The organism is Streptomyces sp. DI166 (assembly GCF_900091315.1).
Lineage (GTDB): Bacteria > Actinomycetota > Actinomycetes > Streptomycetales > Streptomycetaceae > Streptomyces > Streptomyces fuscus.
On the sequence record NZ_FLSP01000074.1, the window covers coordinates 1 to 44,303 of the forward strand.

Genomic DNA, 44,303 nt, shown 5'->3' on the forward strand with positions numbered 1-44,303 from the left:
GGACGGGCTCCGGCCGGGCGCCGTGGTTCGGGATTTCTTGATCGGGAACCTGTGGGGCGCGAGCGGTGTATGACAGGTAGGAGTCGGGCGCGTCGAAGGGACCATGATCGTGCAACGTCGAGCTGTGTCGGCCGTACTGGCCGCGGCCGCGCTTCTGCTGACGGCCGGGTGTTCCGACGACGGGGACGGCGGTGCGGCCGGGGGCGGTGAGAGCAGGGCGCCGACGGACTCGGCGCCGGCATCCTCCCCCGCCGCGACCGAGGAGGCCGCTCCCGCCAAGGGGTCGGCCAAGGTCGTGCGCACCGTCGCCGAGGGTCTGGAGACGCCCTGGGGGCTGGCCCCGCTGCCCGACGGGGATCTGCTCGTCTCGTCCCGTGACGAGGGGACGATCACTCGGGTCGACGCGAAGACCGGCAAGAAGACCGAGCTGGGCGAGGTGCCCGGGGTGTCCCCGGCCGGGGAGGGCGGTCTGATGGGGCTCGCGCTGTCCCCGGACTACGCCTCGGACCACATGGTCTACGCGTACTTCACCTCCGCCTCGGACAACCGCATCGTGCGCATGCTCTACGACGAGGCCAAGCCCGCCGGTGAGCAGCTGGGCGCGCCCGACACGGTCTTCCGGGGCATCCCCAAGGGCTTCGTCCACAACGGCGGCCGGATCGCGTTCGGCCCGGACAAGATGCTGTACGCGGGCACCGGCGAGAGCGGTGAGAAGGGGTTGTCCCAGGACAAGGAGTCCCTCGGCGGCAAGATCCTGCGCCTGACCCCGGAGGGCGAACCCGCCCCGGGCAACCCCTTCCCCGACTCCCCCGTCTACTCCTACGGCCACCGCAATGTGCAGGGCCTGGCCTGGGACGACCGGCAGCGCCTGTTCGCCTCGGAGTTCGGCCAGGACACCTGGGACGAGCTGAACGCGATCAAGCCGGGCGACAACTACGGCTGGCCCGAGGTCGAGGGCAGGTCCGACGACCCGGACTTCCACAACCCGATAGCCCAGTGGAGCACCGACGAGGCCTCCCCCAGCGGCATAGCCCACGCCGAGGGCTCCATCTGGATGGTGGGTCTGAGGGGCCAGCGCCTGTGGCGCATCCCGCTGAAGGGCACCGAGGCCGCGGCGGAACCGCAGGCCTTCCTGGAGGGCGAGTACGGGCGGCTGCGGACAGTGGTGCCGGCAGGCGGCGACAAGCTGTGGGTGGTCACCAGCAATACGGACGGCCGGGGCGACCCGGAGGGCACGGACGACCGGATCCTGGAGGTGCAGGTGCAGTAGCCCGTCGGCACTATCCCGCGCCGACCCGCTCCCCGTCCTCCGTCGTGAACAGGCCCAGCCGGTGGGCGACCGCCGCGGCCTCCCCGCGGCCCGCGACGCCGAGCTTGGCGAGGATGTTGGAGACGTGAACGCTGGCGGTCTTCGGGGAGATGAACAGTTCCTCGGCTATCTGCCGGTTGGTGCGCCCGGCCGAGACCAGGCGCAGGACGTCGTGCTCGCGGGTGGTCAGCCCGAGGCCGTCGGCGGCGGGGCGCGGCGACGCCTCCGCGGTCAGCGGCAGCCGGGCCCGCTGGGCGAGCGAGGTGACCTCGTCGGCCAGGGGGCGGGCGCCCAGGTGCTCGGCGACCGCGTGGGCGAGGCGCAGCAGTTCCGCGGCCGGGGCGCGGTCCTCCTCGCCGCCCGTGGTCAGCAGGGCCTCGGCGAGCCGGTGGCGGACGCGGGCCAGGTCGTAGGGGCGTTGGAGCTGTTCGAAGGCGGCGACCACCGCCGACCACAGGTCGACGGGCGTCTCTCCCCCGGCCCGGCGCAGTTCGGCGCGGGTCCACTGGTCGTAGGCGTGCCAGATCGGGGCGTCGGTGGTGAGGGTCTTCACCGCGGTGAACAGCCGCTCCAGGGTCTCGGCGCGGCCGTCCTGGGCGACGGGCAGGGTGCGGGCGTCGGCCTCGGCGACGGCGGCGTCGAGCAGTACGGGCCAGGCGTAGCGCTGGGTGCCGGGCTGGAAGCCGGTGTCGAGGGTGCGGGTGAGTTCGGCGCGGGCGTCGAGGAGGCGGCCCTCGGCCGCGGCGAGGGCGATGGCCAGCCGGGTGACGGGCAGGTTGTTCTGCGGCATGGGGTCGTGGGTGCCGTAGGAGGCGCGGGCGTCGGCCAAGTGGCGGGCGGCGTCCGCCAGTTGCCCACGGGCGAGCGCGATGGTGCCCAGGCAGTGGGCGGCGCAGCCGCGCGGCTTGGCGACCTGTCCCGTGCGCCGGGCGCTGTCGGCGGCCTCGACGGCCTCGTCCCAGCGGCCCAGGCAGATCAGCGCCTCGGCGAGGTTGGCCCAGATCCAGGCCTCGGAGTCGCGCAGGCCGCGCTCCCTGGTGATCCGCAGCCCGTCCTGGAGGACGTCGAGCGCCTCCTCGGCGCGCCCGACGCCGACGAGCACGGAGCCCAGGTTGATATGGCTGCGGCCGATCACGGACGGCACTCCGAGAGCCAGGGACTGCTCGCGCACCTCCTTCATCACGGCGAGCCCGGTCCCGCCTTCCCCGGCCTCGACGAGGAGGCCGCCGAGGGTGAGGCGGGCGTTCAGCTCGATCTCGGTGGCGCCGACCATGCGCGCGTACTCGACGGCGCGTTCGGCCGCCGTCATGGCCTCGGGGCCGGGTGAGCGGACCATGGCCCAGGAGGCCACGGTGGCCAGTACTTCGGCGTGCACCTCGGACGGGGGTGTGCCGCGGACCAGTTCCTGGGCGGTGGCGATCTCCTGCCAGCCGTCGCCGCGGGCCTGGGCCTGGATCAGCCGGGCCCGCTGGATCCAGAACCAGGCGGCCCGCAGCGGGTCGCCCTCCCCTTCCAGCAGGCGCAGCGCCCGCTTGGTGATCTTCAGTGCGCGTTCCCGCTCCCCGCACAGGCGTCCGGCGACGGCGGCCTCGGCCATCAGGTCGAGGTAGCTCAGGGCCTTGGTGTCGGGGTCGCAGCCGCAGGGCGGGTAGACCTCGGTGTAGTCGACGGGGCGCAGGGTGGCCCGTACGTCCTCGGGCACGGCGTCCCACAGCTCCATGGCCCGTTCCAGGAGCCGCAGTTGCTCGGAGTGGGCGTGCCGGCGGCGAGCCGCGACGGAGGCGTCCAGGACGGCGGGCAGGGCCTTGGCGGGGTCGTTGGCGTGGTACCAGTAGCTGGCCAGGCGCATGACGAGTACGTCGGCGGGGACCAGGCCGGGGTCGGCCTGGAGGGCTTCGGCGTAGGCGCGGTTGAGGCGGGAGCGTTCGCCGGGCAGCAGGTCGTCGCCGACCGCCTCGCGGACCAGGGAGTGCCGGAAGCGGTAGCCGTCGCCGCCGGGGGCGGGGGTGAGGATGCTGGCGTTGACGGCGGCGCGCAGGGCCTCGATGAGGTCGTCCTCGGGGAGCCCGGCGACGGCGGCGAGCAGCCGGTACTCCACGGTGGAGCCGCCCTCGGCGACGATCCGGGCGACACGCTGGGCGGTCTCGGGCAGCGCCTCGACGCGCACCAGGAGCAGATCGCGCAGGGTGTCGGTGAGTTGGGCGGCGCAGCCCTCGTGGGAGGCGACGGCGAGTTCCTCGACGAAGAAGGCGTTTCCGTCGGAGCGTTCGAAGATCGCGTCGACCTGGGCGGGGTCGGGTTCGGCGGCCAGGATCCCGGCGATCTGGCGGCCGACCTCGGCGCGGGTGAAGCGGCCGAGTTCGATCCGGCGGACGGTGCGCAGCCGGTCGAGTTCGGCGAGCAGGGGGCGCAGCGGGTGGCGGCGGTGGATGTCGTCGGCGCGGTAGGTGGCGAGGACGACCAGTCGGCCGGTGCGCAGGGTGCGCAGCAGGTAGGCCAGCAGGTGGCGGGTGGAGGCGTCGGCCCAGTGCAGGTCCTCCAGGGCGAGGACGACGGTGCGGTCGGCGGAGACGCGTTCCAGCAGGCGGGCGGTGAGTTCGAAGAGGCGGGCGATGCCGTTCTCGTCGTCGTACCGGCCGGTGGCGGTGGTGCCGAGTTCGGGCAGCAGCCGGGCGAGGTCCTCCTCCTGGCCCTGGGCGGCGTCGGCGAGTTCGGCGGGCAGTTCGTGGCGCAGGGCGCGCAACGCGGTGGAGAAGGGGGCGTAGGGCAGCCCGTCGGCGCCGATCTCGACGCAGCCGCCGAGCGCGACGACGGCCCCGGCGCGGACGGCGTGCTGGGCGAACTCCTCGACGAGCCGGGTCTTGCCGACCCCGGCCTCGCCGCCGAGCAGCAGCGCCTGGGGCTCGCCCGCGTCGGCGCGGGCGAGCGCGTCCTTCAGGGCCTGCAACTCCTCGGTGCGGCCGACGAACACCGGGCTGACGAACTGGGTCTCCACGGGCCAGAGCATCGCATGCGGCACTGACGGCGGGGCACCGGTTTTCCCGGGGGCTCCCGCCGTCAGGCCAGTCGTGGTCACGCGGTGCGGGCGGTGCGCGGACGGCCGCGGCGGACGCTGTGCACCTCGCCCTCGGCGGCCCGTCGGGCGGCTTCCCGGCGGGCGGCGCGGCGGCTGCGTACGGCCTCGCGGGCCAGGCGCTCGTTGTCCGCCTCGCGGATCAGGTCGGCGGAGCGCAGCTGGTGAAGCTCGAACTCGAACATGATGTTCCCCCTGATGAGAGTTGGTTTCGCGGGCTGCGAGGGTTTCGCTCCCTGCGATGCCTCAACTCTCGTCCGCCAGGGGGGTCGGCCACATCGGGAGAGTTCCGCATCTTCGGCGGCACCGGGGGCCTTAGACGCGGGCGAGGGGCCCCAAGGCGTCCGTAAGGTGCTCACGGATTCCCTAAGACCCCTCAGGACCTGCGGTGTTTCAGGGTGCGGAGGGCAGCCCGAGCAGGAGGTCGGTGTACTTCAGTACGGCCATCAGCAGGCCGATCACGCCGAGGGCGACGCCCGCCCAGGAGACCGACTTGATCCAGACGGGCTGCGGCTTGCCGGGGACGCCGAAGGCGGGCCTGGCCAGCGTGAGGACGCCGACGATCAGGGCGACGAGGGCGAAGGCGCCGGCCCAGAATGCGGTGGCCTGCCAGGCGTTGCCGTAGACCCGGTCGATCTGGGTGGCGACGCTGGCGCTGGAGGAGGTCTCCAGCTGGCCGATGAGGGTCTCCCGCGCGGCGGCGACGGTGCCGATCCAGCCGCCGGTCAGGGACACCAGGCCGAGCGCGGCGGAGACGACCGCGGCGGCGCCCTGGCCGACGAAGGAGGAGCCCTCCGGTGCGTCGGACTTCGGCTCGTCGCCGCTGTCCGGGCCGGTCTCGGCGTCGGCGGTGGCTTCGGTGTCCTCGGGGTCGGTGGCCGCGACGGCCTCCAGCTCTTCGGCGGTCTTCGTCTCGTCCACTGTCTTCGTTCCCATGTCTCGCACCGTACGGAGGCTCTCTGAGAGGTTTCTTAATGATCGTTGTGAGCGAGTCGCGCGCGGGCCGCGGGCCACTCGGGGGCCAGGATCGCCCAGATCTCCATGTCGAGGCGCACGCCCCGGTGGGGGAAGCTCTCGCGCTGCACGCCCTCGCGGGTCATGCCGAGCCGCCGCGCCACGTTGACGCTGGCGGTGTTGGCGCTCGCCGCGTGCCATTCCACCCGGTGCATGCCGCGTTCGCCGAACGCCCAGTCCAGCAGGACCCGCGAGGCGCGGGTGACGAGCCCGCGGCCGGTTCCGGCGGGCTCCAGCCAGCAGCCGATCTCGCAGTTGCCGGCCTCGGCGTCGAAGTTCAGGAACAGCACCCCGCCGACGAGCTTGCCGTCCAGCCACAGGCCGTGCAGCGAGCCGGTGTCGGCGGCGCGCATGTCGGCGTAGCGCTGGAGGACCGCGCGGGCGCCGGTGGGGTCGGTGGCCTTGGCGGCGAAGGGGATGTACTGGTTGATGAAGTCCCGGCCGCGTTCCAGGTGGGCCAGGAAGTCCTCGGCGTGCCAGGGCTCCAGGGGGCGCAGTTCGGCGCCGTCGTCACCCAGCGATATCGCGTACATCGTCCCGCCGCTCCTCGTCGAACTCCTCCACGACGTGGGCCAGCCTCTCATGGGCGGCGCGGCACTCGGGCGGCTCGATGCTGATCCGCGGCAGCCGTGCGTCCAGCCAGCGGGGCAGCCACCAGTTGGCGCCGCCGAGGAGGTGCATGAGGGCGGGGACGAGCAGGGTGCGCAGGACGAAGGCGTCCAGGGCGACGGCGGCGGCGAGCGCGATGCCGAACATGGCGATCACGCGGTCGCCGCTGAGCACGAAGGCGAGGAAGACCGAGATCATGATGACCGCGGCGGAGTTGATCACGCGGCTGGTCTCGGCGAGCCCGATGCGCACGGCGCGCCGGTTGTCGCCGGTCTCCAGCCACTCCTCGTACATCCGGCTGACCAGGAACACCTGGTAGTCCATGGAGAGCCCGAACAGCACGGACACCATGATCACGGGGAGGAAGGGCTCGATGGGCCCGGCGCGGCCGAGGCCGAGCAGTTCGCTGCCCCAGCCCCACTGGAAGATCGCGACGACGACGCCGAAGGCGGCGGCCACGGCGGCGACGTTCATCGCGGCGGCCTTGAGCGGGATGCCGACGGACCGGAAGGCGAGCAGGAGCAGCAGACAGCCGAGGCCGACGACGACGCCCACGAACAGGGGCAGCTTGCCGACGATGACGTCGGCGAAGTCGTCGTAGCCCGCGGTGACGCCGCCGACCTGGATGTCGAGGGAGGTGCCGGTCTCGGCGCGGGGCAGCACCTCGGTGCGCAGCCGTTCGACGAGGTCGCTCGTCTGCTGGGACTGCGGCGAGGACTCGGGGACGAGCGTGAGGTAGGCGGTGTCGCCGGAGGCGTTGAAGGTCACCGGGGTCGCGGAGGCGACGCCCTCGGTGGACCGGAGCGTGGCGTCGAGGCCTTCCAGGGCGAGCCGGTCGTCGCCGCTGTCGACCTCGGTGACCAGGGTCAGCGGGCCGTTGACGCCGGGGCCGAAGCCGTCGGCGAGCAGGTCGTAGGCCTGCCGGGTGGTGGCGGTCTCGGGGTTGTTGCCCTGGTCGGAGGTGCCCAGGCGCAGGGAGAGCGTGGGCAGGGCGAGCAGGGTGATGACGGCGAGGGCGAGGGCGCCGAGCAGCTTGGGGTGGCGTTCGACGAAGGCCGACCAGCGGGCGGCGAACCCGGTCGGCACCTCCGGTTCGGGGCCGTGCTCGGTGAGCCGGCGGCGTTCGCGGCGGCTCAGTGCGCGCATGCCGATGAAGGAGAGCAGGGCGGGCAGCAGGGTCACGGAGGCCGCGACGGTGAGCACCACGGTCAGCGAGGCGGCTATCGCGACGCCGTTGAGGAAGTTCAGCCGCAGGATCAGCATGCCCAGCAGGGCGATGCAAACGGTGGCACCCGCGAACACGACCGCCCGTCCGGTGGTCGCGACGGCGTTGGTGATGGACTCGGTGACGGGCAGTCCGCGCTTCAGTCCGCGCCGGTGCCGGGTGACGATGAACAGGGCGTAGTCGATACCGACGCCGAGTCCGATCAGCATGCCGAGCATCGGCGCGAAGTCGGCCAGCGTCATGGCGTGGCCGAGCAGCACGGTGCCCGCGTAGGCGGTGCCGACGCTGACCAGGGCGGTGGCGATGGGCAGCAGGGAGGCGGCGAGGGAGCCGAAGGCGAGGAAGAGGACCACCGCGGCGACGGCCACTCCGACCACCTCGGCGAGGTGCCCGCCGGAGGACTCGGTGAGGGCGACGGCGCTGCCGCCGAGCTCCACCTGGAGCCCGTCGGTCCCGGCGTCCTTGGCGGTGTCGACGACGGCCCGGACCTCGCCCGGGTCGATGTTCTCGGCCCGGTCCTCGAAGGTCACGGTGGCGTAGGCGGTCCGTCCGTCCGCGCTGACCTGGGCGGCTCCGCTGTCGTCGGACGCGCCGGACACGGCGGCCACGCCGGGCAGTTCGGCGATCTTCTCCAGGGTGCGGTCCATCGTCTGCTGGACGTCGGCGGCCCGCACGGTGCCGGAGTCGGTGTGCCAGACGATCGTGTCGCTGTCGCCGCCGAGGTCGGGGAAGCCGTCGCGCAGGAGCTGGGTGGCGCGGCCGGACTCGGTGCCGGCGACCTCGTAGTCGTTGGAGTACGCGGAACCCGTGACGGCGGCCGCGGCGCTCACCCCGCCGAGGGCGAGGAGCCACAGCAGTACGGCGACAAGGCGGCGCTGGACACACCAGCGTGCGAGGGCTGCCACGAACGTGCTCCCGGGGGGTGGGGACTATGGATCTTTGACCGGGTTCAGTCGCTCATGGGATGAACGGCGAGCAAAGAACGCATGAGCAATGCGGAGTCCACTCTTGCAGGTGAAAGTGATCGTTTAGCCCGTTCGTGGGCTTATTCACAGGAGTGGGAGGCAGATCACAGGACAGTAACGGCCGCCGTGTCAGGTCAGTCGAACTGGTCCCCGAACGCCATCACGGTCACACCCCCGACCAGCAGCCACAGCGCCCTGCGGGTGCGTCCCCGGGAGCCGAGCAGGGCGGCGAGGGCGCAGACGAGGGCGCCGAGGGCGTAGGCGGCGGGGACGAGCGCCGGGGCGGAGCCGGTGGCGCGCAGGGTGGCGGCGGCGAGGCCGGCCAGGGTCAGCAGCGCCCCGGCCGCGGCGGCGGTCCAGCGGGCCCGCCGGGCGTCCGGCACCTCGTCCGGGTCGTCGTCTGCCTCGTCATCCGGGTCGTCGTCCGGGGCGTCGTCCGGGGCGGCCTCGTCGACCGGATCCGCCTCGCCGTCCAGGGCGGCCTCGTCGACCAGATCCGCCTCGCCGTCCGAACCGGCCTCCTCGGTCAGGTCCGCATGCTCGGCCTGCTCGGTCTCGGCTATGTCCCCGGGGTTCTCGGAATTGGTGCGACCGCTCATGGCGGGCGAGCGTAGCGTGTCCCGTCGAAGCGGCCGGAACCCGTCCGGTCCATGATCGAAGCAGGTGTGTTGTTTGAGCGTCGGAGCGAGCTCCTCCGTATCCCTTTCCGTCTTCCAGGACTCAAGGAGCCCGTTCACCGATGTCGGACACCATCACCCCGAGCGCCTCTGACCAGGCACTCACCGAGCGGCTGACCCACGCCCGCTACCCGCGCAGCAACGCCTACGACGCCCGCTGGGTCGTCGAGAACCAGATGGGCCCGAACGCCCTGTGGCTGCTGGAGTGGCTGGCGCCCGCCCTGGGTCTGGACGCCCTTCCCCCCGGCGCCCGCGTCCTCGACCTCGGCTGCGGCCGGGCGATGACGTCGGTCTTCCTGGCCCGGGAGTACCACGCCCAGGTCACCGCGGCCGACCTGTGGATCGCCGCGGACGACAACGCCCGGCGCATCGCCGAGGCCGGTTTCGCCGACCGGGTGCTGCCCGTGCACACCGAGGCGCACGACCTGCCGTTCGCCGAGGCGAGCTTCGACGCGATCGTCAGCGTCGACGCCTACCAGTACTTCGGTACGAACGACCTCTACCTGCCCACCCTCACCCGGCTGCTGAAGCCGGGCGGGCGGGTCGGCATCGTCGTACCGGCGCTGCGCGAGGAGATCGACGGTGTGGAGCCGCCGGAGCATCTGAAGCAGTGGTGGGAGCCGGACTACTGGTGCTTCCACTCCCCCGGCTGGTGGCGCCGCCACTGGACGCGCAGCGGCGCCGTCGAGGTGGAGACGGCGGACTGGCTGGAGGACGGCTGGCGGGACTGGCTGCTGTGGTGCGAGGTCGTCGCCGAGGAGAGCCCCGAGGAGTTCCACCGCACGATGGCCCGCCGGGTCGGCGAGATGGTACGCGCCGACGAGGGGCGGGCGCTGGGGTTCGTACGAGTGGTCGGGCGACGGTTGTAGGACCCCCGGGCCCCCGGCGTTTACGGGCCCCCCGGGCCCTCAGCCTTCGCGGGTGAGCGCGGTCCAGCCGTGCTCCAGGAGCTCGAACGCCCTGGTGATGGCCTGGCGCGGGTCCTCGTGGGCGTAGGCGACGCGGGGGACTTCCAGGGCGAAGTGGGCCAGGGCCGTGCACGCCGGGTCGTCCGGGGCCAGGCCGCTCTCCTCGGCGATGACCCGGGCGAGGGCGGTGGCGTGCCGCAGCCACATCTTCTGGCCGTAGTCGCGCAGCGCGGGGGTGCTGGCCGCCAGTTCGAGGAAGGCGGCGAACCGGGCGTCCCCGCCCGCGGAGGCCAGCCGGGCGCTGAGTGCGTGCTCACGCAGCGCCGCGGGGACGGACTGTCCCTCGGGCCGCTCCCGCACGGCGGCGAGCAAATGCGCCTCCCGCTCGGCGTCCTCGTCGAAGACGAGGGCCTCCTTGACCGGGAAGTGCTTGAACAGCGTGGTGGTGGAGACATCGGCGGCGTCCGCGATCTCGCGGACGCTGACCGCGTCGTACCCGCGCTCCAGGAACAGGCGCAGGGCGGCGTCGGCGATGGCCTGACGCGTGGCGGCCTTCTTGCGTTCGCGGCGCCCCATCGGCGCGGGCGCCGAACCGGTCGCAGCGGAATCGGTGTCGATGGTCGGGCTGGGCATGCCCACACCTTACCCCGAGGTTGAGCGACTTCAAAAGTTGAGTCGTTGCACTTATTTAGTCGGTGTGCTTTTCTGAAGTGGCGGCTGCGCGGCACTGCCCGGCCGCCCCATTTCCCTTTTCTCTTCACCTCCGTCACCCATGCGACGAATGGAGCACGCCATGACCCCGACCCCCGCACCCCGCATCGCCATCGTCGGCGCCGGTCCCGGCGGCCTGACCTGCGCCCGCATCCTCCAGCGGCACGGCATCGCCGTCACCGTCCACGACCGCGACCCCGGCCCCGACGCCCGCGACCAGGGCGGCACCCTCGATCTGCACGCCGACAACGGACAGACAGCCCTGCGCGAGGCAGGGCTGTTGGATGAGTTCTTCCGGCTTTCCCGCCCCGAAGGACAGGAGATGCGCCAGTTCGACCCGGCCGGCACGGTCCTCTTCCACCACCTCCCCGAACCGGACGAGCGCTTCAAGCCCGAGATCGACCGCGGCCGCCTGCGCGCCCTGCTGCTCGACTCGCTGGAGCCCGGCACCGTGCGCTGGGGCCACACCCTGCACTCCGTCGACGGCCCCGCCGAAGGCCCCCGCCGACTGCGCTTCGCCAACGGCACCAGCGTGGAGTGCGACCTCGTCATCGGCGCCGACGGCGCCTGGTCCCGGGTCCGCCGGGCACTGTCCCCGGCCACCCCGCGGTACACCGGCGTGAGCTTCCTGGAGGCCTGGTTCCACGACGTCACCGACCGCCACCCCGAGATCGCCGAACTCGTCGGCCAGGGCAGCGCCGCCGCGGCCGACGGCGAGCGCGGCCTGTTCGCCCAGCGCAACGGCGGCGACCACATCCGCGTGTACCTCATCCAGCGCGCCCCGGCCGACTGGATCACCGCCGAGGGCCTCACCCCACAGGACACCGACGGCATCCGGACCCGCCTCCTGGAGCGCTACCGCGACTGGTCGCCCCGGCTGCGCCGGATGATCAGCGACAACGACGGCCCCTACGTCGACCGCCCGATCTTCGCCCTGCCCGTCCCGCACACCTGGGAACCCGACCCCACGGTCACCCTGCTCGGCGACGCCGCCCACCTCATGCCCCCGCTCGGCGTCGGCGTCAACCTCGCCATGCTGGACGCCTGCGAACTCGCCCTCGCCCTGGCCCGCCACGACACCGTCGCCGAAGCGCTCCGCGCCTACGAGAGCACCATGCTCCCCCGCTCCACGGAGACGGCCCGGCTGCTCGACGGCGCTGTCGACGGGCTGATCTCCACCGAGCTGCCGGACTTCGCCCGGTCCTGACCGTCGACAGGCACGAATAACAGGACCTGACCGTCGACGGGCACGACAAAGGGGTGCACCGATGCCGGTGCACCCCTTCGACGGTTTCCGTATCAGCCCTCGCTGACGCCGAGCTTCTCCAGGATCAGCTCCTTGACACGGGCCGCGTCGGCCTGACCGCGGGTCGCCTTCATGACCGCGCCGACCAGGGCGCCGGCCGCGGCCACCTTGCCACCGCGGATCTTGTCCGCGATGCCCGGGTTCCCGGCGATGGCCTCGTCGACGGCCGCGGTGAGCGCGCCCTCGTCGGAGACGACCTTCAGGCCGCGCTTGTCGACGACCTCGTCCGGGGTGCCCTCGCCCGCGAGAACGCCCTCGATGACCTGACGGGCCAGCTTGTCGTTCAGGTCACCCTTCGCGACCAGCTCGGTCACCCGGGCGACCTGCGCCGGGGTGATCGCCAGCTCGTCCAGTGCCTTGCCGGACTCGTTGGCGCTGCGCGCCAGTTCGCCCATCCACCACTTGCGGGCGGAGGCGGCGTCGGCACCGGCGTCGATGGTGGCGACGATCAGGTCCAGCGCACCGGCGTTGAGGATCGCCTGCATGTCGGTGCCGGAGATGCCCCACTCCTCGCGCAGCCGGTTGCGGCGCACCAGCGGCAGCTCCGGCAGACCGGCGCGCAGTTCCTCGACCCACTCGCGGGACGGGGCGACCGGCACCAGGTCCGGCTCCGGGAAGTAGCGGTAGTCCTCCGCCTCCTCCTTCACGCGGCCCGAGGTGGTGCTCCCGGTGTCCTCGTGGAAGTGGCGGGTCTCCTGCACGATCGTGCCGCCGGAGGACAGCACGGCCGCGTGCCGCTGGATCTCGAAGCGGGCGGCACGCTCCACGGAGCGCAGCGAGTTGACGTTCTTGGTCTCGCTGCGGGTGCCGAACTTGTCGCTGCCCTTGGGCATCAGCGACAGGTTCACGTCGCAGCGCATCTGACCCATCTCCATGCGGGCCTCGGAGACACCGAGGGCACGGATGAGCTCGCGCAGCTCACGCACGTAGGCGCGGGCCACCTCGGGGGCGCGCTCGCCGGCACCGACGATCGGCTTGGTGACGATCTCGATGAGCGGGATGCCCGCGCGGTTGTAGTCCAGCAGCGAGTGCGAGGCGCCGTGGATGCGGCCGGTAGCACCGCCGACGTGCGTCGACTTGCCGGTGTCCTCCTCCATGTGGGCGCGCTCGATCTCCACGCGGAAGACCTCGCCGTCCTCCAACTGCACGTCGAGGTAGCCGTTGAAGGCGATCGGCTCGTCGTACTGGGAGGTCTGGAAGTTCTTCGGCATGTCCGGATAGAAGTAGTTCTTCCGGGCGAAACGGCACCATTCGGCGATCTCGCAGTTCAGCGCGAGGCCGATCTTGATGGCGGACTCGACGCCGGTCGCGTTGACGACCGGGAGAGCGCCGGGCAGGCCGAGGCAGACCGGGCAGGTCTGGGTGTTGGCGTCCTGACCGAGGGCCGTCGAACAGCCGCAGAACATCTTGGTCTTGGTGCCGAGTTCGACATGGACCTCAAGGCCCATGACGGGGTCGTACGACGCCAGCGCGTCCTCGTACGACACCAGGTCGGTCGTGGTGGTCACGGTGAAACTTCCCTCTCAGCCCAGCAGGACGTCGTCGTCGCCCAGCCGCTTCAGCTCGCGGTAGAGAATGGCGAGGTTGGTGACGACCGCGGCGCCGGTCACCACGGCGTCGAGCAGCCGCAGCGTGTCGTTGTCGCCACGGGCCTTCTTGATCTGCTTGTAGACACCGACGGCGCCGAACGCCGAGGTGGCCATCGAGACGTAGAGACCGGAACGGGACTTCTTGAAGCCCTTGGCCTTGGACAGTGCACTCACAGCGACGGAGCCTCCTCCAGGAGCGGGTGGCCCCACCTTTCCACGAAGGCGGCCTCGACCGCGGCGCCCACCTTGTACAGGCGGTCGTCCTGCATCGCCGGGGCGATGATCTGCAGGCCGACCGGGAGGTTGTCCTCCGGGGCCAGACCGCAGGGCAGCGACATGGCCGCGTTGCCCGCGAGGTTGGTGGGGATGGTGCACAGGTCCGCGAGGTACATCGCCATCGGGTCGTCGGCGCGCTCGCCGATCGCGAAGGCGGTGGTGGGGGTGGTCGGCGAGACGATCACGTCGACCTGCTCGAAGGCCTTCTCGAAGTCCCGCGTGATGAGGGTGCGGACCTTCTGGGCGGAGCCGTAGTAGGCGTCGTAGTAGCCGGAGCTGAGGGCGTAGGTGCCGAGCATGATGCGGCGCTTGACCTCGGGGCCGAAGCCGGCCTCGCGGGTCAGGGAGGTGACCTCCTCGGCGGAGTGCGTGCCGTCGTCGCCGGTCCGCAGGCCGTAGCGCAGGCCGTCGAAGCGGGCGAGGTTGGAGGAGCACTCCGAGGGCGCGATCAGGTAGTACGCGGAGAGCGCCAGGTCGAAGGACGGGCAGTCCAGCTCGACGATCTCGGCGCCGAGGTCCTTCAGCAGGGCGACGGACTCGTCGAAGCGCTGGATGACACCGGCCTGGTAGCCCTCGCCGCGGAACTGCTTGACGACGCCGACGCGCATGCCCTGGACGCTGCCGTTGCGGGCGGCCTCGACGACCGGCGGGACGGGGGCGTCGATGGAGGTGGAGTCCATCGGGTCGTGCCCGGCGATGACCTCGTGCAGCAGAGCCGCGTCGAGGACGGTACGGGCACACGGTCCGCCCTGGTCCAGCGAGCTGGAGAAGGCGACCATGCCGTACCGGGACACGGCCCCGTAGGTCGGCTTCACACCGACCGTGCCGGTGACGGCGGCCGGCTGGCGGATGGAGCCGCCGGTGTCGGTGCCGATCGCGAGGGGCGCCTGGAAGGAGGCGAGCGCGGCGGAGGAACCGCCGCCGGAGCCGCCGGGGATCTTGGTGAGGTCCCAGGGGTTGCCGGTCGGGCCGTACGCGCTGTTCTCGGTGGAGGACCCCATGGCGAACTCGTCCATGTTGGTCTTGCCGAGGATGACGACGTCGGCGGCCTTCAGGCGCTTGGTGAGGGTGGCGTCGTACGGCGGGATCCACCCCTCCAGGATCTTGGAGCCGACGGTGGTGGGGATGCCCTCGGTGGTGAAGATGTCCTTCAGCGCGAGGGGGACGCCCGCGAGCGGACCGAGCTTCTCGCCCCGGGCCCGCTTCTCGTCGACGGCGCGCGCCTGGGCGAGGGCGCCCTCGCGGTCGACGTACAGGAAGGCGTGCACCTTCTCGTCGACGGCCTCGATCCGGGCCAGGTGCGCCTCGGTGACCTGCACGGCCGTGAGTTCACCGGAAGCGATCTTCGCGGCGGTCTCGGCGGCGGTGAGCTTGATGATGTTGACGTTGTCCGTCATGGCGGTTTAGTCCTCCCCCAGGATCTGCGGCACCTTGAAACGCTGCTGCTCCTGGGCCGGGGCGCCGGAGAGCGCCTGCTCGGGGGTGAGCGAGGGACGGACCTCGTCCGGGCGCATGACGTTCGTCAGCGGGAGCGGGTGCGAGGTCGGCGGTACGTCTTGGTCGGCGACCTCGCTGACGCGGGCCACCGCGCCGATGATGTCGTCCAGCTGGCCGGCGAAGTGTTCAAGCTCTTCGGGCTTCAGCTCCAGACGCGCCAGCCGGGCGAGGTGGGCGACCTCCTCGCGCGTGATGCCAGGCATGCAGCGATCCTCTGGGGTGAGTGTGTGTGGTTTGGGCCCAATCCTATGGGGCGCGGCCCTGTGCCCGTGAAACGGTTTCCGGAGGGCGGGCGTCCTGGGGGGCCGGGCATGGACTTCGGGCTGGGCGGGGGTGCGGTGCGGAGGCGTGCCGGCGGCCGCGGTCGCTGACGGCCGGACCGGGACGAAGGCTCACTTCTGAGGGACGGCCGGTCACCTTCGACTACGGCCCCAGGACACGCCCCGCCCACACCGGGCCCCGCGCCGACCACACCGCTCGGGGGCGTGGTCGCACCCTGGGACCGCCCCCTACCCGATCCGCCCCGGATCGTCGGCCGCTGCCGCGGGCAGGGCCGCTGCCGGGCGTTGCCAGCCGCGGGAACCGCGGGCCAGGAGCCAGGCCGTCGTCTCCTCGGGGGGCATCGCCGCGGCGACCAGCCAGCCCTGGACCGCGTCGCAGCCGAGGTCGCGCAGGCGTTCCCAGGTCTCGTCGTCCTCCACTCCCTCGGCGACGACCAGGAGGCCGAGGGAGTGGGCGAGGTCGACGGTGCAGCGGACGATTTCCGCGTCCTCGTTGTCGACGGCGAGGCGGGCCACGAAGGAGCGGTCGATCTTCAGTTCGCTGACGGGGAGCCGGCGGAGGTGGACCAGGGAGGAGTAGCCCGTGCCGAAGTCGTCCAGGGACATCTTCACGCCGTGCCCGGTCAGCCCCGCGAGGGTGTCCGCGGCGCGCTGCGGGTCCTCCAGCAGGACATGCTCGGTGATCTCCAGTTGGAGCGCTCCCGCGGGAACTCCGTGCCGGGCCAGGCGGGCGGCGACGGACCCGGCGAACCCGGGGGTGTGCACATCGCGCGGGGAGACGTTGACGGCGACCGGGACGTACAGCCCCTGCGCGCGCCACTTGGCGACCTGGCCGAGCGCGGTCTCCAGTACGTACTCGGTGAGGTAGGGCATCAGCCCGGAGGACTCGGCGATCGCTATGAACTCGTCCGGGGGCACCTTGCCGCGCTCCGGGTGCACCCAGCGCACCAGCGCCTCCAGACCGGCCACCTGCCCGTCGAAGCGGACCTTGGGCTGGTAGTGCAGCTGCACCTCGTGCGCGTCCAGCGCCCGGCGCAGATCACCGAGGAGTCCGAGCCGGTCCGGGGTGTTGGAGTCCCGCTTGGACTCGTAGACCTCCACGCCGGTGCGGTCCCGCTTCGCCTGGTACATCGCCACGTCCGCGCGGCGCAGCAGGCCCTCGGCGTCCAGGGCGTGGTCGGGGAAGACGGCGACTCCGGCGCTGGCCTCCAGCACGAGCGTCAGACCGTCGAGGTCAAGCGGGGAGCTGAGGTCGGCGACCAGACTGCGGGCGACGCGGGTCGCCGAGGTCGTGGAGTCGGCGACCGGCAGTAACACGGCGAACTCGTCACCCCCCAGCCGGGCGGCCTCGGCCCCGCGGGGCAGGGCCAGCCGGAGCCGGTCAGCGATCTGCAGCAGCAGCCGGTCACCGGCGAGATGACCGAGAGTGTCGTTGACGGACCGGAAGCGGTCGAGGTCGATCAGCATCAGCGCGGACCGGGCGCCGATCCGCTCGGCGTCGTCGAGCGCGGTCCAGATCCGCTCCAGCAGCCACTGCCGGTTGGGCAGTCCGGTCAGCGGATCGCGCAGTTGCTCCTCGGCGCGGGCCCGGGCTATCCACAGCGTGGAGTCGAGGGCGATCAGCGGGATGGAGAACAGCGGGAGCAGCACCGGCTTGGCCATGGCGACGACGCAGACCAGCGGGGCGATACCGAGCAGGGCCACCGCGACCAGGCCCTGTCTGACCAGGGCGGTGCGGGCGACGGTGGGCAGGCCCCTGGTGCGCGGGGAGTGCAGGTACCACAGCAGGGTGCGGCTGACCAGGAGGTACGCGGCGGCGACCAGCACCACTCCGGGGGCGGTGTAGAAGGTCCAGGTGTCCGGGTCCCAGGGTTCCTCGACCGAGGGCACCCGGCCGAACGCGGCGAGCACCAGCGCGCCGACGGCGATGCCGAGGATGTCCACCGAGCCGTGCAGGATGCCCTGCCGCCAGCGGTGGCGCCTGGCTATGCCGACCAGGACGACGACGGTGAGGCTGACCATCCCGGCCGGCACCCAGCCGTAGAGCAGCAGGACGGCGAGGGTGAGGGCGGCGCCGGAGCCGGTGCCGCCCCACCAGCGGGCCCGTCCGAGGGCGACCAGGTGGCCGACGATGATGCCGGTGAGCAGCGCCAGCGACCAGCCGACGGTGCCGGACGGGAAGAGGGCGTGGTCGCCGGAGAAGGCGCGGTAGAACCCGGCGCCGAGCACGAAGCCGGCCGCCGCGACCACGGCCGCGGGCAGCGCGGGCCAGGACAGGTGCCGTTCGGTCTCGCTCCCGGGCAGGCCGACCGGCTCGACGGTGAGCTGCACGGGGCCGCGGCCGTCCGCACCGGGTGCCTGCCCGGCCGTGCCGGGACGTGCGGCGGCCCATCCGGACCAGCGGCTCGCCCGCCAGGCGCCGGTGACCCGGCGCAGGCGCAGCCGTGAGTCCGGGGCGGCGCTCTCGGTCGGTTCCATTCCCGTCCCTCTCACAGCCGGCGGTGCCCACGCCACGCGGTCCGCTGCCCGACTTCCTTCAGCGGCACCGTGTTGGTAAAACCGTCCCCCGGCCCATCAAGAGCAAGGGAATGCCCCAACCGCAGCTGGGCACGGCAGGCGCACATCTCAACAGTAGGCCGCAGAAGGCTTCCACGGGCACCGGTCGTCGACGGTTGCCCGAATGAGCCACGGGCGCCCGTATGCATCTGGTATGCGCCGATCGGGTGGCCTTCAACCGCTGATGCCGCCTACTCCTCCGTCGGCAGCGCGGCTTCCGCCGCCGCCTCGGGCCCCTGTTCCAGCAGCACACCGAAGCCGTCCTCGTTCAGAACCGGCACCTTGAGCTGCATCGCCTTGTCGTACTTGGAACCGGGGTTGTCACCCACAACGACGAAAGAGGTCTTCTTGGAGACCGAACCGGTCACCTTCGCCCCCCGGCTCTGCAGCGCCTCCTTGGCGCCGTCCCGGGTGTAGTGCTCCAGGGTGCCGGTCACCACCACGGTGAGCCCTTCCAGCGGGCGCGGACCCTCGTCCTCGCCGGAGCCCTCCTCCTCCATACGCACGCCGGCCGCCCGCCACTTTCGCAGGATCTCCTGGTGCCAGTCCTCGGCGAACCACTCCTTCAGGGAGGCGGCGATGATCGCGCCGACGCCGTCGGTGGCCGCCAGCTCCTCCTCGCTGGCCTGCTCGATCCGCTCGATCGAGCGGAATTCGCGGGCCAGCGCCTCGGCGGCGACCGGTCCGACATGGCGGATCGACAGACCCGTGAGCACCCGGGCGAGCGGGCGCTCCTTGGCCGCCTTGATGTTCTCCAGCATCGCCAGGGCGTTCTTCTTCGGCTCGCCCTGCTGGTTGGCGAAGACCGTGGCGATCTTCTCCTCGCCGGTCTTCGGGTCCCGCTTGGGCAGGCCGCTGTCCTGGTCCAGGACGTACGCCTTGATGGGCAGCAGTTGTTCGATGGTGAGGTCGAACAGGTCGCCCTCGTCGGCCAGCGGCGGGTCCGCGGGCTCCAGCGGCCGGGTGAGCGCCGCGGCGGCGACGTAGCCGAAGTGCTCGATGTCCAGGCACTTGCGGCCCGCGAGGTAGAACAGGCGCTCGCGCAGCTGCGCCGGGCAGCTCCGGGCGTTCGGGCAGCGCAGGTCGACGTCGCCCTCCTTCATGGGCCGCAGGGGCGTCCCGCACTCGGGGCACTCGCTGGGCATCACGAACTCGCGCTCGCTGCCGTCGCGCAGGTCGACCACCGGGCCGAGGATCTCCGGGATCACGTCACCGGCCTTGCGCAGCACCACGGTGTCGCCGATGAGCACACCCTTGGCCTTGACCACGTCCTGGTTGTGCAGGGTGGCGAACTCGACCTCGGAACCGGCCACCGTCACCGGCTCGACCTGCGCGTACGGCGTGACCCGGCCGGTACGGCCCACACCCACCCGGATGTTGACCAGCTTGGTGTTGACCTCCTCCGGCGCGTATTTGTACGCGATGGCCCAGCGCGGGGCGCGGGAGGTGGAGCCGAGGCGGCCCTGGAGCGGGATCTCGTCGAGCTTGACGACGACGCCGTCGATCTCGTGCTCCACGGAGTGCCGGTTCTCGCCGTAGTACGCGATGAACGCGCGCACGCCGTCGAGGTCGCCGACCACCTTGTTGTGCCCGGAGGTGGGCAGGCCCCAGGACTTCAGCAGGTCGTACGCCTGGGAGAGGCGGCCGAGGCCCTCGAAGCCCTCCAGGGCGCCGATGCCGTGGACGACCATGTGCAGCGGGCGGGTGGCGGTGACGCGCGGGTCCTTCTGGCGCAGCGAACCGGCGGCGGCGTTGCGCGGGTTGGCGAACGGCTTGTCTCCGGCGGCGACCAGCCGGGCGTTGAGCGCCTCGAACTCCTCCATCGGGAAGTAGACCTCGCCGCGGATCTCCACGAGGTCCGGGACGCTGTCCCCGGTCAGCCGGTCGGGGATCTCGGCGATCGTGCGGACGTTCGGGGTGATGTCCTCGCCGGTGCGGCCGTCGCCGCGGGTCGCCGCGCGGGTGAGGCGGCCCCGCTCGTAGGTGAGGTTCACGGCGAGGCCGTCGACCTTCAGTTCGCACAGGAAGTGGTAGGCGGAGGTGCCGACGTCCTTGTGGACGCGCTCGGCCCAGGCGGCCAGCTCCAGGTCGTCGAAGGCGTTGTCCAGGGAGAGCATCCGCTGGCGGTGCTGGACGGCGGTGAACTCCGTCGCGTAGGCGCCCGCGACCTTCTGGGTCGGGGAGTCCGGGGTGCGCAGCTCCGGGTACTCCTCCTCCAGCGCCTCCAGGGAACGCAGCAGCCGGTCGAACTCCGCGTCGCTGACGACGGGGGCGTCCTTCACGTAGTACCGGAAGCGGTGCTCCTCGATCTGCTCAGCGAGCTTGGCGTGCTTTTCCCGCGCCTCGGCGGGCACCGTCGTCTCCGCTTGCTTGTCGCCGGCCACCGTGTTGTCCTCCCGTTACTCTGGGTTGTCCGCGAGGGATCTCGCCGCCCGGACGCAGTGGGCGAGCGCCCTGCGGGCGTACTCGGGGGAAGCGCCCGCGAGTCCGCACGCCGGGGTGAGCGTGACGGCGTCCGCGAGCAGCCCCGGTCGCAGCCCCAGCCTGCGCCACAGCGTCCTGACACCCATGACGCTACCGGCAGGGTCTGACAATGGGCCGTCCGTGCCCGGGACGACACCGGCGAACAGCCGGGTGCCCCCTTCCACCGCCTCGCCGATGGCGTCGTCGTCACGCTCGGTGAGGAGCGAGAAGTCGAACGAGATCGCCGCGGCGCCCGCCCGGCGCAGGAGGTTGAAGGGGACGTCCGGTGCGCACGAGTGGACCACGACGGGCCCGCCCCCGTGAACCCCGATGACGTCGCGGAGGGCGGACTCGACGACCTGCCGGTCCACGGCCCGGTGGGTGCGGTAGCCGCTGGCGGTCCGCACCTGGCCGCGCAGCACGGCGGTCAGGGAGGGTTCGTCGAGCTGGAGCACGATCTCGGCGCCGGGCACCCGCCGCCGTACCTCGGCGAGGTGCTGGCGCAGTCCCTCGGTCAGGGAGGCGGTCAGGTCGCGGCAGGCGCCGGGGTCGGAGAGGGCGGCCTCGCCGTTCTTCAGTTCGAGCGCGGCGGCGAGCGTCCAGGGGCCGACGGCCTGCACCTTCAGCTGCCCCTCGTACCCCTGCGTGAACTCCTCCAGGGCGTCGAGGTCCTCGCCGAGCCAGGAGCGGGCGCGCTTGGTGTCCCGGCCGGGCCGGTCGCCGATGCGCCAGCCGCTGGGCTCCACGCGCGCGTACAGCTCGACGAGCATGCCGGCGGTGCGGCCGATCATGTCGGCGCCGGGCCCGCGCGCGGGGAGTTCGGCGAGCAAGGGGAAGTCCTCGAAGGAGCCCGTGGCCGTCTTCGCGGCCTCCCGCGCGTCCCCGCCGGGCAGGGAGCCGACGCCGGTGGCGGGGGCGAAGTCGAACGTCGTCACCGGCCCGGCCTCACCGTCAGGTCGTTGACCTCGGCGTCCCTGGGCAGGTCGAGCGCCATCAGGAGGGTGGTCGCCACGGACTCCGGGTCGATCCACCGCGCGGCGTCGTACTCCTTGCCCTCCTGCTGGTGGACCTTGGCCTGCATGGGGCTCGCCGTGCGCCCGGGGTAGACCGAGGTCACGCGGACGCCGTTCGCGTGCTCCTCGTGGCGCAGGGAGTCCGCGAGGGCCTTCAGCCCGTGCTTGGAGGCCGCGTACGCCGACCAGTCCGCGTGCGCGTTGAGCCCCGCGCCGGAGTTGACGAAGATCACGTGCCCGCGGGCCGCCCTGAGCTGCGGCAGGAAGTGCCGGGTCAGCTCGGCGGGGGCGATGAGGTTGACGTTGAGCTGGTGGCGCCAGGACTTCGGGGTCAGGTCGCCGACCCGGCCCAGGTCCACCACGCCCGCGATGTGCAGCAGCGAGTCCACCCGGTCCGGGAGCGACTGGTGGGAGAAGGCCCAGGACAGCTTGTCCGGGTCGTCCAGGTCACCCACGAGCGTCTGCGCGCCGGGGAATTCAGCCGCGAGTTCCTTGGCCCGGGCCGCGTTGCGCGCGTGGAGTACGAGGTCGTCCCCGCGCTCGTGCAGGCGGCGCGCCACGGCCGCGCCGATTCCGGAACCGGCCCCGGTGATCACATGAGTAGCCATGGGCGACATCGTCGCATCACGGCGGGGTCACTCGATGCCCTGGCTCTCCTCCAGGTACGCCAGCGCCCCCACCGGCTCCTCCGCGAAGAACACCAGCTCGGCCAGCGGGCGGGGCAGGAAGCCCTCGTCCTCCATGCGGCGGAACTGCTCCTTGAGTCCGTCGTAGAAGCCCGCCGTGTTCAGCAGGACGACCGGCTTGTCGGTGTGGCCGTGCTTCTTCAGCTCCAGGATCTCGGTCGCCTCGTCGAGGGTGCCGGTGCCGCCGACCATGACGACCACGGCGTCGGCCTTCTCCAGCAGCAGCCGCTTGCGCTCGGCGAGGTCCTTGGCGATGACCATCTCGTCGACGCCGGGCCGGGTCCTCGCGGCCAGGAACTCGACGGAGACCCCGACGAGCCGTCCGCCCGCCTCCTCCACGCCGTCGGCCACGACCTTCATCAGCCCGACGTCGGAGCCGCCCCACACGAGCGTGTGTCCGCCCTTGCCCAGCAGCGTCGCGAACTCCCGCGCGGGGCGGGTGTAGCGCTCGTCGAGGTCGGCGGCGGAGAGGAAGACACAGATGCGCATGGGCCAACGGTACGCGGAGACAAACGGGCCCCTTCGCGCGGGAAGGCGCCTCAGGCGGGAAGAACTCGGGAAGGCGCCTCAGGCGGGAAGAACTGGCGCCCCGGCGACGCTCCACCCTTCATGGCCATAGGACACACGATCACGATCGAGCAGGGCACGCGGCGCGTGCGGGTCGTCCACGAGGGCCGGGTCCTCGCGGAGAGCGAACGCCCGCTGATCCTCCGGGAGACCGGCTGTCCCGTCCGCTACTACCTCCCGCGCGAGGACGTCCGCTTCGACGCCCTCGTCCCCTCCGACACCCAGACGTACTGCCCGTTCAAGGGCACGGCCTCCTACTGGTCGCTGCCCGACGCGCCCGACCTGGTGTGGACCTACCTCGACCCCAAGCCGGACGTCGCCGAGATCAAGGGCCACCTGTGCTTCTACGAAGTGGAAGTGTTGTGACCGATTAGTCCGGGGCCCGATGGCAGTCTGTCCGACATGGGACAGAAGACCATTTCGCGTGACGGGACCTCCCTCGCCTATCGGAGCACCGGTGACGGCCCGCCGGTCGTCCTCGTCAGCGGCGCCATGTCGACGGGGGCGACCCTGGTCCCGCTGGCCGAGGCGCTGGCGGGCCACGGGTTCACGGTGGTCACCTACGACCGGCGGGGGCGCGGGGAGAGCGGGGACACCGCGCCGTACGAGGTGGCCCGGGAGGTCGAGGACCTCGCCGCGCTGATCGGCGCGGTGGGCGACGGGGCGGCGCTGTGCGGGGTCTCCTCGGGCGGCGCGCTGGCGCTCCGGGCGGCGGCGAGTGAGCTGCCGGTGCGTCAGGTCGCCGTGTACGAGACGCCGTTCGCCATGGACGAGGCCGGCAAGGAGCAGTGGGCCGTCTACACCGAGCGGCTCACCGAGGCGCTCTCCCAGGACCGCCGCGGGGATGCCGTGGAGCTGTTCCTACGGCTCGCCGGGCTCGCCGAGGACATGATCCGGGGCGCACGACAGGCCCCGATGTGGGCCGGTATGGAGGCCGTCGCCCCGAGCCTCGCCTACGACGCCGCGGTGCTCGGCGACGACGGAGTGCCGGGCGAGGAACTGGCCCGGATCGGCGTACCGCTGCTGGCGGTCGCGGGCGGCGCGAGCCCCGCGTGGATGAGGGACGCCGCCCGCGCGGTGGCGGAGGCGGCGCCGCACGGCACGTACCGCGTCCTGGAGGGCCAGACCCACATGGTGGAGCCGGGTGTACTGGCGCCGGTGCTGGCGGAGTTCTTCGCCGGGTGACCGCTCAGGCCACGCCCGCGTGCGCGCGCGTGGTCGTCGCGATGGTCGCCGAGCCCACCACGCGCGTGCCGTCGTACAGCACGATCGCCTGGCCGGGGGCCACGCCGCGCACCGGCTCGGCGAAGGTGACCTCCAGTGTGCCGTCGACCAGTTCGGCGGTGACCTCGGTCTCGTCGCCGTGGGCCCTCAGCTGGGCGGTGTAGGTGCCGGGGCCGGTGGGGGCCGCACCGCACCAGCGGGGCTTGATCGCGGTCAGCGCGGTCACGTCCAGCGCGTCGGCCGGGCCGACGGTGACGGTGTTGTCGACCGGGGAGATGTCCAGGACGTAGCGCGGCTTGCCGTCGGGGGCCGGGGTGCCGATGCGCAGGCCCTTGCGCTGGCCGATGGTGAAGCCGTACGCGCCCTCGTGGGTGCCCAGCTTGGTGCCGGACTCGTCGACGATGTCGCCCTCGGCCTTGCCGAGCCGCTTGGCCAAAAAGCCCTGGGTGTCGCCGTCGGCGATGAAGCAGATGTCGTGCGAGTCGGGCTTCTTGGCGACCGCCAGGCCCCGGCGCTCGGCCTCCACGCGGATCTCGTCCTTGGTGGTGACGGTGTCGCCGAGCGGGAACAGCGCGTGGGCGAGCTGCCGCTCGTCCAGGACCCCGAGGACGTAGGACTGGTCCTTGGCCATGTCGGAGGCGCGGTGCAGCTCGCGGGAGCCGTCCTCGCGGACGATCACCTTGGCGTAGTGGCCGGTGCAGACCGCGTCGAAGCCCAGGGCGAGCGCCTTGTCCAGCAGCGCGGCGAACTTGATCTTCTCGTTGCAGCGCAGGCAGGGGTTGGGGGTGCGCCCGGCCTCGTACTCGGCGATGAAGTCCTCGACCACGTCCTCGCGGAACCGGTCGGCGAGGTCCCAGACGTAGAACGGGATGCCGATGACGTCCGCGGCTCGGCGGGCGTCCCGGGAGTCCTCGATGGTGCAACAGCCGCGCGCGCCCGTACGGAAGGACTGCGGGTTCGCGGAGAGCGCGAGGTGGACTCCGGTGACGTCGTGGCCGGCTTCCGCGGCTCGGGCGGCGGCGACGGCGGAGTCGACGCCTCCGGACATGGCGGCGAGAACACGGAGAGGGCGCTGCGGGGTGTCAGTCATAACCCTTCCAGAGTACGGGTCCGCGGGAACCGGGGCCGCCGGATATCCGTTGGTGATCGCATGGGGGCGAGGAAGGCATCCAGGGACACGGACCGGCGCATCGGCCGGCGCGCGCTGCTGATCGGCGGCGCGGCGGCCGCGCTGGGCACCGTCGTGCTCGCGCGGGACGAGCTGGGGCGGCTGTGGTGGCGGCTGCCCGGCGTGGAGAAGCCGCGCAAGGAGGGCGAGGTCGACTACGCGGGCGCGCGCTGGGTGGCGGCCTCGGAGGCGAACTGGCGGCGCGCGGACCGGCCGGACGACTACGGCGTGGACATGGTGGTCGTCCATGTCACCCAGGGCAGTCACGACAGCGCGGTGAAGGCGTTCCAGGACCCCGGCCACCGAGCGGCGGCGCACTACATCGTCCGCAAGGACGGCCGCGTCACGCAGATGATCCGCGAGCTGGACGTGGCGTACCACGCGGGCAACCGCGACTACAACGAGCGCAGTGTCGGTATCGAGCACGAGGGCTTCGTGGACCGCCCCGAGGACTTCACGGACGAGATGTACCAGGCCTCGGCCCGTCTCACGGCCCGGATATGCGCCCGCTACGACATCCCCGTGGACCGCGAGCACATCGTCGGCCATGTGGAGGTGCCAGGCACGGACCACACGGACCCGGGCGAGCACTGGGACTGGAAGCGCTACATGAAGCTGGTGCGCGAGGCGCGCGCGGAGCTGGCCTGAGCAGCACCCCGGTCTCCGGGTGGCCCCGGGCTACGACAGGCCCGCCGCGCGTGCCCGTTCCACCGCCGGGCCGATGGCCTTGGCCAGGGCCTCGATGTCGGCCTCCGTGGAGGTGTGGCCGAGGGAGAAGCGGAGGGTGCCGCGGGCCAGGTCCGGGTCGGTGCCGGTGGCGAGCAGGACGTGGCTGGGCTGGGCCACTCCGGCGGTGCAGGCGGAGCCGGTGGAGCACTCGATGCCCTGCGCGTCCAGCAGGAGCAGCAGGGAGTCGCCCTCGCAGCCGGGGAACATGAAGTGGGCGTTGGCCGGGAGCCGGTCCACCGGGTCGCCGCCGAGGATCGCGTCGGGGACGGCCGCGCGGACCGCCTCGACCAGGTCGTCGCGCAGGGCGCCGATCTCCCGCGCGAACCACTCGCGCTGCTCGGCCGCGAGCCGTCCGGCCACGGCGAAGGAGGCGGTGGCGGGGACGTCGAGGGTGCCGGAGCGGACCTGGCGCTCCTGGCCGCCGCCGTGCAGGACGGGCACCGGGGTGTGGTCGCGGCCAAGGATCAGCGCGCCAATGCCGTAGGGGCCGCCGATCTTGTGGCCGGACACCGTCATCGCGGCGAGCCCGGAGGCGGCGAAGTCGACGTCGAGCTGCCCGAAGGCCTGGACCGCGTCGGCGTGCAGCGGGATGCCGAACTCGGCGGCGGTCTCGGCGAGTTCGCGGACCGGCATGACGGTGCCGATCTCGTTGTTGGCCCACATGACGGTGGCCAGGGCGACATCGTCGGGGTTGCGGGCGATGGCCTCGCGCAGCGCCTCGGGGTGGACCCTGCCGTACTCGTCGACCGGGAGGTACTCGACGGTGGCGCCCTCGTGCTCGCCGAGCCAGTGGACGGCGTCGAGGACGGCGTGGTGCTCGACGGGCGAGGCCAGCACCCGGGTGCGGGCCGGGTCGGCGTCCCGGCGTGACCAGTACAGGCCCTTGACGGCGAGGTTGTCGGCCTCGGTGCCGCCGGAGGTGAGCACCACCTCGCTGGGCCGCGCGCCGAGGGCCTCGGCGAGGGTCTCGCGGGATTCCTCGACCGTACGGCGGGCGCGGCGCCCGGACGCGTGCAGGGAGGAGGCGTTGCCGGTGACGCTCAGGTGCGCGGCGAGCGCCTCGACCGCCTCGGGAAGCATCGGGGTGGTCGCGGCGTGGTCGAGGTAAGCCATGGTGAGCTGATTCTACGGGCCTGTCCGGTTGCCGCGAGGACGGGCTCCGGCCGTTCCGGACGCGTCCGGAACCGGCTCAGAAGCTCCAGGACACCGTGTTGTCCATCTGCATGAACGTCAGCAGGACCACCAGGTCGGCGATGCCCAGGCCGAGGCCCAGGTAGGCGCGGCCGGGCCGGGCGGTGCCCCGCCACAGGGCGACCGCGGCCAGCACGATCGCGATGGGGCCGAGGACGACGTTGAGGACGAGCAGGCCGACCAGGCCGAGGATGAAGGACGCGACGGCCATGCCGTCGGCGTCGCGGGTGAACTGGCGTTGGCCGGTGGTCGGGGCGGTGAGGTGCAGCATGCGGTCGACTCCCTGTGCGGTCGATGGGCGGTGATCGGGGACCGCGGTCCGAGGGACCGCGGTCAGTGGCGGCGGGCGTGGCGCTCGCGGACGGCGAAGACGCTCAGCCAGGCGGCGATGATCACGGCGGTCACGACCGTGAAGCCGAGCGGCGCGTGGGCCACGGTGCCCAGGACGACGCCCAGCAGCAGGAGCGCGGCGACGAGGAACAGCATGGGATGGGATCCCCCTCCGAGATGCGTCTCGCGATGTTTCGGTGAACGGTTGTAGTAACAGTTGTTCACTGACTGCCGAGTCTAGCGTGCCCAACGGCTTTTCAATTCCGGAGAACAGTTGTTAACTGCATGGCATGAGTCACACCCTCGGCATCCGGCAGGCACAGAAGCAGAAGACCCGACAGGCGCTCCTGGACGCCGCGTTGGGGCTGCTGGAGGGGCAGAGCCTGAGCAGTCTGGGCCTGCGCGAGGTCACCCGCGCCGTCGGCGTCGCCCCCACCGCGTTCTACCGGCACTTCCGCTCCACCGCCGACCTCGGTGTCGCGCTCGTCGAGGAGGCGCTCGGCAGCCTGCACGCGATGATCCGCGTCACCGTCTCCGCCGACGGCACCCCCGACGAACGCATAGCCCGCGCCGTCGAGTTGATCGCCGGCCATGTCGCCGCGCACCCGGCCCACGTCCGCTTCATCGCCCGCGAGCGGCACGGCGGCGTACGGCCCGTGCGCGAGGCCATCCAGGACCAACTCGCCCGGTTCGGCGAGGAGGTCAAGCGCGAACTCGCCAAGGACCCGCTCTCGCGGGGCTGGAGCGACGACGACCTGCTGATGCTGGCCAACCTCTACGTCGACCAGATGCTCATCACCGCCTCGCTGTTCCTGGACACCCTGGAGAAGGGCGCGCAGGACCAGCGGGACGAGGTGGTCCGGATCACCACCCGGCGCCTGCGGCTCATCAGCATCGGCCGGCAGCACTGGCTGGACTGACGGCCACTCGGCCGCCCACCCCACCACGGACGCGGGCCGTTGACGCGCCGGAACAGCCCGGCCCGTCGGCCCCGGACCGCGACACGGAAGACGCCGGGGCGTTCGCCGCCCCGGCGCCACAACTCATGGAAAAGACCCGCCCGGCGCCGACACTTCCGGCGCCCGGCGGGTACGGAGGTTTCGGCGGCCGTCAGCCGAGCCGCACCCGCGCGAGCTGGCGGGACTGGGCCACCAGCCGGTCCGCGCTGTCCCAGACCTCCGCGTCCTCCTCCAGGAAGCCGCCGGCCAGATTGCGGGTGGTGATCGCCACCCGCAGCGGCCCCGGGGCGGGACGGCTGCGGACGTGGACCGTCAGTTCCACCGTGGGGACCCAGCCCTTGATGCCGAGCTCGAAGGCGGTCGGGGGCAGCGCGTCCACCGCGAGCAGCAGGGAGAACGGGTCCGGGTCCCGACCGTCGGCCAGGCCGAACCAGGCCCGCATCTCGCCCTTGCCGGACGGCGCGCCCAGGGCCCAGCCCAGGGTCGCCGGGTCCAGCTTGAGCATCAGCCGGTCGGTGATGGCCGAGCTGCCGGGGATCGGGGCGGGGCTGTCGTCAGGACCGAAGCACTGGTCCATCGGCGGGATCGCGGGCGGGCGCGCCGTGGTGCGGACGTCGTCCGGGAGCGTGTCGAGGTCGCCGTAGGAGGCGAGGACGCGGATGCGTTCGACCTCCCGGCCCTGCTCGTCGTACTGGAAGAGGGACGCCTGGCCGGTCGACAGGGAGCGGCCGGTGCGGATCACGGAGGTGCGCACGACGGCCGGGCCGGGCTGGGACGCGGTCAGGTAGTGCGCGGAGATGGTGAACGGGTCGGCGTGCGGCAGGGCGTCGGCGAGCGCGCGGCCCAGGACCGCCAGCAGATAACCGCCGTTGACGGCGCTGATGATGGTCCAGCCGGCGGAGAGGTCGATGTCGTAGACCCCGGGCTCGCGCCGGGTGAGCGCGGTGTCGCGGTCGAACTCGCTGTCTCCGATGGTGGCCTGCGTGAACGCTGCTTCTGGCATGGATGAACGGTACAACAGGTAGCTACTAAGCGGTAGCTTTCCCACCTCTAGAACTGAGCGCCCGCTTTCCTGGTGACCGCGCTCGGCCCCGGATGGGGTGCCCCGGCCGTCGCCGCGGTGTCCGTCGTCTGCACCCTGGGCGAGATCGTCTACGCCGGAAGCGCCACCGCGCTGGTCACCGCCCTCGCCCCGGCCCCTGTGCTGGGGCGGGCCCTGGCCCGCTTCGAACTGTCCACCGGCTTCGGGCTCGCGGTCTCCCTCATGGCCATCACCGCACTCGCGCCGCACGGCCCCGGCGCCCTGTGGGGCGGCCTCGCCACGGCGACCCTGCTGTCGGCGGGCGCCGTGGCGAAAGAAGGGGGAACTACTCCTCCTCCCGCACCGTCGAGCGCCTGTTCCAGGCCCGTGGCGCCCGCCAGTGGTAGCGCATCGCCAGCAGGCGCAGCACGAAGGCCGTGACGACCGCGAGGCCGCTGGTGACGGGGTTGAGGGCGTCGTAGCGGATGCACAGGGCGACCATGATGGCGCCGACCATCGCCGGGACCGCGTACAGGTCGCGGTCCCAGCGCAGCAGCGAGGGCACCTCGTTGGCGAGCACGTCGCGCAGCACGCCGCCGCCGACCGCGGTGGCCAGACCCAGGGCGGCGGAGGCGGTGAGGTTCAGGCCGTAGTCGTACGCCTTGGTCGTGCCGGTGACGGCGAACAGGCCGAGGCCGGCCGCGTCGAAGACGTTCACCCCGGTCTGGATGCGCTCCACGTGCGGGTGCAGGAAGACCACCAGGAGCGCGGCGAGCATCGGGGTCAGGAAGTACCCGAGGTCGGTGAAGGCGGCGGGCGGTACAGCGCCGATCACCAGGTCGCGGAAGAGTCCGCCGCCCAGGGCGGTGACCTCGGCGAGGACGGCGATGCCGAAGACGTCGAAGTTCTTGCGGACGGCCAGCAGCGCGCCGGAGATGGCGAAGACGAAGATGCCGATCAGGTCGAGCGTATGCTGCACGGACGGGGTGAACAGTTGCTGGAGCACCCCTATATTCTTACCCAAGAACAAGCCCCCGCCTTTCATTGCAAGGCGGGGGCTTGTTCTTGGCTTGAGGACTTAACCCTACTTGTCGGTGGACTCCGGCTCGTCGGAGGTCTTGGAGACCCCGTCGGAGGTCTTCGAGACCCCGTCGGAGGTCTTGGAGACCTCCTCGGAAGCGGGCTCGGCGTGCGCCTTGACCTCCGCGGCCACCGCCGCCGACGTCTCCGCCGACTCCGCCAGTACCTCGTCGGCGACCAGCTCGGCCGCCTCCTTCGCGGCGGTCAGCAGCACCGTGTCCTGCGGGGCCTGGTCCTCGAAGCTCTCCGGGTGGTGGCAGGCGACCTGCTGGCCCGGACGCAGCTCCAGCAGCGGCGGCTCGGTGGTCTTGCAGATCTCCGTCGCCTTCCAGCACCGCGTGTGGAAGCGGCAGCCGGGCGGCGGCGCGATCGGCGAGGGCACGTCACCGCGGAGCAGGATGCGCTCGCTCTTGGCACCCCGGCGCCGCGGGTCCGGCACCGGCACCGCGGACATCAGGGCCTTGGTGTACGGGTGCATGGGGGACTCGTACAGCGAGGTCCGGTCGGCCAGCTCGACGATCTTGCCGAGGTACATCACCGCGATCCGGTCCGAGACGTGCCGGACGACCGACAGGTCGTGCGCGATGATCACGTAGGTCAGGCCCAGCTCCTGCTGGAGGTCGTCCATCAGGTTCACGACCTGGGCCTGGATCGACACGTCGAGCGCGGAGACCGGCTCGTCGGCGACGACCAGCTTCGGCTTGAGCGCGAGCGCGCGGGCGATGCCGATGCGCTGGCGCTGACCGCCGGAGAACTCGTGCGGGTAGCGGTTGTAGTGCTCGGGGCTCAGACCGACGAGCTCCAGCAGGCGCTGGACCTCCTTCTTCACCCCGCCCTCGGGCTCGACGCCCTGGAGCCGGAACGGCGCCGAGACGATCGAGCCGATGGTGTGCCGGGGGTTCAGGGACCCGTACGGGTCCTGGAAGATCATCTGGATGTCCCGCCGCAGCGGGCGCATCCCGGCCGTGTTCAGCCGCGTGATGTCCTTGCCCTCGAAGTGGATCGAGCCGCCCGTCGGGTCCTGAAGCCGGGTGATGACCCGGCCCATGGTCGACTTGCCGCAGCCCGACTCACCGACCACGCCGAGCGTCTCGCCGCGGCGCACCTCGAAGTCGATGCCGTCGACGGCCTTGACCGCGCCGACCTGGCGCTGGAGCACGCCCTTGCGGATCGGGAAGTGCTTCTGCAGGCCCTGGACCTTCAGCAGCACGTCGTTCTCCGCCTCGGGGGCCGAGGCCTGCGCCGGGACGGTCACGTCCGATTTCTTGGTTTCACTCACAGCTTCGGCGCAATCTCTTCGGTCCAGATCCGCGTACGGTCCTCGGGCGAGAGGTGGCAGGCGGAGAAGTGTCCGGTGCCGACCTGGGTCAGCTCGGGGCGCACGGTGCGGGTGACATCGCCCTTGGGGATGTCCGCGTACGGGCAGCGCGGGTGGAAGGCGCAGCCCGAGGGGACGTTGATGAGGCTCGGCGGCTGGCCCTTGACGGGGATGAGCCGCTCGGAGGTCTCCCGGTCGATACGCGGCATCGAGCCGAGCAGGCCCCAGGTGTAGGGGTGCTGCGGCTGCTCGAAGATGTCGGCCACCGGGCCGCGCTCCACGCACCGGCCGCCGTACATCACCAGCACGTCGTCGGCGATCTCGGCGACCACACCGAGGTCGTGGGTGATCATGACGACCGCGGAGCCGAACTCCTTCTGCAGATCACGGATCAGGTCGAGGATCTGCGCCTGGACCGTGACGTCCAGGGCGGTGGTCGGCTCGTCCGCGATGAGCAGCTCGGGGTTGTTGACCAGCGCCATCGCGATCATCGCGCGCTGGCGCATACCGCCGGAGAACTCGTGCGGGTAGTTGTCGACGCGCTTGGTGGGCTCGGGGATGCCGACCCGGTCGAGCATCTCGATCGCCCGGGTGCGGGCGACCTTCTTGCTGACGTCGTGGTGAACCCGGTACGCCTCCACGATCTGGTGACCGATCGTGTAGTACGGGTGCATCGCGGACAGCGGGTCCTGGAAGATCATCGCCATCTCGCGGCCGCGCAGCCGGCGGACCTCGTCCGGGGCGGCGGAGACCAGCTCCTTGCCGTCCAGCCAGATCTCGCCGGAGATCTGCACGTTCTTGCCGCGCGCGCCGAGCTTGTGCAGGCCCATGACGGCGAGCGAGGTGACGGACTTGCCGGAGCCGGACTCACCGACGATGGCGAGGGTCTTGCCCTTCTCCACCTTGAAGCTGACTCCGTCGACCGACTTGACCAGGCCGTCGTCGGTCGGGAAGTGCACCTTGAGGTCGCGGACTTCGAGGAACGCGGTGGGCGCGTCGGAGGAGGCCTTCACGGGCTCCCCCACCGCGGCACCGGTCTTGGACAGTTCGGTCACGAGAGCCTCACCCGCGGGTCGGCGGCGGCGTACAACAGGTCCACCAGGAAGTTTGCGAGGACGACGAAGAAGGCGGCGAGCAGGGTGACGCCGAGGATCGGCGGCAGGTCGTTGTCCTTGATGGACTGCACCGCGTACTCACCGATGCCGTGCAGGGAGAACGTGTACTCGGTGATCACCGCACCACCGAGCAGCAGGCCGAGGTCCATGCCGAACACGGTGATGATCGGGGTCAGCGCGGCCCGCAGACCGTGCTTGGCCACCACGTTCCGCTCGCGCAGGCCCTTGGCGCGGGCCGTGCGGATGAAGTCCTCGCTCATCGTCTCCAGCATGCCCGAGCGGGTGAGCCGGGCGTAGATGGCGGAGTAGAGCAGGGCGAGCGAACACCACGCCGGGAAGAGCGTGTTGGCCCACTGCGAGGGGTTCTCGGTGAACGGGACGTAGTCGCGGCCGAAGATCGGCCACTTGAAGGTGAAGAGGAACAGCGCGAGCTGACCGGTGAAGAACATGGGCAGCGAGACACCGGCGAGGGCGATGCCCATGAAGGTGCGGTCGGCGAGCGACCGCGGCTTGAGCGCGGAGATCACACCGGCCGTGATACCGCCCAGCAGCCACATCACGGCGGCGCCGGCGGCCAGGGACAGCGTGACCGGGATACGGCTGGTCAGCTGCGGCCAGACCTCGACGTGGGTCTTGAAGGAGTAGCCGAAGCAGGGGGCGTTGCACTGCGCGGTGGTCGGCCCGAGGTCATACGTGGCGCCGGAGACGATCCCCTTGATGAAGTCCCAGTACTGGACGTACACGGGCTGGTCGAGTCCGAGGTTCTGCTTGACCGCTTCGATGTCGGCCTTCGTGGGGCTCTTCCCGATGTACTGCTGGGCCAGCTGGTCGGCCGTCTGGCCGGCGAGCCGGGGCAGCAGGAAGAAGATCGCGAAGGTGACCGCGGTGACGACCAGCAGCAGGATCACTGCCGCGACCGTCCGGCGGAGGATATACGAGATCACGGGGATCGGCGCTGATGCCCGCGGGCCGCGAAGCCCGCGGGCATCAATGCCTTCACCTGCCTTCCGGGGCTACTTCTTGGTCGTGCCGATGTTGAGGTAGTCGTACTGACCGCTGAAGGCCGCGGTGGACACCAGGTTGGTGAAGCCGGCCGGGCGGTACAGCAGGACCTTGAAGTAGGTCAGCGGAACGAGGGCCGCCTCCTCCATCGTCTTGTTGTCGATCTCGGCGTAGAGGTTGTTGCGCTCGGCAGCGTCCTCGGTCGCGATCGCCTGCTCCAGCATCTTGTTGACGTCGGCGTTGTCGAGCTGCGACAGGTTGGTGTTGCCGGACTCGCCGATCGCGTCACCGTGCAGGATCTGCTGGTCGAAGCCGTAGCCGGAGGGCCAGTCGGCACCCCACTGCATCATGTGCAGACCGATGTTCTGCTTCTTGTTGAAGGCCGGAACACCAGCGGCGTCGGTGAAGTACTTACCCGACGGGAACTGCTTCAGGGTGGCGTCGATGCCCGCCGCCTTCAGCGAGTTGATGATGGCGGTCGCCGCGGCGATCTCCTGCGGGCGGTCGCTGCGCGCGGAGATGTTGGTCTTGATCTTCTCCGTGCCGCAGGCCTTCAGCTGCTCCTTGGCCTTGGCCGCGTCACCCTTGTTGTCCGGGGTGGCGTACAGGTCGGCCTTCTTGTAGCCCGGGACGTCCGGCGGAAGGACGGTGGTGGCGATGTCACCGCGGATCGGGCCGCCGAGGGCGGTCTGCACCGACTTCTTGTCGACCGCGTACTGCACGGCCTTGCGGCACTCGACCTTGTCGAACGGCGCCAGCTTGGTGTTGATCGCCATGTAGACCAGACGGCCACCGTAGGTGTTGTCCGTGTTGGCCTTCAGGTCGGGGTCGCTGACGATCTCGGCCTGCGTGGCGGCCTGGACGCCACCGCCGCCGAGGTCGATCGCCTTGCCCGCGCGGACGTCCTGGTCGATCGTCTCGGCGTTGACCTTGAGCTTGATGACGATCTTGTCCGGGTACTGCTTGCGCAGCGGGTCGGTCTTCGCGTCCCAGTTCTCGTTGCGGACGAGGACGGCCTGCTTGCCCTCCTCGTAGCTCTCGAACTTGTACGAGCCCGAGGAAACGATGCTCTTGACGTAGTCGACGCCCTTGTCCTTGGCCTTCGGCACGGGGGCCGTCTGCGGCTGGGCGACCAGGTAGTCGAACTCCTGGAAGGAGCGGTTGAGCTTGAAGACGATCGTCTGGTCGTCCGGCGTCTGGATGGACGCGATGCCCTTGTCGCTCTTGTCCTTGTAGGGACCCTTGTACTTGTCGCCGCCCTCAAGGAACTGCTGGAAGTAGTTCGGGCCGAGGGAGAGCACGTCACGCGCGAAGTTGGAGCGCTCGACGGCGTACTTCACGTCCTTGGACGTGATCGGCGTGCCGTCCTCGTACTTCAGACCCTCACGCAGCTTGTACGTCCAGGTCTTGCCGTTGTCGCTGGACTCACCCGGAGCCGCGGCGAGGTCCGGGACGAGCTCGTTGCCCTTGTCACCGGGGGCCGGCTTGTAGGTCATCAGCGGGCGGGCGTACAGCCGGCTGAGGTTGAACATGTAGCCGTAGTACGTGTTGCCCGGGTCGAAGGAGTCCGGAACGTCCGAGTACTCGTAAGTGACCGTGCCACCCTTGGCGGTGGAGGCGTTGACGACACCCTTGGTCGCCGCGTCGGCGCCGGCGGACTTGCTGTTGCCGTCGCCATTGCCCGAATTGTCATCGGCCTTGCTGCAGCCCGAAAGAACCAGGCTGACAGTGCCGATGGCCGCGATGGCGGCCAGCGCTGACCTTCGCATGATGGTCTGCTTCCCCTCCATAGTTGGAAACTTGATGGGCTCTCGATGGGGCCGCATATCAGCGGCTGCGCGGGTCGAGAGCGTCACGGAGTCCGTCGCCGAGCAGGTTGAACGCCAGGACGGTGACGAAGATGGCGAGGCCGGGCACGATCATGAACTGCGGGTCGACCTTGTAGAACTTGACCGCCTCGCTGAGCATGCCGCCCCACGACGCCTGCGGGGGCTGGATGCCGACGCCGAGGAAGCTCAGGCTGGCCTCGAAAAGAATGTTCGTCGGGATGAGCAGCGTCGAGTAGACGATGATCGGGCCGACCAGGTTCGGGAGCAGCTCCCGGAACAGGATGTACGGACCCTTGGCGCCCATACCGCGGGAGGCGTCGACGAATTCACGCTCCCTGAGCGCCAGGGTCTGGCCGCGGACGATGCGGCCCAGGTACGGCCAGTTGAAGAAGCCGATGATGAAGATCAGCACGCTGATGTGCAGCGGCAGGCCCTCCAGGCCGAAGGCACCGCCCTGGAGCGTCGCCGAGATGGCGATGGCGAAGAGCAGCAGCGGGAAGGCGAGGAAGGTGTCCATCAGCCGGCTGATGATCGCGTCGGTGCGGCCGCCGTAGTAGCCCGCGATCACGCCGAGGATGGTGCCGATCGTGTTGGACAGGATCGTCGCCCCGAACGCGACGACCAGGGACACCCAGGACCCCTCCAGGATGCGGGTGGCGATGTCGCGCCCGAAATTGGGGTCGATGCCCAGCGGGTGCTCGGCGCTCATGCCGCCCCAGTCGCCGTGCGGCAGCGAGGTGTTGGGGTCGAGCAGGTCCTGGTTGAAGGCGTTGGGGTCGAGACCGAACAGGGCCTGGATGGGCCGGGCGAGGATCGCGAGCAGGATCAGCAGGATGACGACGACGCCGCCGGCGACGGCGACCTTGTCCTTCTTGAACCGGGTCCAGGCGATCTGCCCCAGGGAACGGCCCTCGATCTGCCCCTTGTCGGCACCGCTGAGCACAGCCTCCGGCTGTGCTTCGGATGCCCCGGTGGTCTCGATCGGTGCGGTCACGGTGACCCGACCCCTCTCGCCGGTGGTGACCGGCCTACGCCTGCCGTGGATTACGGCTTTGTCGACTTGCACTCGATCACAGGATCGACCGATCCCATGTCTGACTGGGGAGTCTTCAGCTTCGTCGTGATCAGCCGCCAGATCTGACGGCGAAAGTATGCGCAACCGTGATGATGTGCTGGGGATTCCGTTATCCGAACAGGGGATAACGGACGCCGGACGGGCGGAACTTATGACATTTCGGACAATTAGTGATCTTCGCCATCATCTACGCGCGAAGAAATGTGTCGTTCCTGTGACCGAATTGATGGTCCGTCAGGAGATCCGTCCGGGGATCCGGCCGGGGATCAGTAGCCGCCCTGGGCGGGCGGGTAGCCGTATCCGGCGGCGGGCGCCGGCGCGGCGTGCGCCTCACGGTCGTAGAAGGGGCGGGCGTTCGCCCGCATCCACATCGCGACCGGGTCGTACTCGTCCGACATCGCCACCGTCGACACGGGCAGCCCGTCCGGGACCGCGCCGATCGACTGCTGCATCATCGCACGCACCGAGTCCACCGCCGACGGACTGGTGTCGTAGACGTCCAGACCGATGGCGAGATAGGGCGCCCCGAGGGCCGGCTGCACCCAGGCACGGCGCAGGCTGCGCACGGCCGGGGTGCGGTGGGCGTTCTGGGCGAGCAGGGCGTAGAAGTGCGGGATCTCGATGCCGGGCTCGGACAGGCTGAGCGGGCCCGCGGGCTGGCGGTCCAGGCCGGTGGCGATCCGGCGCAGATCCAGCCACGGGATGCCGACACCGCCGCCCGGAGCGTGCGGATTCAGCCAGAGGCCGTAGTGGTCGGGGTAGAGGGTGCGGGCCACGTCGAGCCCGTCGACCACCTCGTAACTGCGGTTCCAGCCACTGGCCGACAGCTCCTGGGCGGAGGTGACGCAGGGGGCGTAGCCGTAGCCGTCGACCTCCATGTTCCCGTACTGCGCGTCCGGGGAGCCGGACTGGCCGTGCCACAGCAGCATCCAGATCTGGCCGGAATTCGGGGTCGCGAGCGCGCGCAGGAGCGCCTCGTAGGCGTCGTAGCGCCCGGGCGTGACCTGGCGCAGCATGTGCTCGACCTGCCCGGCCGCGATGCCGCTGGCGCTCACCTGTACCGCCCCTTCAACCTGTTCTCCGACCGAGCCGTGACCCTAGCTTAAGGCCGCCCACTGCAGTGGGACTTGCTCCGGGCGTGCGTCCGCGGCTCCGGTTGCGGCTGGTCGCACAGGCCCCGCGCCCCTTGCAGCCGCTCCGCTAACCCCGCGTGTAGAAGGGCCGTACGTGCTCGCGCATCCACAGGGTCACCGGGTCCTGCGCCGCCATGTCCAGCAGGATCAGGTTGACCTGCCACTTCGTGGGGACCCGGCCCAGCGCGCGGCCCAGGGCGTCCATCGGCGCGGTGCGCAGATCGCCCTCCCAGTGGGAGAGTTCCACCCCCACGAACATCACCGGGTCCGCGGTCTCGACGGCGGCCAGGCAGCGCCGGGCCGTGGTCACCACGCCCGTCTCCGCGAACTCCGCCGAGGCCGCGGAGAGGAAGTCGACCGGGTCGTCCTTCCAGTCCGGCTCGAACAGCTTGACCCGGCCGCCGCTCGCGGGCCCGTCCAGCGGGGTGCGGCCCACCCGGCACAGCTCGGCCACCGCCGGGGGCGGCAGCGGTATGCCCACCACACCGTCCGGGTTGACCATGATCCCGACCTGCGGCGGCAGTCCGCGCGCGAACTCCACGGCCGGCGCGACGGCGAACGACATGTGCGTGCCGACGACCTGACGGAACTGCTCCTCGGAGCTGAAGACCGGGACGTATCCCTGCCCCTCGATCTCCATGGTGGGCAGGTCCAGCGGACCGCTGTTGGGGCCGCCGCCGGACGGCAGCGGGACCCACAGGAAGCTGCGGCCGAGGACCTCGATGATCCGGCCGCCCGCGCTGGGCACGCCGAGGGAGGCGGAGAGCACCTCCTCCAGTTCGTTGCCGGGCCATCCGCCGTGCGAATGGGGGTGTGCCTGTGCCGGGAAGTCCGCGGGGAGATCCGCCGGGAAGTCCATACTCTTCTGACCGCCTGCCGTGAACCACTGGTATGGCTGAAAAGGCTAGCGCCTGCGCGCCCGCCCGGGCTCAGCCCGTGAACCCGATCCGCCGGAGCACCCCGGCCGCCGGCCGGTCGACCAGCACCGCGGAACCGATGCCCCGCGGCAGCTCCCCCCGCTCCACCGCGCGCAGCAGCCGCCCCACCGCCGCCCGGTGCCGCAGGAAGGCGTACCGCGACACACCCCGCCCGCGCTCGCGCTGGCCCTGGAGCGCCTGGTCCGGGGTGACGTCGAGGAGCAGCAGGTGCAGGGTGCCGCCCCGGCCCCGCGCGGCCCGCGCCAGCCAGCCGCGCACCCAGGACTGGGTACCGCAGTCGTGCACGACCAGGCCCTCGCCGGAGCGCAGGGCCCGCCACAGCCCGACGTAGTGGGCGATCCGCACGAGCGGGCGGTAGACCGCGTACGGCAGCAGGCCCGGCATCCGGGCGTCCCAGCGGTCCCGGGTGTCCTGGGAGTCGATCCGCGGTCCGGTGACCGCCCGCTTCATCAGGGTGGACTTGCCGCTGCCCGGCAGGCCGGTGATCACCACGACGTCCTTCGGTCCGAAGAGCAGGGCGTGCGGGCTCAGGCCGGAGCGCTCGCGCAGATCGCGCACGACCGGGGCCGGACACACCTCCACAACGGGGGCTGCCGGCTGCCGGGGCACCGCGATGCCCGAGGTGGCCGCGTACGCCGTCGTCCTGTTCACCGTGATCGTCCTCCCCTGGGTCAGATGGAGACCATCTGCCCGTCGACCGTAAAGAGAAGGTAATTCCGCGTGCCTGGAGTTTCTGTACGCGTACCGCAACAGCCCGGTTACAGATGCTGCCCTGCCACGCCGGACCGATGCGTGCAATGATGTGCGCGCCAACTGCATACCGGCCGTTTGAATCCGCGCGGGAGAGTTCCCAGCCTTGTGCTGGGGCGCCGAAGGAGCAAGTCCCTCCCTTGAATCTCTCAGGCCCCGTTACCGCGCGGGCGAGGCACATCTGAAAAGCGGGCCGCCGTCGCCGGTGGTCCCACCCAAGGTGCAAGTCATGCCCACGCGCGGTCATGACGAACCTCTCAGGTTCCGATGACAGATGGGGAGGAACGACCCCCCGTCATGCCTTGGGAGACGACCGACCGATGAGCAGTACCGAACCGCGCCGTACCGCCCTCGATGCCCTGCATCGCTCGCTGGGCGCCACGATGACCGACTTCGCCGGCTGGGACATGCCGCTGCGCTACGGCTCCGAGCGCGACGAGCACAACGCCGTGCGCACCAAGGCCGGACTCTTCGACCTCTCCCACATGGGCGAGATCACGGTGACCGGTCCGCAGGCCGCCCAGCTGCTGAACTACGCCCTCGTCGGCAACATCGCCTCCGTCGGCGTCGGCCGCGCCCGCTACACCATGATCTGCCGCGCCGACGGCGGCATCCTGGACGACCTGATCGTCTACCGGCTGGCCGAGACCGAGTACATGGTCGTCGCCAACGCCTCCAACGCCCAGGTCGTGCTGGACGCCCTGGTGGAGCGCGCCGCCGGTTTCGACGCCGAGGTCCGCGACGACCGGGACGCCTACGCGCTGATCGCCGTCCAGGGCCCCGAGTCCCCCGGCATCCTCGCCTCGCTCACCGACGCCGACCTCGACGGCCTGAAGTACTACGCCGGGCTCCCCGGCACCGTCGCGGGCGTCCCGGCGCTGATCGCGCGCACCGGGTACACCGGCGAGGACGGCTTCGAGCTGTTCGTGAAGCCGTCGGACGCCGAGCCGCTGTGGCAGGCCCTGACCAAGGCCGGCGAGCCGGTGGGCCTGGTCCCGTGCGGGCTGTCCTGCCGGGACACGCTGCGCCTGGAGGCGGGCATGCCGCTGTACGGGCACGAGCTGACCACCGAGCTGACCCCCTTCGACGCCGGGCTCGGCCGGGTGGTGAAGTTCGAGAAGGAGGGCGACTTCGTCGGGCGCGAGGCGCTCACCGAGGCCGCCGCCCGCGCCGAGACCAACCCGCCGCGCGTCCTGGTCGGCCTGGTCGCCGAGGGCCGCCGCGTCCCGCGCGCCGGGTACCAGGTCGTCACCGACGGCAAGGTCGTCGGCGAGGTCACCTCCGGCGCCCCCTCCCCCACGCTGGGCAGGCCGATCGCCATGGCCTACGTCGACGCCGCGCACGCGGCGCCCGGCACGGCCGGGGTCGGCGTGGACATCCGGGGCAGCCACGAGCCGTACGAGGTCGTGGCGCTGCCCTTCTACAAGCGCCAGAAGTAGTAGCCACCCGCATCGGATGCAGGAGCTGTGAGCGTCACCGGCACCGGCCGTGGGTGATGCTGAACACATCACCGCTGCTCACGCACGCCTCCAGCGGTCCCACCTTCATCAGCACACCCCCGCGTACAGGAGAATTCAGGCCATGAGCAACCCCCAGCAGCTGCGTTACAGCAAGGAGCACGAGTGGCTGTCGGCCGCCGAGGACGGCGTCGCGACGGTCGGCATCACGGAGTTCGCGGCCAACGCGCTCGGTGACGTCGTCTACGCCCAGCTCCCCGAGGTCGGCTCCACGGTGACCGCGGGCGAGTCCTGCGGTGAGCTGGAGTCCACCAAGTCGGTCTCCGACCTGTACTCCCCGGTCAACGGTGAGGTCACGGAGATCAACGAGGACGTCGTCAACGACCCGTCGCTGGTGAACTCCGCCCCCTTCGAGGGCGGCTGGCTGTTCAAGGTACGCGTCACGGAGGAGCCGTCCGACCTGCTCTCCGCCGACGAGTACACCGCCTTTTCCGCCGGCTGAGGAGTCGTAGACGCATGTCCGTCCTGAACACGTCCCTGCATGAGCTCGACCCGGATGTCGCCGCCGCGGTCGATGCCGAGCTGCGTCGTCAGCAGTCGACCCTGGAGATGATCGCCTCCGAGAACTTCGCGCCGGTCGCGGTGATGGAGGCGCAGGGTTCGGTGCTGACGAACAAGTACGCCGAGGGCTACCCCGGCCGCCGTTACTACGGTGGCTGTGAGCACGTCGATGTGGCCGAGCAGATCGCGATCGACCGGGTGAAGGAGCTGTTCGGCGCCGAGTACGCCAACGTGCAGCCCCACTCGGGTGCCTCCGCCAACCAGGCCGCGCTGTTCGCGCTGGCCCAGCCCGGCGACACCATCCTGGGCCTGGACCTGGCCCACGGCGGCCACCTGACCCACGGGATGCGGCTGAACTTCTCCGGCAAGCAGTTCAACGTGGTCGCCTACCACGTCGACGACGCCGGCCTGGTCGACATGGCCGAGGTGGAGCGCCTGGCCAAGGAGCACCGCCCGAAGGTGATCATCGCCGGCTGGTCGGCCTACCCGCGCCAGCTCGACTTCGCCGAGTTCCGCCGTATCGCGGACGAGGTGGGCGCCTACCTGTGGGTGGACATGGCGCACTTCGCCGGTCTGGTCGCGGCCGGGCTGCACCCCAACCCGGTCCCGCACGCCGATGTGGTCACCTCCACCACCCACAAGACCCTCGGCGGGCCGCGCGGCGGGATCATCCTGGCCCGTAGCAAGGAGTTCGCCAAGAAGCTGAACTCCTCCGTCTTCCCCGGCTTCCAGGGCGGTCCGCTGGAGCACGTGATCGCCGCGAAGGCGGTCTCGTTCAAGGTGGCGGCCTCGGAGGAGTTCAGGGAGCGGCAGCGGCGTACGGTGGAGGGTGCGCGCATCCTCGCCGAGCGGCTGACCGCGCCGGACGCGCGTGAGGCCGGGGTGAATGTGCTGTCCGGTGGCACGGACGTGCATCTGCTCCTGGTCGACCTGCGTGAGTCGGAGCTGGACGGGCAGCAGGCCGAGGACCGCCTCCACGAGGTGGGTATCACGGTCAACCGCAACGCCGTCCCCAACGATCCGCGGCCGCCGATGGTGACCTCGGGTCTGCGGATCGGTACCCCGGCGCTGGCCACGCGCGGTTTCACGGCCGAGGACTTCGCCGAGGTCGCGGACGTGATCGCCGAGGCGCTGAAGCCGTCCTACGACGCCGAGGCCCTCAAGGCCCGGGTCACCGCCCTGGCCGACAAACACCCGCTGTACCCCGGCCTGAGCAAGTAGTAGTTCCCTGGTGGGGGCACCCGACGAAGTGTGCCCCCACCCTTATTCCAGGAGTTCCCGTGGCCATCTCGGTCTTCGACCTGTTCTCGATCGGCATCGGCCCGTCGAGCTCCCACACGGTCGGCCCGATGCGTGCGGCCCGCATGTTCGCCCGCCGACTGCGCAACGAGGGCCTGCTGCCCTCCGTCGCCTCCGTCCGCTCCGAGCTGTACGGCTCGCTGGGCGCGACCGGCCACGGCCACGGCACCCCGAAGGCGGTGCTCCTCGGCCTTGAGGGCGCCTCGCCGCGCACGGTGGACGTGGAGACGGCCGACGACCGGGTCGAGGAGATCAAGTCCTCGGGCCGTCTGAACCTGCTCGGCGAGAAGGAGGTCCCCTTCTCCTTCGACGACGACCTGGTCCTGCACCGGCGCAAGGCCCTGCCGTACCACGCCAACGGCATGACGATATGGGCCCACGACGCCGACGGCACCGAGCTGCTGTCGAAGACCTACTACTCCGTCGGCGGCGGCTTCGTCGTCGACGAGGACGCGGTCGGCGCCGACCGCATCAAACTCGACGACACGGTCCTGAAGTACCCCTTCCGCACCGGCGACGAACTGCTCCGCCTCACCCGCGAGACCGGCCTGTCGATCTCCGCCCTGATGCTGGAGAACGAACGCGCCTGGCGCACCGAGGACGAGATCCGCGCGGGCCTGCTGGAGATCTGGCGCGTCATGCGCGAGTGCGTCCAGCGCGGCATGACCCGCGAGGGCATCCTCCCCGGCGGCCTGCGCGTCAAGCGCCGCGCCGCCACCACCGCCCGCAAACTCCGCTCCGAGGGCGACCCCCAGGCCCTCGCCATGGAGTGGATCACCCTCTACGCCATGGCCGTCAACGAGGAGAACGCCGCAGGCGGCCGAGTCGTCACCGCCCCCACCAACGGCGCCGCCGGCATCATCCCCGCCGTCCTGCACTACTACATCAACTTCGTGCCGGGCGCCGACGAGGACGGCGTGGTCCGCTTCCTGCTCGCCGCGGGCGCGATCGGCATGCTCTTCAAGGAGAACGCCTCCATCTCCGGCGCCGAGGTCGGCTGCCAGGGCGAGGTCGGCTCCGCCTGCTCCATGGCGGCCGGCGCCCTCGCGGAGGTGCTGGGCGGCAGCCCCGAGCAGGTCGAGAACGCGGCCGAGATCGGCATGGAGCACAACCTGGGCCTGACCTGCGACCCGGTCGGCGGCCTGGTCCAGATCCCCTGCATCGAACGCAACGGCATGGCGGCCGTGAAGGCCGTCACCGCCGCCCGGATGGCCATGCGCGGCGACGGCTCCCACAAGGTGTCCCTCGACAAGGTCATCAAGACCATGAAGGACACGGGCGCGGACATGAGCGTGAAGTACAAGGAGACGGCGCGCGGGGGCCTGGCGGTCAACATCATCGAGTGCTGAGCGTTCCGGTCGGGTACAGAGTGGGCATCCGAACAACTCCCTTCCCCCAC

The 44,303-nt window shown here is 71.2% G+C and carries 41 protein-coding genes, 1 pseudogene and 1 riboswitch; of the genes and pseudogenes, 12 read left to right on the forward strand and 30 right to left on the reverse strand.

Translation table 11 applies throughout. The annotated features are described in order from the left end of the window. The first annotated feature begins 103 nt into the window (after nucleotides 1–103). Complete coding sequence (locus GA0115233_RS29125; RefSeq protein ID WP_093723306.1) at nucleotides 104–1,270, forward strand: PQQ-dependent sugar dehydrogenase; 1,167 nt, start codon at nucleotides 104–106, stop codon at nucleotides 1,268–1,270. Nucleotides 1,271–1,280: 10 nt separating this feature from the next. Here GA0115233_RS29125 and GA0115233_RS29130 read toward each other — a convergent pair whose 3' ends face one another. The 6 genes from GA0115233_RS29130 to GA0115233_RS41235 all read right to left on the reverse strand — a co-directional run bounded on the left by GA0115233_RS29130 (nucleotide 1,281) and on the right by GA0115233_RS41235 (nucleotide 8,794). Next, nucleotides 1,281–4,316, reverse strand: coding sequence for a helix-turn-helix transcriptional regulator (locus GA0115233_RS29130; RefSeq protein WP_093723307.1), 3,036 nt, complete (start codon nucleotides 4,314–4,316; stop codon nucleotides 1,281–1,283). A 65-nt stretch (nucleotides 4,317–4,381) separates the two neighbouring features. Continuing rightward, nucleotides 4,382–4,567 (reverse strand): hypothetical protein, encoded by a 186-nt coding sequence (locus GA0115233_RS29135; RefSeq protein WP_093723308.1) that lies wholly within the window; start codon nucleotides 4,565–4,567, stop codon nucleotides 4,382–4,384. A gap of 208 nt (nucleotides 4,568–4,775) precedes the next feature. Beyond that, a complete protein-coding gene (locus tag GA0115233_RS29140; protein WP_093723309.1) occupies nucleotides 4,776–5,318 on the reverse strand; it encodes a hypothetical protein in 543 nt (180 codons plus the stop codon). 35 nt (nucleotides 5,319–5,353) lie between these two features. Beyond that, nucleotides 5,354–5,929, reverse strand: a complete 576-nt coding sequence (locus tag GA0115233_RS29145; RefSeq protein ID WP_093723310.1) for a GNAT family N-acetyltransferase — start codon at nucleotides 5,927–5,929, stop codon at nucleotides 5,354–5,356. After that, entirely contained in the window at nucleotides 5,907–8,135 is a 2,229-nt protein-coding gene (locus GA0115233_RS29150) for an MMPL family transporter (RefSeq protein WP_093723311.1), read from the reverse strand. The genes GA0115233_RS29145 and GA0115233_RS29150 overlap by 23 nt, the downstream gene beginning before the upstream one ends. 194 nt (nucleotides 8,136–8,329) lie before the next feature. After that, entirely contained in the window at nucleotides 8,330–8,794 is a 465-nt protein-coding gene (locus GA0115233_RS41235) for a hypothetical protein (RefSeq protein WP_176711980.1), read from the reverse strand. Nucleotides 8,795–8,934: 140 nt separating this feature from the next. Here GA0115233_RS41235 and GA0115233_RS29165 point away from each other — a divergent pair, with 140 nt between their 5' ends. Beyond that, a complete protein-coding gene (locus tag GA0115233_RS29165) occupies nucleotides 8,935–9,741 on the forward strand; it encodes a methyltransferase domain-containing protein (protein WP_093723312.1) in 807 nt (268 codons plus the stop codon). A gap of 39 nt (nucleotides 9,742–9,780) precedes the next feature. On the opposite strand, the gene GA0115233_RS29170 is transcribed toward GA0115233_RS29165, so the two are convergent. After that, the gene (locus tag GA0115233_RS29170) at nucleotides 9,781–10,413 is read right to left on the reverse strand and encodes a TetR/AcrR family transcriptional regulator (RefSeq protein WP_093723313.1); all 633 of its coding nucleotides are present in this window, start codon (nucleotides 10,411–10,413) and stop codon (nucleotides 9,781–9,783) included. Between the two features lie 160 nt (nucleotides 10,414–10,573). Here GA0115233_RS29170 and GA0115233_RS29175 point away from each other — a divergent pair, with 160 nt between their 5' ends. Then, complete coding sequence (locus GA0115233_RS29175) at nucleotides 10,574–11,698, forward strand: FAD-dependent oxidoreductase (protein WP_093723314.1); 1,125 nt, start codon at nucleotides 10,574–10,576, stop codon at nucleotides 11,696–11,698. A gap of 92 nt (nucleotides 11,699–11,790) precedes the next feature. Here the strand turns inward: GA0115233_RS29175 and gatB are convergent, their stop codons facing one another. From gatB to GA0115233_RS29220, 9 genes are all read right to left on the reverse strand, one after another. Next, nucleotides 11,791–13,305, reverse strand: a complete 1,515-nt coding sequence (gene gatB / locus GA0115233_RS29180) for an Asp-tRNA(Asn)/Glu-tRNA(Gln) amidotransferase subunit GatB (protein ID WP_093723315.1) — start codon at nucleotides 13,303–13,305, stop codon at nucleotides 11,791–11,793. Nucleotides 13,306–13,320: 15 nt separating this feature from the next. After that, nucleotides 13,321–13,560, reverse strand: a complete 240-nt coding sequence (locus GA0115233_RS29185; protein WP_093723316.1) for a hypothetical protein — start codon at nucleotides 13,558–13,560, stop codon at nucleotides 13,321–13,323. Continuing rightward, a complete protein-coding gene (gene gatA / locus GA0115233_RS29190; RefSeq protein WP_093723317.1) occupies nucleotides 13,557–15,059 on the reverse strand; it encodes an Asp-tRNA(Asn)/Glu-tRNA(Gln) amidotransferase subunit GatA in 1,503 nt (500 codons plus the stop codon). Before gatA ends, GA0115233_RS29185 begins: the two co-directional genes overlap by 4 nt. Nucleotides 15,060–15,065: 6 nt before the next feature. Beyond that, a complete protein-coding gene (gatC, locus tag GA0115233_RS29195) occupies nucleotides 15,066–15,362 on the reverse strand; it encodes an Asp-tRNA(Asn)/Glu-tRNA(Gln) amidotransferase subunit GatC (RefSeq protein ID WP_030231941.1) in 297 nt (98 codons plus the stop codon). A 306-nt stretch (nucleotides 15,363–15,668) separates the two neighbouring features. Then, nucleotides 15,669–17,918 (reverse strand): putative bifunctional diguanylate cyclase/phosphodiesterase, encoded by a 2,250-nt coding sequence (locus tag GA0115233_RS29200; protein ID WP_093723318.1) that lies wholly within the window; start codon nucleotides 17,916–17,918, stop codon nucleotides 15,669–15,671. Between the two features lie 269 nt (nucleotides 17,919–18,187). Beyond that, a complete protein-coding gene (gene ligA, locus GA0115233_RS29205; protein ID WP_093723319.1) occupies nucleotides 18,188–20,380 on the reverse strand; it encodes an NAD-dependent DNA ligase LigA in 2,193 nt (730 codons plus the stop codon). Between the two features lie 15 nt (nucleotides 20,381–20,395). Next, nucleotides 20,396–21,394 (reverse strand): methionine synthase, encoded by a 999-nt coding sequence (locus tag GA0115233_RS29210; protein ID WP_093723320.1) that lies wholly within the window; start codon nucleotides 21,392–21,394, stop codon nucleotides 20,396–20,398. Then, nucleotides 21,391–22,080, reverse strand: a complete 690-nt coding sequence (locus GA0115233_RS29215; protein WP_176711981.1) for an SDR family oxidoreductase — start codon at nucleotides 22,078–22,080, stop codon at nucleotides 21,391–21,393. The genes GA0115233_RS29210 and GA0115233_RS29215 overlap by 4 nt, the downstream gene beginning before the upstream one ends. A gap of 27 nt (nucleotides 22,081–22,107) precedes the next feature. Continuing rightward, the gene (locus tag GA0115233_RS29220; RefSeq protein ID WP_093723322.1) at nucleotides 22,108–22,647 is read right to left on the reverse strand and encodes an LOG family protein; all 540 of its coding nucleotides are present in this window, start codon (nucleotides 22,645–22,647) and stop codon (nucleotides 22,108–22,110) included. A gap of 120 nt (nucleotides 22,648–22,767) precedes the next feature. Between GA0115233_RS29220 and GA0115233_RS29225 the strand changes: the two genes are divergently transcribed. Both GA0115233_RS29225 and GA0115233_RS29230 read left to right on the forward strand, forming a co-directional pair. Continuing rightward, a complete protein-coding gene (locus GA0115233_RS29225) occupies nucleotides 22,768–23,091 on the forward strand; it encodes a DUF427 domain-containing protein (protein WP_093723323.1) in 324 nt (107 codons plus the stop codon). Between the two features lie 36 nt (nucleotides 23,092–23,127). Continuing rightward, nucleotides 23,128–23,910: an alpha/beta fold hydrolase gene (locus tag GA0115233_RS29230; RefSeq protein ID WP_093723324.1), complete on the forward strand. Its 783-nt coding sequence runs from the start codon at nucleotides 23,128–23,130 to the stop codon at nucleotides 23,908–23,910. A 4-nt stretch (nucleotides 23,911–23,914) separates the two neighbouring features. On the opposite strand, the gene mnmA is transcribed toward GA0115233_RS29230, so the two are convergent. Beyond that, a complete protein-coding gene (gene mnmA, locus GA0115233_RS29235; RefSeq protein WP_093723325.1) occupies nucleotides 23,915–25,039 on the reverse strand; it encodes a tRNA 2-thiouridine(34) synthase MnmA in 1,125 nt (374 codons plus the stop codon). A gap of 60 nt (nucleotides 25,040–25,099) precedes the next feature. On the opposite strand from mnmA, the gene GA0115233_RS29240 reads away from it, so the two are divergent. After that, nucleotides 25,100–25,765: an N-acetylmuramoyl-L-alanine amidase gene (locus GA0115233_RS29240; RefSeq protein WP_093723326.1), complete on the forward strand. Its 666-nt coding sequence runs from the start codon at nucleotides 25,100–25,102 to the stop codon at nucleotides 25,763–25,765. Nucleotides 25,766–25,795: 30 nt separating this feature from the next. Here the strand turns inward: GA0115233_RS29240 and GA0115233_RS29245 are convergent, their stop codons facing one another. The 3 genes from GA0115233_RS29245 to GA0115233_RS41240 all read right to left on the reverse strand — a co-directional run bounded on the left by GA0115233_RS29245 (nucleotide 25,796) and on the right by GA0115233_RS41240 (nucleotide 27,523). Beyond that, on the reverse strand, nucleotides 25,796–26,959 hold the full coding sequence (locus GA0115233_RS29245; protein ID WP_093723327.1) for a cysteine desulfurase family protein: 1,164 nt from the start codon (nucleotides 26,957–26,959) through the stop codon (nucleotides 25,796–25,798). 76 nt (nucleotides 26,960–27,035) lie between these two features. Next, nucleotides 27,036–27,305 carry a DUF4190 domain-containing protein gene (locus GA0115233_RS29250; protein WP_093723345.1) on the reverse strand — a complete coding sequence of 90 codons (270 nt, stop codon included), beginning with the start codon at nucleotides 27,303–27,305 and terminating at the stop codon, nucleotides 27,036–27,038. 65 nt (nucleotides 27,306–27,370) lie between these two features. Next, the gene (locus tag GA0115233_RS41240; protein ID WP_093723328.1) at nucleotides 27,371–27,523 is read right to left on the reverse strand and encodes a hypothetical protein; all 153 of its coding nucleotides are present in this window, start codon (nucleotides 27,521–27,523) and stop codon (nucleotides 27,371–27,373) included. 134 nt (nucleotides 27,524–27,657) lie between these two features. Between GA0115233_RS41240 and GA0115233_RS29260 the strand changes: the two genes are divergently transcribed. Next, the gene (locus GA0115233_RS29260) at nucleotides 27,658–28,287 is read left to right on the forward strand and encodes a TetR family transcriptional regulator (RefSeq protein ID WP_093723329.1); all 630 of its coding nucleotides are present in this window, start codon (nucleotides 27,658–27,660) and stop codon (nucleotides 28,285–28,287) included. A gap of 190 nt (nucleotides 28,288–28,477) precedes the next feature. Here the strand turns inward: GA0115233_RS29260 and GA0115233_RS29265 are convergent, their stop codons facing one another. Then, nucleotides 28,478–29,329, reverse strand: coding sequence for a thioesterase family protein (locus GA0115233_RS29265; protein WP_093723330.1), 852 nt, complete (start codon nucleotides 29,327–29,329; stop codon nucleotides 28,478–28,480). 78 nt (nucleotides 29,330–29,407) lie between these two features. On the opposite strand from GA0115233_RS29265, the pseudogene GA0115233_RS41965 reads away from it, so the two are divergent. Further along, nucleotides 29,408–29,788: pseudogene (locus GA0115233_RS41965) on the forward strand (MFS transporter); the annotation flags it as partial. Here GA0115233_RS41965 and GA0115233_RS29275 read toward each other — a convergent pair. The 9 genes from GA0115233_RS29275 to GA0115233_RS29315 all read right to left on the reverse strand — a co-directional run bounded on the left by GA0115233_RS29275 (nucleotide 29,694) and on the right by GA0115233_RS29315 (nucleotide 39,488). Next, a complete protein-coding gene (locus tag GA0115233_RS29275; protein ID WP_093723331.1) occupies nucleotides 29,694–30,353 on the reverse strand; it encodes a trimeric intracellular cation channel family protein in 660 nt (219 codons plus the stop codon). The pseudogene GA0115233_RS41965 and the gene GA0115233_RS29275 sit on opposite strands and share 95 nt — an antisense overlap. Before the next feature lie 78 nt (nucleotides 30,354–30,431). Further along, nucleotides 30,432–31,706 (reverse strand): ABC transporter ATP-binding protein, encoded by a 1,275-nt coding sequence (locus GA0115233_RS29280; RefSeq protein WP_093723332.1) that lies wholly within the window; start codon nucleotides 31,704–31,706, stop codon nucleotides 30,432–30,434. Next, nucleotides 31,703–32,800, reverse strand: a complete 1,098-nt coding sequence (locus GA0115233_RS29285) for an ABC transporter ATP-binding protein (RefSeq protein WP_093723333.1) — start codon at nucleotides 32,798–32,800, stop codon at nucleotides 31,703–31,705. The genes GA0115233_RS29280 and GA0115233_RS29285 overlap by 4 nt, the downstream gene beginning before the upstream one ends. Next, nucleotides 32,797–33,804: an ABC transporter permease gene (locus GA0115233_RS29290; protein ID WP_093723334.1), complete on the reverse strand. Its 1,008-nt coding sequence runs from the start codon at nucleotides 33,802–33,804 to the stop codon at nucleotides 32,797–32,799. Before GA0115233_RS29290 ends, GA0115233_RS29285 begins: the two co-directional genes overlap by 4 nt. Nucleotides 33,805–33,873: 69 nt before the next feature. After that, nucleotides 33,874–35,652, reverse strand: a complete 1,779-nt coding sequence (locus GA0115233_RS29295; protein WP_093723335.1) for an ABC transporter substrate-binding protein — start codon at nucleotides 35,650–35,652, stop codon at nucleotides 33,874–33,876. A 37-nt stretch (nucleotides 35,653–35,689) separates the two neighbouring features. After that, nucleotides 35,690–36,685: an ABC transporter permease gene (locus GA0115233_RS29300; protein ID WP_093723336.1), complete on the reverse strand. Its 996-nt coding sequence runs from the start codon at nucleotides 36,683–36,685 to the stop codon at nucleotides 35,690–35,692. Between the two features lie 347 nt (nucleotides 36,686–37,032). Continuing rightward, nucleotides 37,033–37,821 (reverse strand): enhanced serine sensitivity protein SseB C-terminal domain-containing protein, encoded by a 789-nt coding sequence (locus GA0115233_RS29305; RefSeq protein ID WP_093723337.1) that lies wholly within the window; start codon nucleotides 37,819–37,821, stop codon nucleotides 37,033–37,035. A gap of 145 nt (nucleotides 37,822–37,966) precedes the next feature. Continuing rightward, a complete protein-coding gene (locus tag GA0115233_RS29310; protein WP_093723338.1) occupies nucleotides 37,967–38,758 on the reverse strand; it encodes an enhanced serine sensitivity protein SseB in 792 nt (263 codons plus the stop codon). Between the two features lie 70 nt (nucleotides 38,759–38,828). Beyond that, the gene (locus GA0115233_RS29315; RefSeq protein WP_093723339.1) at nucleotides 38,829–39,488 is read right to left on the reverse strand and encodes an AAA family ATPase; all 660 of its coding nucleotides are present in this window, start codon (nucleotides 39,486–39,488) and stop codon (nucleotides 38,829–38,831) included. A gap of 178 nt (nucleotides 39,489–39,666) precedes the next feature. Continuing rightward, a riboswitch (glycine riboswitch) is annotated at nucleotides 39,667–39,762 on the forward strand. Between the two features lie 145 nt (nucleotides 39,763–39,907). On the opposite strand from GA0115233_RS29315, the gene gcvT reads away from it, so the two are divergent. The 4 genes from gcvT (at nucleotide 39,908) to GA0115233_RS29335 (ending at nucleotide 44,253) form a co-directional block, all read left to right on the forward strand. Further along, on the forward strand, nucleotides 39,908–41,026 hold the full coding sequence (gcvT, locus tag GA0115233_RS29320; RefSeq protein WP_093723340.1) for a glycine cleavage system aminomethyltransferase GcvT: 1,119 nt from the start codon (nucleotides 39,908–39,910) through the stop codon (nucleotides 41,024–41,026). A 142-nt stretch (nucleotides 41,027–41,168) separates the two neighbouring features. Next, nucleotides 41,169–41,546 carry a glycine cleavage system protein GcvH gene (gene gcvH, locus GA0115233_RS29325; protein ID WP_093723341.1) on the forward strand — a complete coding sequence of 126 codons (378 nt, stop codon included), beginning with the start codon at nucleotides 41,169–41,171 and terminating at the stop codon, nucleotides 41,544–41,546. A 14-nt stretch (nucleotides 41,547–41,560) separates the two neighbouring features. Further along, the gene (glyA, locus tag GA0115233_RS29330) at nucleotides 41,561–42,826 is read left to right on the forward strand and encodes a serine hydroxymethyltransferase (protein WP_093723342.1); all 1,266 of its coding nucleotides are present in this window, start codon (nucleotides 41,561–41,563) and stop codon (nucleotides 42,824–42,826) included. 59 nt (nucleotides 42,827–42,885) lie between these two features. Further along, nucleotides 42,886–44,253 carry an L-serine ammonia-lyase gene (locus GA0115233_RS29335; RefSeq protein ID WP_093723343.1) on the forward strand — a complete coding sequence of 456 codons (1,368 nt, stop codon included), beginning with the start codon at nucleotides 42,886–42,888 and terminating at the stop codon, nucleotides 44,251–44,253. Nucleotides 44,254–44,303: the final 50 nt, after the last annotated feature.

Coding starts and splice junctions, on each gene's coding strand:
- GA0115233_RS29125 (WP_093723306.1), top strand. CDS start 104: ATGATCGTGCAACGTCGAGCTGTGTCGGCCGTACTGGCCGCGGCCGCG.
- GA0115233_RS29130 (WP_093723307.1), bottom strand. CDS start 4,316: ATGCTCTGGCCCGTGGAGACCCAGTTCGTCAGCCCGGTGTTCGTCGGC.
- GA0115233_RS29135 (WP_093723308.1), bottom strand. CDS start 4,567: ATGTTCGAGTTCGAGCTTCACCAGCTGCGCTCCGCCGACCTGATCCGC.
- GA0115233_RS29140 (WP_093723309.1), bottom strand. CDS start 5,318: ATGGGAACGAAGACAGTGGACGAGACGAAGACCGCCGAAGAGCTGGAG.
- GA0115233_RS29145 (WP_093723310.1), bottom strand. CDS start 5,929: ATGTACGCGATATCGCTGGGTGACGACGGCGCCGAACTGCGCCCCCTG.
- GA0115233_RS41235 (WP_176711980.1), bottom strand. CDS start 8,794: ATGAGCGGTCGCACCAATTCCGAGAACCCCGGGGACATAGCCGAGACC.
- GA0115233_RS29165 (WP_093723312.1), top strand. CDS start 8,935: ATGTCGGACACCATCACCCCGAGCGCCTCTGACCAGGCACTCACCGAG.
- GA0115233_RS29170 (WP_093723313.1), bottom strand. CDS start 10,413: ATGCCCAGCCCGACCATCGACACCGATTCCGCTGCGACCGGTTCGGCG.
- GA0115233_RS29175 (WP_093723314.1), top strand. CDS start 10,574: ATGACCCCGACCCCCGCACCCCGCATCGCCATCGTCGGCGCCGGTCCC.
- gatA (WP_093723317.1), bottom strand. CDS start 15,059: ATGACGGACAACGTCAACATCATCAAGCTCACCGCCGCCGAGACCGCC.
- gatC (WP_030231941.1), bottom strand. CDS start 15,362: ATGCCTGGCATCACGCGCGAGGAGGTCGCCCACCTCGCCCGGCTGGCG.
- GA0115233_RS29200 (WP_093723318.1), bottom strand. CDS start 17,918: ATGGAACCGACCGAGAGCGCCGCCCCGGACTCACGGCTGCGCCTGCGC.
- GA0115233_RS29215 (WP_176711981.1), bottom strand. CDS start 22,080: ATGGCTACTCATGTGATCACCGGGGCCGGTTCCGGAATCGGCGCGGCC.
- GA0115233_RS29220 (WP_093723322.1), bottom strand. CDS start 22,647: ATGCGCATCTGTGTCTTCCTCTCCGCCGCCGACCTCGACGAGCGCTAC.
- GA0115233_RS29225 (WP_093723323.1), top strand. CDS start 22,768: ATGGCCATAGGACACACGATCACGATCGAGCAGGGCACGCGGCGCGTG.
- GA0115233_RS29230 (WP_093723324.1), top strand. CDS start 23,128: ATGGGACAGAAGACCATTTCGCGTGACGGGACCTCCCTCGCCTATCGG.
- mnmA (WP_093723325.1), bottom strand. CDS start 25,039: ATGACTGACACCCCGCAGCGCCCTCTCCGTGTTCTCGCCGCCATGTCC.
- GA0115233_RS29240 (WP_093723326.1), top strand. CDS start 25,100: ATGGGGGCGAGGAAGGCATCCAGGGACACGGACCGGCGCATCGGCCGG.
- GA0115233_RS29245 (WP_093723327.1), bottom strand. CDS start 26,959: ATGGCTTACCTCGACCACGCCGCGACCACCCCGATGCTTCCCGAGGCG.
- GA0115233_RS41240 (WP_093723328.1), bottom strand. CDS start 27,523: ATGCTGTTCCTCGTCGCCGCGCTCCTGCTGCTGGGCGTCGTCCTGGGC.
- GA0115233_RS29260 (WP_093723329.1), top strand. CDS start 27,658: ATGAGTCACACCCTCGGCATCCGGCAGGCACAGAAGCAGAAGACCCGA.
- GA0115233_RS29265 (WP_093723330.1), bottom strand. CDS start 29,329: ATGCCAGAAGCAGCGTTCACGCAGGCCACCATCGGAGACAGCGAGTTC.
- GA0115233_RS29295 (WP_093723335.1), bottom strand. CDS start 35,652: ATGGAGGGGAAGCAGACCATCATGCGAAGGTCAGCGCTGGCCGCCATC.
- GA0115233_RS29310 (WP_093723338.1), bottom strand. CDS start 38,758: ATGGACTTCCCGGCGGATCTCCCCGCGGACTTCCCGGCACAGGCACAC.
- gcvT (WP_093723340.1), top strand. CDS start 39,908: ATGAGCAGTACCGAACCGCGCCGTACCGCCCTCGATGCCCTGCATCGC.
- gcvH (WP_093723341.1), top strand. CDS start 41,169: ATGAGCAACCCCCAGCAGCTGCGTTACAGCAAGGAGCACGAGTGGCTG.
- glyA (WP_093723342.1), top strand. CDS start 41,561: ATGTCCGTCCTGAACACGTCCCTGCATGAGCTCGACCCGGATGTCGCC.